We start from the raw sequence: 56,264 nt of genomic DNA on the forward strand, positions 1-56,264 counted from the left end.
GCCGCTGCACGCGCTCGGCTCGGCCGCCGACGCGGTGCGCCGCCGTCGCTACGCCGGTACCGAGCACATCGCGACGTACATCATCGAGCGGAACATCAACTACACGAACGTCTGCGTGACGGCGTGCAAGTTCTGCGCCTTCTACGTGCCGCCGAAGAGCGACAAGGGCTGGTCGCGCGAACTCGACGAGATCCTGCGCCGCTGCGCCGAGACGGTCGAGCTGGGCGGCACCCAGATCATGTTCCAGGGCGGCCACCACCCGGACTACGGGGTGGAGTACTACGAGCGCGCGTTCTCGGCGATCAAGGCCGAGTTCCCGCAGCTGGTGATCCACTCGCTGGGTGCCTCCGAGGTCGAGCACATGTCGCGGATCTCCGGCGTCTCCGTCGAGGAGGCGATCACCCGGATCCACAAGGCGGGCCTGGACTCCTTCGCCGGCGCCGGCGCCGAGCTGCTGCCGGAGCGCCCGCGCAAGGCGATCGCCCCGCTGAAGGAGTCCGGCGAGCGCTGGCTGGAGATCATGGAGATCGCGCACGGCCTCGGCGTGGAGTCCACCTCCACCATGCTGATGGGCACCGGCGAGACCAACGCCGAGCGGATCGAGCACCTGCGGATGATCCGGGACGTCCAGGACCGCACCGGCGGCTTCCGGGCCTTCATCCCGTACACCTACCAGCCGCAGAACAACCACCTGAAGGGCTCGACCCAGGCCACCGTCTTCGAGTACCTGCGGATGATCGCCATCGCCCGCCTGTTCCTCGACAACGTCGCCCACATCCAGGGCTCCTGGCTCACCACCGGCAAGGAGGCGGGCCAGCTGTCGCTGCACTACGGCGCGGACGACCTCGGCTCCGTCATGCTGGAGGAGAACGTCGTCTCGGCGGCCGGTGCCAAGCACCGCTCCAACCTCACCGAGCTGATCCACCTGATCCGGGCCGCCGACCGCGTCCCGGCGCAGCGCTCGACCACGTACGAGCACCTGCGGGTGCTGGACGACCCGGCCAACGACCCCGTCGACCCGCGGGTCGCCTCGCACATCGCCTCCACGGCGATCGAGGGCGGCACGGCGCACCCCGAGCTGAAGATCCTCGACAACGGCTGAGGCCGCCTCCCCCTGCCCCGAGACGTGTTGACCCTGCACCGGGCTGCGTACATGCTGCCCGACCCGGCCGATCCCACCGCCCCCTCCATCGCGGACGGGGCGGTGGTGGTGCGCGGCGAGCGGGTCGAGGCGGTCGGGCCGTACGGGGAGACGGCGGCGGCCCACCCCGGCGCGCGGGTGCGCGACTGGGGTTCCGCGGTGCTCGTGCCCGGGCTGTGCAATCCGTACGGACACTGGCTGCTGGAACGCGCGTACCACCCGGACCCGCGCGAGGAGATCGGTGCCGAGCCGGTGGCGGACGGGCTGGCCGGCCCCACGGACGAGGCGCGGTGCGGGGCGAGCGCGCGGCGCGGGCTGCAGCGGATGCTCGGATTCGGGGTGACGGCGGTGGCCGGTCCCTTCGAGCGGGCCTCGGTGCGGACGGCGGTGGCGCGCTCCGGGCTGGCGGGAGTGACGGGGACCCCCGACCTTGCGGGGCCGTTGGACCCGCTGGCGGTGCTGCCGTTCGCGGCGGCCGTGCACGGGCGGGTGGCGGCCGGCGGGCGGGCGGACTTCGCGGTGTTCGCGCTGGCTGCGGGCGGTGCGGGCGGTGGCGGTTCGGACGCAGGTGCGGGCGCGGGCGGTGGCGGTTCGGGCCAGGACGCGGGCGCGGGCATGGGGGAGGGGCGCGTCGAGCCGGTGGTGGGCGGGTGCCTGGCCACGGTGCTGGGTGGGCGGTTGGTGTACCGGCGGCGCTGAGCCGGGCCCGGTGGTGTCGGGCGGGGTGTCCGGCTGGCCGGCGGTGGTGCCCGGCCGGCCTCCGGGGGTTTCCGGTGTGACGTACTCGTCAGTAGTCGGATTCCCTTGTGGCGCACCGGACTTCCTTCGTGTGCACCCGAACTCCGGCCTCGGCGGCGGTAGGTGATTGCCCCTTCGTCGTGACCTGAGGGCCCGCCAGCGGATACGATCCCGGACAGCTCACTCCGTACCCTCACCACACCACCGTCCGTGTTCCCCGCGGACGGCGGGGCCACGTCCCCCGGCCCCGAAGGCAAGCCAGGACAGGAACCATGCGAACCGCGACCGTCTCCCCGCCGCGCGTCCCGCGGTTGGGCCGTGGTTGGTACCTCGCCGCCGTGCTCAGCGCCGTGCTGGCCGTCGGCATGTGCCTGCTCGGTTGGCGCCAGGCCGACCAGGCCGACCGGATCGAGGCGCACCCGGTGAGAGTCGAGGGCGTCGTCACCCAGCTGCCGACCGGCGGCGGCACCTACAGCGCCGTCAGCTACCGGGTCGACGGACAGTCGCACACCGCGGCCGCGCTGCCGCTCGCGGACGGCACCAAGCTCGGCGACGCGGTCTGCCTGGAGCACGCCGCCGACGACCCGGGCGCGGTGCGGATCTGCGGGGACACCTACCCGCAGCCGGTCGGCGTGGGGCTGGCCCGGTTCAGCGTGCCGGTCGCCGTGGTGCTGTTCGTGATCTGCGTGCTGCGCATCCGCCGGCACCGGAAGGCCGTCGCGGTCCGCGCCGGGCAGGGCCGGCTGGCCGCCAACCTCGCGCTGGCGACGGAGGCGCTGGCCGACGGGATGCCCGCGATCACCCAGGGCAAGCGCTCCCGCCGGAAGCGGCGCGCGGGCGGGCGGCGCGCGCAGCACTGACGGGGGCGTTCCCCTGGTGGCCGGAGGCCGGGGCGCGCGGCGGGGAGCACGGTGGTGGTCCGCCGGCCGGCGCCGGACGGTCGGCTGCCGGTCCCTCTGGTGTGCCCCGTGGGTCGGGGTGTCCGGGCGAGGGTGAACAATGGGGGCGTGACCCGAGCCTCTCTGGACAAGCAGCCGCACGAAGTCGCCGCCATGTTCGACGACGTCGCGGCCAAGTACGACCGCACCAACGACGTGCTCTCCCTCGGCCAGGCCCGCGCCTGGCGCCGGGCGGTGGCCGAGGCGGTGGACGCCGGACCGGGGGACCTCGTGCTCGACCTCGGGGCCGGCACCGGCACCTCCTCGCTGCCCTTCGCCGAGGCCGGAGCCAAGGTCGTCCCCTGCGACTTCTCGGTCGGGATGCTCACCGAGGGCAAGGCGCGCCACCCCGAGCTGCCGCTCACCGCCGGGGACGCCACCCGGCTGCCGTTCGCGGACGACACCTTCGACTCGGTGACGATCTCCTTCGCGCTGCGCAACGTCCAGGACACCGAGGCGGGGCTGCGCGAGATGCTGCGGGTCACCAAGCCCGGCGGCAAGCTGGTGATCTGCGAGTTCTCCACGCCGACCTGGACGCCCTTCCGGACGGTCTACACCGAGTACCTGATGCGCGCGCTGCCGCCGGTCGCCACGGCCGTCAGCAGCAACCCGGAGGCGTACGTCTACCTCGCCGAGTCCATCCGCGCCTGGCCGGACCAGCCGGGGCTGTCGGCCAAGCTGCAGGAGAGCGGCTGGTCGAAGGTCGCCTGGCGGAACCTGACCGGCGGGATCGTCGCCCTGCACCGGGCGTACAAGCTCGCGTAGCGGGGCCGGCGGCCGGGCGGGGCCCGGGACGTGGTGTGGTGGGGGCGCGGGAGCTTCCGGCGGCGTGAGCGGAACTAGACTGCCGGAGACGAAAGCCGCCGTCCCCCGCCGCAGCTCCAGGAGTGTGTCCACGTGTCCGAGACCGCAGCCGATCTGACGAAGCCGGACAGCCCCGTGGAGAGCACGGCCGACGTCATCGTCGTCGGCGCGGGCCCGGCCGGCTCCACCACGGCGTACTACCTGGCCCAGGCCGGGCTGGACGTGCTGCTGCTGGAGAAGACGGCCTTCCCGCGCGAGAAGGTCTGCGGCGACGGGCTGACCCCGCGCGCCACCAAGCAGCTGGTCGACATGGGCATCGACGTCTCCACCGATAACGGCTGGCTGCACAACAAGGGCCTGCGCATCATCGGTGGCGGCGTCCGGCTGGAGCTGGACTGGCCCGAGCTGTCCTCCTTCCCCGACTACGGCCTGGTCCGCAAGCGCGCCGACTTCGACGAGCTGCTGGCCCGTCAGGCCGAGAAGGCCGGCGCCCGGCTCTACGAGCGCTGCAACGTGAGCGGGCCGGTGCTGGACGACCGCACCGGACGGATCGTCGGTGTCACGGCGAAGCTGGGCGAGGAGAAGCGGGCGGTCACCTTCCGCGCCCCGCTGGTGGTCGCCGCCGACGGCAACTCGACCCGGCTCTCGCTCGCCATGGGCCTGCACCGGCGCGAGGACCGTCCGATGGGCGTCGCCTACCGCACCTACTTCACCTCGCCGCGCCACGACGACGACTACCTGGAGTCCTGGCTGGAGCTGTGGGACACCCGCGGCGGTCAGCGCAAGCTGCTGCCCGGCTACGGGTGGGTCTTCGGCATGGGCGACGGCACCTCCAACGTCGGCCTCGGCATTCTCAACTCCTCGCCGGCGTTCGGCGAGCTGGACTGGCGCGAGGTCCTCAAGGCCTGGTGCGCCGGCATGCCGGAGGAGTGGGGCTACACGCCCGACCACATGACCGAGCCGATCCGCGGCGCCGCCCTGCCGATGGCCTTCAACCGCCAGCCCCACTACACCCGCGGGCTGCTGCTCGTCGGTGACGCGGGCGGCATGGTCAACCCGTTCAACGGCGAGGGCATCGCCTACGCGATGGAATCCGGCCAGATCGCCGCCGGGGTCATCGTGCAGGCCCTCGCCCGGGTCACCGACGGCGGACGCGAGCGCGCCCTCCAGGCCTACCCGCGCATCCTCAAGGACGTGTACGGCGGGTACTACACGCTGGGCCGCGCCTTCGTGAAGCTCATCGGCAACCCGAAGGTGATGCAGATCGCCGCCCAGCGCGGACTCACCCACCCGATGCTGATGCGCTTCACCCTCAAGCTGCTCGCCAACCTGACCGATCCGCAGGGCGGCGACGCGATGGACCGCGTCATCAACGGGCTCGCCCGGGTCGCGCCGAACGCCTGACCCCGGTCGGGGGCGGGGACCGGGGGCGGAGCGGCGGCGGCGGTCGGGCGTCCGGCGGTCTGGGGTCCGGCGGTCGGGTCCGTTTCGTCCGGCCCGGCTGCTTCGTCGGCGCCGCTGCTTCGTCGGTCCGGTGCTCGTCTGCCCGGCTGCTCGTCGGTCCGGTCGGTTGTCGGTCCGGTCGGTTGTCGGTCCGGCCGGTCGTCGGTTCGGACCGGCCGGACGGTCCGCGAGTCGCCCGCCGATGCGTTACCAGTAGGTGTGCGTCGGCCTGCTGTCGGTGATCCGGTGCGTCAGCTCGGCTCCGCCGCCGTCTCCGGCGGCCCGTCGACCGGGCGCCGGGAGGCGGCGGACCGCTGTTCGACGTAGGCCAGGCGGTCGGCGAAGACCCGGGCCGCGTCGGGGGTGAGGGTCCGCAGGGCGACGAGGGCGGAGAAGACGACGTCGCAGAGCTCGTGCTGGACGTCCTCCCAGGTGTGGGTGACGCCCTTGCGCGGGTTCTGGCCGGTAGCGCCGATCACCGCCGCACTGACCTCGCCGACCTCCTCGGACAGTTTGAGGATCCGCAGCAGGCGCTCCTCCTGGGGCGACTGCGTGCCCTCCTCGTCCAGCCAAGCGACCAGGTGGTCGACGCTCTCCCAGATGCGGCTGTCCATGCGGGCCTGCTCCCATGCGGTGTCGGTGGTGCTGCCACCGTACGGGAGCGGCGCGCGGGTGGCCGACGGGGTGGCGGCCCGTGGGCTCAGCGGGTGCTGATCTTCACGTGCCGGATGTTCACCGGAAGGGTGGGGAAGCCGTCGCCCGGGTTGTTCTGGTCGTCCTCGCCGCCGGCGGCGATCTTCTGCAGGACGTCCAGACCGGCCGTGACGCGGCCGAAGGGGGTGTAGGCGGGGGAGAGCTTGGTGTCCTTCCAGACGAAGAAGAACTGGCTGCCGTTGGTGTTCGGGCCGGCGTTGGCCATGGCCACGGTGCCGGCCGGGTAGGTGGCGCCGGTGAGGTTCTCGTCCGGGAAGGAGTAGCCGGGGCCGCCGCTGCCCGTCCCGGTCGGGTCGCCGCACTGCAGGACGTAGATCCGCTGGGTGGTGAGGCGGTGGCAGTGGCTGCGGTCGAAGTAGTCGTGCTCCGCGAGGAACCGGAACGAGAAGGTGGTGCACGGTGCCTTGTCGGTCAGCGCCTCGAAGGTGATCGCGCCCTGGCTCGTCCGCAGTGTCGCGCGGTAGGGCTGGGCCGCCTTCTTGGCGTCGAAGACCGGGATGCCCTTGAAGTTGTCGGCCGGGACGGCCGGCGTGTAGGTGCAGCCGGCGGGCGCGGCCGCACGGGCGGGGGTGTCCGCGACGGCGGTGCCGGTGCTCGCCACGAGCGGGAGGGCGGTGGCGGCGGCGACCAGCGCCCAGTGGGTGCGCTTCACGTGACGGGCCTTCCGGGGGGTGGTGGACGGCTGGATTGTCATGGAGGCATCATCCACGGCCGGATGGGGATGCGGTAGGGGTGGAGCGGCCGTGGTTCTCCGGGGCGCGGGTGGGTGATGGACGGTCAGGTGGCTCGCGGGGGCGGGGTTCCCGGGCTGTCGGGTGGATCCTGTGGTGCGGATGCCGCCTGAGGTGTGGATGCCGCCTGTGGTGCGGTCGTCGGTGTCAGGGGGTGGCCGGGTCGGTCGGGGCGGACGTGAAGAGCCCGGCGCGGGCGGCCAGGGCGGCGGCGTCGGCGGCCCGTTCGGCGGTGCGGGCGTCGAACGGCTCGCCGGAGACGAACAGGCGGTAGTAGAGCGGGGCGGTGGCGGCCCGGACCACCTCGGCGCCGTCCGTCCCGGCGGGCAACTCGCCGCGGGTGACGGCCCGTTCGGCCACCTCGGCGGCCTGGTGGTGGCGGGCCGCGAAGAAGGCGCGCAGGGCGGCGGCGCCGGCGTCGGAGCGTTGGGCGGCGGAGATCAGCGCGGTGGGCGTGGGGCCCCGTTCCGGGTCGGTGAAGACCGTGCACACCTCCTGGGTGATCAGACGGAGGTCCTGCTGGAGGTCGCCGGTGTCGGGCAGGGGCCAGGGTTGGTCGGCGGAGGCGGTCAGGGCGTCGGCCACCAGGCCGTCGATCCCGCCCCACCGGCGGTAAAGGGTCGCCTTGTGGACGCCGGAGCGGGTGGCGACCGCCTCGACGGTGAGGCCGTCATACCCCTTCTCGGTGACTTCGGCGAGTGTGGCGGCGACCACCTCCGCCCGGACCCGGGCGCTGCGGCCGCCCGGGCGCGGTGTGGGGGTGTGCGGGGACTGTTCGGGCTTGAGTGCAGCGGGCAAAGTCGACTCCAGTCGCATTAAGGCTTGCCGCGGGATGACGGTCGTGCGATGCTCATCGTAATGCGACGGAAGTCGCATTACGAGAGGAGTCTGCGTGACCGCCACCGCTGCCATCCCCGACCCCACCGTGCTCCACCCCCTTGCCGGCCACGACCGGGTCGTCCTGCTGCGACCGCTCGTCACCGACCCGCGCATCGAGGTCGGCGAGTACACCTACTTCGACGACCCCGACGGCGCCACCCGCTTCGAGGAGCGCAACGTCCTCTACGCGTACGGCCCCGAACGGCTTGTGATCGGCAACTACTGTGCCATCGCCACCGGGACGCGCTTCCTGATGGCCGGTGCCGCTCACCCGAGCATCGGCGTCTCCACCTTCCCCTTCACGATGTTCGGCGGCAGCTGGACCGAGCGGACCCTCGACATCGTCACGGGATTGCCCAGCCGGGGCGACACCGTGGTCGGCAACGACGTCTGGTTCGGCTTCGGCGCCACCGTCCTGCCCGGGGTCCGGATCGGCGACGGCGCGATCATCGCGGCCGGTGCGGTGGTCACCGCCGATGTCGAGCCGTACACCATCGTCGGGGGCAACCCCGCCCGCCCGATCCGGCGCCGCTTCGACGAGGCCGACATCGAGCGGCTACTCCGCGCCGCCTGGTGGGACTGGCCGGTCGAGCTCGTCACCGAGCACGTCCGCGTCATCATGGCCGGGACTCCGGCCGAGATCGAGGCGATCGCGGCCGAGAACGGTCTGCTCGGCGCCCGCTGACCGGGGTGGCGGTGCCAGCAGTGCTGGCCGTGCGGGCGGCGCCGGCCATGCCGGCCGCCCAGCCGGTGGAGGGCTGTGGGGCGACGAGCCGGTAGGGGCCGTGCCGACCGTCCGGTGGGCGGAACGGCATTGATCGACTGCGCTCCGGTGCGCGAGGATGGCGCCCCTTCGCTCCATGCTCTGCCCTGTCCACCGCCGGGCCTTCCGCCCGGCTGCTGGGTCCGTCCGACGCCGTACGGTACTCGCGCCCGCCGGTTCCGTTCGCTCGGAGGGATCCTCGTCATGCCTGCCTCCTCACCCGAGGGCTCGCCCTCATCGGGCCTTCGTGATCTTCCGGTGCTGCTCGTGGCGGTGGTGTGGGGGTCGAGCTTCCTCGCCGTCCAACGGGTGGCGGAGCCGGGGACGGTCGTGGCGATGCTCGTGCTGCGTTTCGGGCTGGTGTTGCCGTTGCTCGGAGTGGTGGCCCGGCGGGCCCTGCGGAGCCTGAGCCGTGCCGAGTGGCTCGGCGGTGCCGCCCTCGGGCTGGTGCTCAGCGGGATCTTCCTGCTGGAGACCTACGGTGCCGTGCACACCTCTGCGACCAACGCCGGACTGATCATCAGCCTCGCGATGGTGCTCACCCCGCTCGGCGAGAGCGCCCTCGGCCGGACCGCGCCGCCGAAGGCCTTCCTGGCGGCAGCCGGACTGGCCGTCCTCGGCGTGGCCCTGCTCACCGGCGACGGCGGGCTGCGGCCCCCGTCCTTGGGTGATCTGCTGGTGCTGGGCGCCGCCTTCGTCCGCTCCGCGTACGTCCTCGCGATGGCCCGCACCCGGGCTGTCCGCGACACCGACATGCTCGCCGTGACGTGGGTCCAACTCGCGGTGGCCACAGCGGTGTTCGCCGTCGTCTCCCTGTCGGCGGGCCCTGCGCCCTGGACCGTCGCCCGTTCGTACGGGGTGGACCAGTGGGCCTGGTTGCTGCACCTGTCCTTGTTCTGCACGCTGTTCGCCTTCTTCGTCCAGATGTGGGCGGTGCGGGCCACCTCACCCTCACGAGTGAGCCTGCTGCTCGGCACCGAACCGCTGTGGGCCGCCGTCTTCGGGATCACCGTGGCCGGGAACCGGCTGGGCCCGCTCGCCCTGCTCGGCGGAGCCCTGGTGCTGATCGCGACCGAGTGGGGCCGTCGGACCGCCCCCGCACCGGACCCGGCCGCGCGTGCGCGGGTGGCCGCCGAGGGAGAGGCCGGGGCCGAGGGGCCGACGCGGGAGCCGGCCCCGGCCTGATCGGTCGCCGTGGATCACCGGCGCCACCGCATCGTCCGGCGGGCGTAGTCCAGGGTGACGGCGCCGAGCAGCGGGCCCCAGGCGACCAGGGGCAGGTAGGCGAGCGTCATCACCACACCGGCGATGCCGTGCGGCGAATCCGGCTCCGCCAGGTTGTCGGCCCAGCGGCCGGACAGCGCCCTCAAGCCGAGGGCCGTGAGTATCACCGAGCCCAGCAGGGCGGGGACGATCGCGGCGAGCGGTCGGACCCGGCGGCCGCCGATCAGCGGGATCCAACGGGGGGCCACCAGCCCCCAGGGCCGGACCAGGCCGAGGGTCAGGAAGGCCAGCGTCTCCGCCAGGGCGCTCAGCGCCACGCAGTAGACGGTGCCCCAACCCGGCTGGTGCTCGGCGTACGCCGCGGCCGTCGCTCCCGTGAATCCGAGCGGGACGCCGAAACCGAAGACGATCCGCCACACCCCCGACGGGACGGTGGTGAGGACGGTGGCCTTGGCGGCGACCCGGGCCCACCGCGGGGCGGGCGGGACGTCCGGCGTGGCCGGGACCTCCGGGGCGCCCACCGCGGCCCGGCGGGCGGTGCTGTGGGCATTGATCACGAGCTTCGACATGGTGGTGGACTCCCCTCCGGCCCGGCCCCTCGGCCGGTGCGATGGCTCAAGCGTGCAGGTCCGCCGGGGGTCTTCGGCAGTGCCGATCGGGAGGTTCTCCCTGCTCAACCCACCTGTGAAATATGCCGATCGGCACAGGCGCGAGGTCGAGGCGGCGTCGTAATGTGACGGCAGTCGAAGGGCGGGCGAGTCCACGAGCCGGAAATGAGGAGGGTGGTGACGATGACCCAGTTGCTGTCCGGGGCCGTCCTGGTCCTGGTCCCGCCGGCCTGGGCGGCGCGCGGGCGGTACGGGGCGGCGGCCGTGACCATGGCGCTCGGAGTGGCGTCGGTGGCCCTCACGATCGTCGTCTGGATCCTCGGCCGATGGTCGGAGGGGCAGCGCTGGGCCGGGCTGGTGGGCCTGGTCGAGCTGGCCGTCCTGCTGCTGTCGGTGGTCACCAGCCTGCGGGCCGACCACGGCCCTCGGTGTGCGGCGGCGGTCTGGACGGCGTGCGGAGCGGTCGCCCTCTGGCCGTCCAGGTTCTCCTTCGTCGAGGGGCCGGCGGACGCCCTCACGCTCTTCGGCTTCGGGTCGATGCTCTCCCTGCCCGCCGTGTTGACCGGGCTCTACCTGCGGGGCCTGGACGAGGGACGCAACCTGGCGGTGGCGGAGGCCAGGCGGGCGCAGCGGCTGGAACTGGCCCACGACCTGCACGACTTCGTGGCGCACGATGTCAGCGGCATGGTCGCCCAGGCCCAGGCGGGGGCCTACCTGGCCGGTATCGACCCGGCTTCCGCGGCCGAGATGTTCCAGCGCATAGAGCAGGCCGGGCAGCGGGCGCTGGCCTCGCTGGACCGGACGGTACAGCTGCTGCGCAGCGAGGAGGGCGGTGGCCGCGGCCCGCAGCCGGGGCTCGCCGAACTCGCCGAGGTCGCCGAGCGGTTCACCGCGACGGGTGGTGCCGAGGTCCGGCTGGAGCTGCTGGCGGAGGCGCTGCCGCGGGAGGTGGGGAGCACCGTCCACCGGATCGTGGTCGAGGCCCTGACCAACGTCCGGCGGCACGCTCCGGCCGCGCGGGAGGTCAGGATCCGGGCCCGCCGCAGCGCTGGACGGCTGGAGCTGACGGTGATCAACGACGGTCGGGCGCCGGGCCCGACGGGGAGGCCGCGCCGGGGCGGCGGCAGCGGACTGCCGGGGCTGGCCGCCCGGGTCGAGGCCCTCGGAGGCTCGCTGGAGGCCGGTCCGTACGAGCGGGAGGTCTGGCGGGTGACGGCGGTGCTGCCGTTGGAGCAGGCCGGCGCAGGGCCGGTGGGATCGTAGCGGCCGACGCGGGTCGGCGGCGGGGAGGTATGGGGGATGGGCAGGGACACAGGGCCGGTTCGGATCCTGATCGCGGACGACCAGGCGGAGGTGCGCAGTGCGTTCCGGATGATCCTCGACGCCCAGCCGGACCTCGCGGTGGTGGCGGAGGTGGCTGACGGCGCCGCAGCGGTGGCGGAGGCGAGGAGGCTGCGGCCGGACGTCGTGCTCGCGGACATCCGGATGCCGAGGCTCGACGGTCTGGAGGTCACGCGGCAACTCGCGGGAGAGCACAAGGTGATCGTGGTGACCACCTTCGACCTCGACGAGTACGTGCACACCGCGCTGCGGTACGGGGCGGCCGGGTTCCTGCTGAAGCGGTCGGGTCCGGTGCTGTTGATCGAGGCGGTCAGGGCGGCGGTGGCCGGGGACGCGTTGATCAGCCCGCAGATCACCGTGCGGCTACTGCGGCACATGGCCCTCCCGGGCCGGGAGCCGCAGCCTGGGCCCGGCGCCGGGGCGCCGACCGCGGCGCCGCCGCCGAAGCCGGCGGTGGTCGGGCCGGTGGAGGAACTGACCACGAGAGAAAGGGAGATCGCCGAGTTGGTGGCGGACGGTGCGACCAACGCCCAGATCGGGGCGGGGCTGTTCATCTCACCGGGGACGGTGAAGAACCACCTCGCCAACATCCAGCGCAAGGTCGGGGCCCGTAACCGGGTGGGCGTCGCGGCCTGGGTGTGGGAGCAGGCGGCCGGCAACCGCTGACCGGTCACGGGCCCCGCGCGCGAGACGGGACGGCCCCCGGGTCCATCCCCCGGGTCCTTCCCCAGCACATCCCCGGGTCGCCCCCCGGCCGTCCCCGCGCCGCCCCGGCGGTGCCGCCGTCTCGGAGGCCGGGGCCTCCCGGGGGCCTCGGCCGCAGGAGGCGGAGGCCGACGTGGGCGGAGGGGCTGGAGACCCCCGCCCCACGCTCGCCCCGCGCGCTTGTGAACGAAGGGTCAAGCGAGCGTTCGGCCCCCCGCCACCCCTGCGAGTGAGCCGCTATAACACGTCAACATGACGCCCGGAAATTTGCCCGCGCCGACGCATAGTTGATATAGGAACGCGCCCCTGACCAGCCGCTTCACAAGTAAATGCGACTGGTTGTGATCACTTGACTCCTTTGCGTCGACAAATCTGGGCATGTTCACTTTCGCCACCATTCACATGGTGTCGTAGATCACAAAGATCCCGCTGAACTGCGTGTCGCAGATCACAAGCCGACGGGCATAGGATGCGCTCGTTCCAGGCTTTGTGAACTGCCTCACATGAGGTGGATCCCGGGAACCGGAGGGCGGGTTCACCTGAGCGTGACCCGCCGGTTCCGATCTGCAGTCAAGGACGACTGGACGGAGGGAGCGGGGGCTATGAATGCCTACGCGCCGATCCTCGTACTCGGTGCCATCGCGGCGGCGTTCGCGGTCGGCTCCGTCGTGATGGCCTCACTCACCGGCCCCAAGCGCTACAACCGGGCCAAGTTGGAGGCGTACGAGTGCGGCATCGAGCCGACCCCGCAGCCCGTGGGCGGCGGTCGGTTCCCGATCAAGTACTACCTGACGGCGATGCTCTTCATCGTCTTCGACATCGAGATCGTCTTCCTCTACCCCTGGGCGGTGACCTTCGACGCCCTGGGGATCTTCGGGTTGGTCGAGATGCTGCTCTTCATCGCCACCGTCTTCGTCGCGTACGCCTACGTCTGGCGCCGCGGCGGCCTGGAGTGGGACTGAGCCCCATGGGACCGACCCCCGGAGCGGGACTGAGCGCGGGGTGGCCGCCGCCCTTGTGAACGAGCGGACAAGCCCGAACGGGCCGGACGTACCACAGGACTTGAGGGCATTGAGAGGGATCTGATGGGAATCGAGGAGAAGCTGCCGAGCGGCTTTCTGCTCACGACCGTGGAGACGGCCGCCGGCTGGGTGCGCAAGGCGTCACTCTTCCCGGCCACCTTCGGTCTGGCCTGCTGTGCGATCGAGATGATGACCACCGGCGCCGGCCGCTACGACCTGGCCCGGTTCGGCATGGAGGTCTTCCGGGGCTCCCCCCGGCAGGCCGATCTGATGATCGTGGCGGGGCGGGTGAGCCAGAAGATGGCCCCGGTGCTGCGCCAGGTGTACGACCAGATGCCCAACCCCAAGTGGGTCATCTCGATGGGCGTCTGCGCCTCCTCCGGCGGGATGTTCAACAACTACGCGATCGTGCAGGGCGTCGACCACATCGTCCCGGTGGACATCTACCTGCCCGGCTGTCCGCCCCGTCCGGAGATGCTGATGGACGCCATCCTGAAGCTGCACGACAAGATCCAGCACGAGCCGCTGGGCGTGAACCGGCGCCGGGCCGAGAAGCTCGGCGAGGCGCTCGCCCTCAAGGCCACCCCGATCAGCGAGATGCGGGGGCAGCTGCGATGAGCGAGCGCGGCAAGCGAGTCATCCAGGGGCGCGCGCGGGTCGACGCCACTGCCGAGCGCGGCGAGGTGAGCGCATGAACGACCAGGTACCCGAGACCCGCCGCGAGCAGCCGGTCCGCGAGATCCCGGTCGAGGTGGTCGGCCGTCGGCAGGGCATGTTCGGTGCCCAGGGCAGCGGAGACACCTCCGGCTTCGGCGGCCTGACGGCCCCGGTGGTGCTGCCCGGTCCGAGCGAACGCCCGTACGGCGGCTGGTTCGACGAGGTCGCCGACGAGCTGGAGGGCGCCCTGGAGGAGCAGGGCCTGGACCCGGTCGAGGTGATCGAGAAGACCGTGGTCGACCGCGGCGAGCTCACCTTCCACATCGACCGCGCCCACCTGCTGAAGACCGTGCGGATCCTGCGCGACGACCCGGCGCTGCGCTTCGAGCTGTGCCTGGGCGTGAGCGGCGTGCACTACCCCGGTGACAAGGGCCGCGAGCTGCACGCGGTCTACCACCTGCGGTCGATCACCCACGGCCGGTTGATCCGGCTGGAGGTCACCGCGCCCGACGCCGACCCGCGCATCCCCTCCGTGGTGAGCGTCTACCCGACCAACGACTGGCACGAGCGCGAGGCCTACGACTTCTTCGGTCTGGTCTTCGACGGCCACCCGGCGCTCACCCGGATCATGATGCCGGACGACTGGCTGGGCCACCCGCAGCGCAAGGACTACCCGCTCGGCGGCATCCCCGTCGAGTACAAGGGCGCCCAGATCCCGGCTCCCGACCAGCGGAGGTCGTACAGCTGATGAACACCCAGCACGACGAACAGGCCCAGGAAGCGGACGCCCGCGAGACCACCGAGGGCCGGGTCTTCACCGTCACCGGCGGCGACTGGGGCGAGGTGGTCGAGGCGGTCGGCCGGGCCGACGACGAGCGCATCATCGTCAACATGGGCCCCCAGCACCCGTCCACCCACGGGGTGCTCCGGCTGATCCTGGAGATCGACGGCGAGACGGTGAAGGAGGCCCGCTGCGGCATCGGCTACCTCCACACCGGCATCGAGAAGAACATGGAGTTCCGCAGCTGGGTCCAGGGCACCACCTTCGTGACCCGCATGGACTACCTGACCCCGCTGTTCAACGAGACCGCCTACTGCCTGGCGGTCGAGAAGCTGCTCGGCATCACCGACGACGTCCCGGACCGGGCGAACGTCATCCGGGTGATGATGATGGAGCTCAACCGGATCGCCTCGCACCTGGTCTGCCTGGCCACCGGCGGCATGGAGATCGGCTCCACCACCCTGATGATCTACGGCTTCCGGGACCGCGAGCTGATCCTGGACGTCTTCGAGCTGGTCACCGGCCTGCGCATGAACCACGCGTACGTGCGCCCCGGCGGCCTCGCCCAGGACCTGCCGCCCGGGGCGGTCGACCAGATCCGCGAGGCGGTCAAGGTCTTCCGCTCGCGGATGCACGAGTACGACAAACTCGCCACCGGCAACCCGGTGTTCAAGGCCCGCCTGGTCGACGTCGGCTTCCTGGACCTGCCCGGCTGCCTGGCCCTCGGCGCCACCGGCCCGATCCTGCGCGCCACCGGCCTGCCGCACGACCTGCGCAAGAGCGAGCCGTACTGCGGTTACGAGGACTACGACTTCGAGGTCGCGATCGCGGACAGCGCCGACTCCTACGGCCGCTTCCTGATCCGGCTGGAGGAGATGAAGCAGTCGCTGCGGATCGTCGAGCAGTGCCTGGACCGGCTGCGCCCGGGCCCGGTCATGGTGGCCGACAAGAAGATCGCCTGGCCGGCCCAACTGGCCGTCGGCCCGGACGGGATGGGCAATTCGCTCGACCACATCCGCAAGATCATGGGCACCTCGATGGAGGCCCTGATCCACCACTTCAAGCTGGTCACCGAGGGCTTCCGGGTCCCGGTCGGCCAGGCGTACGCGGCGGTCGAGTCGCCCAAGGGCGAGCTGGGCGTGCACGTGGTCAGCGACGGCGGGACGCGCCCCTACCGGGTCCACTTCCGGGACCCGTCGTTCACCAATCTGCAGACGATGGCGGCGATGTGCGAGGGCGGCCAGGTGGCCGACGTGATCGTCGCGGTGGCCGGGATCGACCCGGTGATGGGAGGCGTGGACCGGTGACCAACGTCGAACTCGGACTGCCGGCGCTGCCGGCCGCACCGTACCCCGAGGAGGTGCACGCCCGGCTGGCCGCCGACGCCGCCGAGCTGATCGCCCGCTACCCGCAGCCCCGTTCGGCGCTGCTGCCGCTGCTGCACCTGGTGCAGGCGGAGGAGGGCTTCGTCAGCCGGACCGGGATCCGGTTCTGCGCCGAGCAGCTGGACCTGACCACCGCCGAGGTCACCGCCGTCGCGACCTTCTACACCATGTACCGGCGCAGTCCGGCCGGGAAGTACCACGTGGGGGTCTGCACCAACACCCTGTGCGCGGTGCTCGGGGGCGACCAGATCTTCGCCGAGCTGCAGGACCACCTGGGCATCCGCAACAACGAGACCACCGAGGACGGCGAGGTCTCGATCGAGCACATCGAGTGCAACGCGGCCTGCGACTACGCGCCCGTGGTGATGGTCAACTGGGAGTTCTTCGACAACCAGACCCCGGAGAGCGCCCGGCAGCTGGTGGACGACCTGCGGGCCGGCCGCGAGGTCCGGCCCACCCGGGGCGCCCGGCTGTGCGGCTTCAAGGAGACCGCCCGGATCCTGGCCGGCTTCCCGGACGAGCGCCCGGGCGCCAACGACGAGTCCGGCGCGGGCGGCGCGCCCTCCCTGGCCGGTCTCCGGCTGGCCCGCGGCGAGGCCCTGCCCGGCACTGCCGGCACCCGGGTCGTCTCACCCCGCAACGAGCCTCCGCGCAATGAGCCTCCGCGCAACGAGCCTCCGCACAACGAGCCCCCGCACAACGAATCCCCCCGCAACGAGCTGCCCCGCACCGACGCGCCCGCCACGGACGCCCCCCGCGACGACCGCACCGACGGCTCCGGCCAGGAAGGGAGCGAGGCGTGATGACCTCCGCCGAGCCGGCCGAGAAGCTGCTCACCCCCGTCCTGTCCGACTCCTGGGACGACAGCCGCCCCTGGACGCTCGACACCTACCGCCGCCACCACGGCTACGAGGGCCTCAAGGCGGCCCTCGCCATGCCGCCGGACGACGTGATCGCCCTGGTCAAGGACGCCGGACTGCGCGGCCGCGGCGGCGCCGGCTTCCCCACCGGGATGAAGTGGCAGTTCATCCCGCAGAACGACGGCAAGCCGCACTACCTGGTGGTCAACGCGGACGAGTCCGAGCCGGGCACCTGCAAGGACATCCCGCTGCTGTTCGCCAACCCGCACTCCCTCATCGAGGGAATGATCATCGCCTCTTACGCGATCCGCTGCGACCACGCCTTCGTCTACCTGCGCGGCGAGGTCGTCCCGGTGCTGCGCCGGCTGCACGCGGCCGTCGCGGAGGCGTACGAGGCGGGCCTGCTGGGCCGGAACATCCTCGGCTCCGGCGTCGACCTCGACATCACCGTGCACGCCGGCGCCGGCGCGTACATCTGCGGCGAGGAGACGGCGCTGCTGGACTCGCTGGAAGGCCGCCGCGGCCAGCCCCGGCTGCGGCCGCCGTTCCCGGCGATCGCCGGCCTCTACGCCTGCCCGACGGTGGTGAACAACGTCGAGTCGATCGCGTCGGTGCCGCCGATCCTGGCCCGCGGCAAGGAGTGGTTCAAGGGCCTGGGCACCGAGAAGTCCCCCGGCTTCACGCTCTACTCGCTCTCCGGCCACGTCACCAACCCCGGCCAGTACGAGGCCCCGCTGGGCATCACCCTGCGCCAGCTGCTCGACCTCAGCGGCGGCATCCGCCCCGGCCACCGGCTGAAGTTCTGGACCCCGGGCGGCTCCTCCACCCCGATGTTCACCGACGAGCACCTCGACGTCCCGCTGGACTACGAGGGCGTCGGCGCGGCCGGCTCGATGCTCGGCACCAAGGCGCTGCAGGTCTTCGACGAGACCACCTGCGTGGTCCGGGCGGTCACCCGCTGGACGGAGTTCTACGCCCACGAGTCCTGCGGCAAGTGCACCCCCTGCCGCGAGGGCACCTACTGGCTGGTCCAGCTGCTCAAGCGGATCGAGGCGGGCGAGGGCGTCGACGGGGACCTGGAGAAGCTCCTCGACATCGCCGACAACATCAACGGCAAGTCCTTCTGCGCGCTGGGGGACGGCGCGGCCAGCCCGATCGTCTCCTCGCTCCAGCACTTCCGGGCCGAGTACGAGCAGCACCTGGCCGAGCGCCGCTGCCCGTTCGACCCGGCCGCCTCCACCGTCTGGGCCGACGGCCCCCGCCCCGGCCACCAGTCCGCCACCGAAAGGGAGGTGCACGCGTGACGATCACAGAGCCAACCGCCTCCACGGGGGAGAAGCCCGCGGTCGAGCTGGTCACGCTCACCATCGACGGCGTCGAAGTGCAGGTCCCCAAGGGGACGTTGGTGATCCGGGCGGCCGAGACCATCGGCACCCAGATCCCGCGCTTCTGCGACCACCCGCTGCTCGACCCGGCCGGCGCCTGCCGGCAGTGCATCGTCGAGATCGAGGGTCAGCGCAAGCCGGTCGCCTCCTGCACCATCCCGGTGGCCGAGGGCATGGTGGTGCGCACCCAGCTCAGCTCGCCGGTGGCGGAGAAGGCGCAGCGCGGCGTGATGGAGCTGCTGCTGATCAACCACCCGCTGGACTGCCCGGTCTGCGACAAGGGCGGCGAGTGCCCGCTGCAGAACCAGGCGATGAGCAGCGGTGCCGCCGACTCCCGCTTCGAGGGCATGAAGCGCACCTACGCGAAGCCGCTGCCGATCAGCACCCAGGTGCTGCTGGACCGCGAGCGCTGCGTGCTGTGCGCGCGCTGCACCCGCTTCTCGCAGCAGATCGCCGGGGACCCGTTCATCGACCTGGTCGAGCGCGGGGCGCTGCAGCAGGTCGGCACCGGCGAGGGGGACGACTTCGAGTCGTACTTCTCCGGGAACACCATCCAGATCTGCCCGGTGGGCGCGCTGACCTCGGCGGCCTACCGGTTCCGCTCGCGCCCCTTCGACCTGGTCTCCTCGCCGAGCGTGTGCGAGCACTGCTCGGCGGGCTGCGCGCAGCGCACCGACCACCGGCGCGGCAAGGTGCTGCGCCGGCTGGCGGGCGACGACCCGGCGGTGAACGAGGAGTGGAACTGCGACAAGGGCCGGTTCGCCTTCCGCTACGCCCAGCAGCGGGACCGGCTGACCACCCCGCTGGTGCGGGTGGACGGCGAGCTGGTGCCGGCCTCCTGGCCGGAGGCGCTGGCGAAGGCCGCCGAGGGGCTGCGCGGCGCCCGGGCCGGCGTGCTGCCCGGTGGCCGGGTCACGGTGGAGGACGCCTACGCCTACGCCAAGTTCGCGCGGGTGGTGCTGGGCACCAACGACGTGGACTTCCGGGCCCGCCCGCACAGCGGCGAGGAGGCGGACTTCCTGGCCGCGGCGGTGGCCGGCCGGGGCGTCGACGTGGACGGCGAGGGCCTGACGTACGAGCGGCTGGAGCAGGCGCCGGCGGTGCTGCTGGCGGGCTTCGAGCCGGAGGAGGAGTCGCCGATCGTCTTCCTGCGGCTGCGCAAGGCGGTCCGCGGGCGGGGCCAGCAGGTGTTCTCGGTGGCCGCGTTCGCCTCCCGGGGGCTGGCCAAGCTGCGCGGTGCGCTGCTGCCGGCCGCGCCGGGCACCGAGGCGGAGTGGTTCGCGGCGCTGGCGGCGGACGAGCCGCTGAGCGACGACGCGGGCCGGGCGGCCGAGCTGCTGCGCACCCCGGGTGCGGCGATCCTGGTGGGCGAGCGGCTGGCCGCCGCCCCGGGCGCGCTGACCGCGGTGCTGCGGCTGGCGCACGCGACCGGTGCCCGGCTGGCCTGGGTGCCGCGCCGGGCGGGTGAGCGCGGGGCCGTGGAGGCTGGCGCGCTGCCGGGCCTGCTGCCCGGCGGGCGCCCGGTGGCCGCCCCCGCGGCGCGGGCCGCGGCGGCCGCGGTGTGGGGTGTGGCGGAGCTGCCGACCCGGCCCGGCCGGGACACCGACCAGATCCTGGCGGCCGCGGCGCAGGGCGAGTTGGACGCGCTGCTGGTCGGCGGCGTCGACCCGGACGACCTGCCGGACCCGGCGCTGGCCGACGAGGCGCTGGCGGCGGTGCCGTTCGTGGTGTCGCTGGAGCTGCGGCCCTCGGCGGTGACGGCGCGCGCGGACGTGGTGCTTCCGGTGGCCGCGGTGGCGGAGAAGGCCGGCACCTTCCTGGACTGGGAGGGCCGGGTGCGGATGTTCGAGTCCGCGCTCAAGCCTGACCAGCAGATGGGGCGTCACCTGCAGTCGGACCTGCGGGTGCTGACCATGCTGGCGGACGCGCTGGGCCACCGGCTGGGCCTGTCCGACGTCCGGGCGGCACGGCTGGAGCTGGACGCCTTCACGCCCTGGGAGGGCGACCGTTCGGCCGACCCCGCGGCGCACCCGGGCGTGCTGCCCCGCCCGGCCACCGGTCAGGCGGTGCTGGCCGGTTGGCGCCAGCTGCTGGACAACGGCACGCTCCAGCAGGGTGATCCGCACCTGGCGGGCACCCGGCACCGGGCGGTGGCCCGGATCTCGGCCGAGACGGCGAAGGAGATCGGCGCGGAGGCGGCGGCCGCGCTGCGGCTGACCGGCCCGGCCGGCTCGCTGACCCTGCCGCTGGAGGTCACCGAATCGATCCCGGACCGCACGGTCTGGATCCCGCTCAACTCCACGCCGGGCGGGGCCCACCGCGCGCTCGGCACCACCGTCGGCCACCTGGTCACGATCGCCGCGGCCGAGGCCGAGCCCGAGCCGGCGGCGCAGGCCCCGGTCGGGGCGGACGCGGGCGAAGGGGAGGACCGATGACTCCGCAGCCGTACGAGACGCTCCACTTCTTCGGCCAGGACCCGTGGTGGCTGGTCCTGCTGAAGGCGGTGTTCTGTTTCGCCTTCCTGGTCCTGACGGTGCTGATCGCGATCGTCTGGGAGCGCAAGGTGGTGGCCTGGATGCAGCTGCGCATCGGGCCGAACCGGCACGGGCCGTGGGGCCTGCTGCAGTCGCTGGCGGACGGCGTGAAGCTGGCGCTGAAGGAAGACCTGGTGGTCAAGGGTTCGGACAAGGCGGTCTACATCCTGGCCCCGATCGTCTGCGCCATCCCGGCCTTCATGGCCTTCGCGGTGATCCCGTTCGGTCCGCCCGGCAACGAGGTCTCGGTCTTCGGGACCCGGACGCCGCTGCAGCTGACGGACTTCCCGGTGGCGCTGCTGTACATCCTGGCGACGGCCTCGGTGGGCATCTACGGCATCGTGCTGGCCGGCTGGTCCTCCGGTTCGACGTACCCGCTGCTGGGCGGGCTGCGTTCGTCCGCGCAGATGATCAGCTACGAGATCGCGATGGGCCTGTCCTTCGCGGCGGTGTTCATCTACTCGGGCTCGATGTCGACCTCGGAGATCGTGGCGCACCAGCAGCCGACCTGGTTCGCGGCGCTGCTTCCGGTCTCGTTCATCGTCTACGTCATCGCGATGGTCGGGGAGACCAACCGGGCGCCGTTCGACCTCCCGGAGGCCGAGGGCGAGCTGGTCGGCGGCTTCAACACCGAGTACTCCTCGCTGAAGTTCGCGATGTTCATGCTGGCCGAGTACGTGAACATGGTGACGGTCTCGGCGGTGGCCTCGACGCTCTTCCTGGGCGGCTGGCGGGCCCCGTGGCCGGTGTCGACCTTCTGGGAGGGCGCCAACCACGGCTGGTGGCCGATGCTGTGGATCACGCTGAAGATCCAGCTGCTGCTGTTCTTCTTCATCTGGCTGCGCGGCACGCTGCCCCGCTTCCGCTACGACCAGTTCATGAAGCTGGGCTGGAAGGTGCTGATCCCGGTCTCGCTGGTGTGGCTGGTGCTGATCGCGAGCGTGCGGGCACTGCGCAACGAGGGCTACGGCTTCGGCGAGGTGGTGCTGTACGTGGGCGCCCCGGTCGGGGCGGTGCTGCTGCTGTTGCTGCTGCGGGACTTCCTGAAGAAGCAGCCGGAGGCCGAGGAGGCCCCGCCGGGCGGTGGCACCTCCCGGCCGAAGGCCGGCGGCGACTTCGACCCGATGGCGGGCGGCTACCCCGTCCCGCCGCTGCCCGGTCAGACGCTCCCGCCGGTGCCGCGCAGGCGCAGCCGCGCCCCGAAGCAACTCCAGGACGCCCTCAACGGGGCCGACCATTCCGAAGGGAGCTGAACCGCGATGTCGTCCGACCAGTCCGACCAGTCCGACCGTACGGACCGGCCCGAGCGGGCCGACCGGCCGTCGATCCTCGGCCCGGCCGCCGGCTTCGGCGTGACCTTCAAGGCCATGTTCAAGAAGCGGCTCACCGAGCAGTACCCGGAGCAGAAGAAGCCCACCGCTCCGCGCTTCCACGGCCGCCACCAGCTGAACCGGCATCCGGACGGCCTGGAGAAGTGCGTCGGCTGCGAGTTGTGCGCGTGGGCGTGCCCGGCCGACGCGATCTACGTGGAGGGCGCGGACAACCGGGACGAGGAGCGCTACTCGCCCGGTGAGCGCTACGGCGCGGTGTACCAGATCAACTACGCCCGCTGCATCCTGTGCGGGCTGTGCATCGAGGCCTGCCCGACCCGCGCGCTGACCATGACCAACGAGTACGAGCTGGCCGACTCCTCCCGGCGGGACCTGATCTTCACCAAGGAACAGCTGCTGGTGGGCCTGTCCGAGGGCATGGTCGACACCCCGCACGCGATCTTCCCGGGCGCCGACGAGGGCGCGTACTACCGGGGCGAGGTCACCGCGGCGGCGCCGGGGACGGTCCAGCAGGAGCGCACCGACCGGGAGAAGGAGGTGCGGCAGTGAACCCGTTGACCCTGGCGGCGACCGGGACGACCTCCACCGGTGAGGCCGTCCAGTTCTGGGTGCTCGCGGTGATCGCGGTCGGCGGCGCGCTCGGCATGCTGCTGATGCGCAAGGCCGTGCACAGCGCGCTCTGCCTGGCGGCCACCATGCTGGCGCTGGCGGTCTGTTACATGGCGCAGGGCGCGGTGTTCCTGGGCGTGGTGCAGATCGTCGTCTACACCGGCGCGATCATGATGCTGTTCCTGTTCGTGGTGATGCTGGTCGGCGTGACCAGCGAGGACTCCCTGAAGGAGCAGCTGAAGGGGCAGCGGTTCGCCGCGGTGCTGTGCGGTCTGGGCTTCGGCGTGCTGCTGGTCGCCGGGATCGCGAACGCGAAGCTGGACCACTTCACCGGGCTGTCCGAGGCGAACGCCGAGGGCAACGTGCCGGGCCTGGCCCGGCTGATCTTCACCCGGTACGTGTGGGCCTTCGAGGTCACCGGCGCGCTGCTGATCACCGCGGCGATCGGCGCGATGGTGCTGACCCACCGCGAGCACGTGAAGGCGCCGAAGACCCAGCGCGAGCTGGCGGCGCAGCGCGTCAAGGACAACATCCAGGTGCCGCCGCTGCCGGCGCCGGGCGTGTACGCGCGGCACAACGCGGTGGACGTGCCCGCCCTGCTGCCGGACGGCTCGGTCGCCGAGGACTCGGTGATGGCGACGCTGCGCGAGCGCGGCCAGGTCCGGGACGTCAGCCAGGCGATGCTGCGGCGGATGGCGGAGCTGGAGAACAGCACCGCGGACTGGCTGGGCCGTCCGTCCTCGGAGCGGCCGCCGGTGACCGGTCCGCGCAAGTCGCTGGAGCCGGTGCCGCACCACGAGCCGGCCCGGCACGGCGCGGCGAACGGCGAGAACGGCCGGACGGGCGAGGAGGACGCGGAGTGAACCCGGTCAACTACTTGTACCTGTCAGCCCTGTTGTTCACCATCGGCGCCTCCGGGGTGCTGATCCGGCGCAACGCGATCGTGCTGTTCATGTGCGTGGAGCTGATGCTGAACGCCTCGAACCTGGCGCTGGTGACCTTCTCCCGGATGCACGGGACCCTGGACGGCCAGATCATCGCGTTCTTCACCATGGTGGTCGCGGCGGCCGAGGTCGTGGTCGGCCTCGCCATCATCGTCTCCATCTTCCGGACCAGGCACTCCGCTTCGGTCGACGACAGCAACCTGATGAAGCTGTAGGCGGAGGGCCTCGGTGAACTCTCTCATTCCGCTGCTGGTGGCGGCCCCCCTGGCCGGTGCCGCCCTGCTGCTGCTCGGCGGACGCGCGCTGGACCGGTTCGGCCACTGGCTCGCCACCGCCCTCGCGGCGCTCTCGTTCGGCTTCGGCCTGGCGCTCTTCTCGGACATGCTCGGCCGTGACGCCGAGCACCGGGCCGTCACCGAGCACCTGTTCACGTGGGTGCCGGTGAACGCCTTCCAGGCCGACTTCTCCTTCCTGCTCGACCAGCTGTCGATGACCTTCGTCCTGCTGATCACCGGCGTCGGCACGCTGATCCACCTCTACTCGGTCGGCTACATGGCGCACGACGAGCGCCGCCGCCGCTTCTTCGCCTACCTCAACCTGTTCCTGGCCGCCATGCTGCTGCTGGTGGTCGCCGACAACTACCTGCTGCTGTACTTCGGTTGGGAGGGCGTGGGCCTGGCCTCGTACCTGCTGATCGGCTTCTGGCAGCACAAGCCGAGCGCGGCGACGGCGGCGAAGAAGGCGTTCCTCGTCAACCGGGTCGGCGACATCGGCCTGTCCATCGCGATCATGCTGATGTTCGCCGAGTTCGGCTCCTTCGCCTTCGGCCCGGTCTTCGGCGGCGCGCACCAGGCGAGCGAGGGCAAGCTGACGGCGATCGGCCTGATGCTGCTGCTGGCGGCCTGCGGCAAGTCGGCGCAGGTGCCGCTGCAGTCCTGGCTCGGGGACGCCATGGAGGGCCCGACCCCGGTGTCGGCGCTGATCCACGCGGCCACCATGGTGACCGCCGGCGTCTACCTGATCACCCGCTCCTCGGCGATCTTCGACCTGGCGCCGGACGCGCAGACCGCCGTGGTGGTGGTCGGCGCGGTCACGCTGCTGTTCGGTGCGGTCGTCGGTTGCGCCAAGGACGACATCAAGAAGGCGCTGGCCGGCTCGACCATGTCGCAGATCGGCTACATGGTGCTGGCGGCCGGGCTCGGCCCGATCGGCTACGCCTTCGCGATCATGCACCTGGTGACCCACGGCTTCTTCAAGGCCGGGCTGTTCCTGGGCGCCGGATCGGTCATGCACGGCATGGACGACGAGGTGAACATGCGGCACTACGGCGGCCTGCGGACGTACATGCCGGTCACCTTCGTCACCTTCGGCCTCGGCTACCTGGCGATCATCGGCTTCCCGGGCCTGTCCGGGTTCTTCTCCAAGGACAAGATCATCGAGGCGGCCTTCGCCAAGGGCGGCACCGAGGGCTGGATCCTCGGCCTGTGCGCCCTGGTCGGCGCCGCCGTCACCGCGTTCTACATGACCCGGGTGATGGTGCTGACCTTCTTCGGCGAGAAGCGCTGGCAGCCGGACGCTCAGGGCAACGCGCCGCACCCGCACGAGTCGCCGAAGACCATGACGGTCCCGATGGTCCTGCTGGCCTTCGGCTCGGTCTTCGCGGGCGGGCTGTTCGCCTTCAACGACTCCTTCCTGACGTGGCTGGAGCCGGTCACCGGGCACGAGGAGGGCAGCTCCCCGCTGGCCCCGCTGACCGTCACCCTGCTGACCACGGCCTGCATGCTGGCCGGCGTCGGCCTCGCGTACCTGATGTACGGCCGCGCCCCCGTCCCGGTGGTGCCGCCGGTGGGCTCCCCGCTCACCCGGGCCGCCCGCCGCGACCTGCTGCAGGACGACTTCAACCACGCGGTGCTGGTGCGGCCCGGCTCGGCGCTCGCCGCGACGCTGGTCTACTTCGACAGCCGCGGCCTGGACGGCTTCGTCAACGGCCTGGCCGCCACGATCGGCGGACTGTCCGGCCGGCTGCGGCGGGTCCAGAACGGCTTCGTCCGCTCGTACGCGCTCTCCATGTTCGGCGGCACGCTGGTGCTGGTCGCCACGACTCTCCTGATGAGGTCCGTGTGATGAAGAGGGATTCCGCAACTCGCGGGGGAGGTCGAGGATGAGCGCCCTCCTGTCCGCCACCTGCGCCGTCCCGGCGGCCGGCGCGGTGCTGACCGCCGCCCTGCCGGCCGGGTCGACCGAGTCCCGGCGCAGGACCACCAAGGTCGTCGCCCTGGGCGTCTCGGCCGTCACCCTGGTGCTGGCCGCCCTGGTCGCCACCCGGTTCGACCCGCACGGTGACCGCTACCAGCTGACCGAGTCGTACAGCTGGATCCGCTCCTTCGGCATCACCTTCTCCCTCGGCGTGGACGGCATCGGTGCCGTCCTCGCCCTGCTCACCGCCGTCCTGGTGCCGGTGGTGATGCTCGCCTCCTGGCACGACGCCGACCCGGCGCCGGCCGGGCCCGACGGCAGCTTCGAGAACCGCCGCCGCACCCAGGCCTTCTTCGCCCTGATCCTGGCGGTGGAGGCGATGGTGGTGGTCTCCTTCTACGCCACCGACGTCTTCGTGTTCTACGTCTTCTTCGAAGCCATGCTGATCCCGATGTACTTCCTGATCGGCGGCTTCGGCGACCGGGCCGGCGGGCCGGAGGCGGCGCGCCAGCGCTCCTACGCGGCCGTGAAGTTCCTGCTCTACAACCTGCTCGGCGGCCTGGTGATGCTGGCCGCCGTGATCGGCCTGTACGTGATCGCGCAGGACCAGGGCTTCGGCACCTTCGACCTGCCGACCCTCACCACCGCGATCGCCGACGGCCGGCTGCAGCTGAGCGGCACCGCCGAGAAGGCGCTGTTCCTGGGCTTCTTCTTCGCCTTCGCGGTGAAGGCCCCGCTGTGGCCGCTGCACACCTGGCTGCCGAACGCGATGGGCGAGGCCACCGCCGGCACCGCGGTGCTGATCACCGCGGTGGTGGACAAGGTCGGCACCTTCGCGATGCTGCGCTTCTGCCTCGGGCTGTTCCCACACGCATCGAAGACCTTCGCCCCGGCGATCCTGGTCCTCTCGCTGGTCGGGATCGTCTACGGCGCGCTGCTGGCGGTCGGCCAGAAGGACATCAAGCGGCTGGTCGCCTACGCCTCGATCTCGCACTTCGGCTTCATCATCATGGGCGTCTTCGCCCTGACCAGCCAGGGCCAGAGCGGTGCGACCCTCTACATGGTCAACCACGGGCTGTCCACGGCCGCGTGGATGCTGGTGGCCGGCTTCCTGATCTCCCGCCGCGGTTCGCGGCTGATCGCCGACTACGGCGGGGTGCAGAAGGTCGCGCCGGTGCTCGCCGGGACCTTCCTGATCGGCAGCCTGGCCACCCTGTCGCTGCCCGGTCTGGCCCCGTTCGTCAGCGAGTTCCTGGTGCTGGTCGGCACCTTCACCCGCTATCCGGCGATCGGGGTCGTCGCCACCTTCGGCATCGTGCTGGCCGCGCTGTACGCCCTGCTGCTGTACCAGCGCACCATGACCGGCCCGGTGAAGGAGGGCGTGCGCGCGATCCCGGACCTCAAGGCCCGCGAACTCGCCGTGGTCGCCCCGCTGGTGGCGCTGACCGTCCTGCTCGGCGTCTACCCCAAGCCGCTCACCGACCTGGTCAACCCCTCGGTGAACGCGACGCTCTCGCAGGTCCACCAGACCGACCCGGCACCGGCCCACCCGGTCGCCGCCACCCCAGGAGGTGAGCAGAAGTGAACGCCCCCGCAGTGCTCGCCGCCGCTGGCGGGAACACCCCCAGCATCCCGGCGCCGCACATCGAGTACGGCCAACTCTCCCCGATGCTCGTGGTGTTCGGCGCCGCCGTGATCGGGATCCTGGTGGAGGCCTTCGTGCCCCGCCGGTACCGGCACTGGACGCAGGTGACGCTGGCCCTGGCCGGTCTGGTCGGCGCCTTCGTCGCCGTGGTGGTGCTGGCCGTGCAGAGCCACGGCTTCACCCGGATCGACCTGCTGGCCATGGAGTCGGTCGCGCTGGACGGCCCGGCGCTGTTCCTGCAGGGCGTGATCCTGCTGGCCTCGGTGGTCGCGGTGCTCACCTACGCCGAGCGGAAGCTGGAGCCCAAGGCCGGCGGCCTGCCCGCCGACGCCTTCGCCGCCCAGGCCGCCGCCACCCCCGGCGGCGAGCAGGAGCGGGCGGCCGTCCGGGCCGGCTTCGCCACCAGCGAGGTCTTCCCGCTCACCATGTTCGCGGTCGGCGGCATGCTGCTGTTCCCCGCGGCCAACGACCTGCTGACCATGTTCGTGGCGCTGGAGGTCTTCTCGCTGCCGCTGTACCTGCTGTGCGCCCTGGCCCGGCGCCGCCGGCTGCTCTCCCAGGAGGCGGCGGTCAAGTACTTCCTGCTCGGTGCCTTCGCCTCGGCGTTCTTCCTGTTCGGCACCGCGCTGCTGTACGGCTACGCGGGCAGCGTGAAGCTCGGCGACATCGGGGACGTCATCTCCGGCAAGGCGATGACCACCCCCGCCCAGCTGAGCAGCACCCGCAGCGACGTCCTGGTGCTGACCGGGCTGGCGATGCTCGCCGTCGGCCTGCTGTTCAAGGTCGCCGCGGTGCCCTTCCACTCCTGGACCCCGGACGTCTACCAGGGCGCGCCGACCCCGGTGACCGGCTTCATGGCGGCGGCCACCAAGGTCGCGGCCTTCGGGGCCTTCCTGCGCCTGTTCTACGTGGCCTTCCCCGGCCTGCGGCTGGACTGGCGGCCGGTGATGTGGGGGGTGGCCATCCTCACCATGGTGGTCGGCGCGGTGCTGGCGGTGACCCAGCAGGACGTGAAGCGGCTGCTGGCGTACTCCTCGATCGCCCACGCCGGGTTCATCCTCACCGGCGTCATCGCCGTCAACAAGCAGGGCATCTCCTCGGTGTTGTTCTACCTGCTGGCGTACTCCTTCGTGACGCTCGGCGCCTTCGCCGTGGTCACCCTGGTGCGCGACTCCAAGGGCGAGGCGACCCACCTGTCCAGCTGGGCCGGGCTGGGGCGGCGCTCGCCGCTGGTGGCCGCGGTGTTCGCGCTGTTCCTGCTGGCCTTCGCCGGGATCCCGCTGACCTCCGGCTTCACCGGGAAGTTCGCGGTGTTCCAGGCCGCGGCGAGCGGCGGGGCCACGCCGCTGGTGGTCGTCGGTGTGCTGAGCTCGGCGGTGGCCGCGTTCTTCTACATCCGGGTCATCGTGCTGATGTTCTTCTCGGACCCGCAGCCGGGCGGCCCGACGGTGGCGATCCCCAGCGCCTTCACGGCGACCGCGATCGGGGTGGGTGTGCTGGTCACGCTGGGTCTCGGCCTGCTGCCGCAGTACTTCCTCGACCTCGCCTCGAAGGCCTCGCTGTTCGTGCGCTGACCGACCGCGTCCACCGCTCCCGACCAGGGCCCGTCCGGGCCGCGCCCCGTCCGCGCGGCCCGGACGGGTCTTTGTCGGCACCCGGACGGGACCGGTTTCCGGCCGTTCCCGCCCTTATTCCCAGCCGAATTCGCCCCCACCGCCGTACGGCCCGCGCAGCCGCCCTGACCAGGGCGTCCGGCCCGATCATGACAGGATCCGCACGCCCGTGCAGTGATCCACTCGCGACCGGATACCCTGCCTGTATGGCCAGCGGCGGCACTCAGGGACCAGGCCGCTAGATCGACCAGGGACAGAGGAGTGGTCTTCGTGACCGTCGTGGAACCCTTCGGGCTCAGCGTGCAGGACCGCGACCTGACCCGGGACGTCCAGGCCGGACTGGACGCGGTGGAGGCGGCTCTCGGCGAGGCCGTCAAGAGCGACGTCCCCTTCATCACCGTCACCGCCAGTCACCTCCTCGAAGCCGGCGGCAAGCGCTTCCGGCCGCTGCTCCTGCTGCTGGCCGCCCAGTTCGGCGACCCGGGGGCGCCCGGCGTGGTGCCGGCCGCCGTGGTCGTCGAGCTCACCCACCTGGCCACGCTGTACCACGACGACGTCATGGACGAGGCCCCGGTGCGCCGCGGCGCCCCGAGCGCCAACTCCCGCTGGGACAACTCCGTCGCCATCCTCACTGGTGACTTCCTGTTCTCCCGCGCCTCCCAGGTGCTGGCCGACCTCGGCCCGGAGGCCGTGCGGATGCAGGCCGAGGCCTTCGAGCGGCTGGTCACCGGCCAGATCCTGGAGACCCGCGGCCCCGGCCCGGACATGGACCCGCTGCTGCACTACCTGGACGTGCTGGAGGGCAAGACCGGGTCGCTGATCGCCGTCTCCTGCCGGATAGGAGCGCTGATGGCGGGCGCCGAGCCCGAGCTGGTGGACACCCTCGGCGAGTTCGGCGAGCGGATCGGCATCGCCTTCCAGCTGGCCGACGACGTCCTCGACATCTCCAGCGACGGCCACGAGTCCGGCAAGACCCCCGGCACCGACCTGCGCGAGGGCGTGCCCACCCTGCCGACCCTGCTGCTGCAGCAGATGCCCGCCGACCCGGCCGACCCGGACGACATTCGGCTGCGCGAGCTGCTCACCCAGGACCTCTCGGACGACGAGCTGCACGCCGAGGCGCTGCGCCTGATGCGGGCCCACCCCGCGCTGGAGCGCGCCCGCGCCGAGACGCTGCGCCGCGCCGAGGAGGCCCGGGCGCTGCTCGCCCCGCTGCCGGAGTGCGCGGCGAAGACGGCCCTGGTCGGGCTCTGCGACGCGGTGGCCATCCGCACCATGTGATCCGGCGCGGCCGGGCCCGCCCCCGCGGTGCCCAGTGCCGCGCCCGCCCCGGGTGCCCCGGCCATCTGCGGACCGGGCCTCCGGCAGCCCCCGGATGGGGGAGACTGACTCCCGTCAGCTCAGCCCAGCCGGGAAGGTCGCCATGCGTCGCGTCGTCATCGCCGAGGACTCCGTACTGCTGCGGGAGGGACTGACCCGGCTGCTCACCGACCGCGGTCTGGAGGTCGTCGCGGGCGTCGGGGACGGTGCTGCCCTGGTCAAGACCATCCACGAGCTGGCCGCCGCGGACGCGCTGCCGGACGTGGTGGTCTCCGACGTGCGGATGCCGCCCTCCCACACCGACGAGGGCCTGCGCGCCTGCGTGGAACTGCGCGGCCGCTACCCCCAGCTGAACGTCCTGGTGCTGTCGCAGTTCGTGGAGGAACGTTACGCCTCGGAGCTGCTGGCCGGGTCCACCCGCGGCGTCGGCTACCTGCTCAAGGACCGGGTCGCCGAGGTGCGCGAGTTCGCCGACGCCGTGCTCCGGGTCGCCGAGGGCGGCACCGCGCTGGACCCGGAGGTCGTGCAGCAGCTGCTCAGCCGCAGCCGCAAGGGCGACGTTCTGGCCAATCTCACGCCGCGCGAGCGCGAAGTGCTCGCCCTGATGGCCGAGGGCCGCACCAACGCCGCGGTGGCCAAGCAGCTGGTGGTCTCCGACGGTGCGGTGGAGAAGCACGTCAGCAACATCTTCCTCAAGTTGGGCCTGGCCCAGAGCCCGGAGGACCACCGCCGGGTGCTGGCCGTTCTGACCTACCTCAACTCCTAGCTCACGCGCGCACCGCGGGGAACCGGGAACGGCCGCCGGAATCGGAATGATCTCCGGCGGTCGGACGTTCTTCCCCGTGTGCGGTACGGACGCGGGCCGGTGATTTCCCGCCGCACGCGGGAGTTCCGTCCCAGGCCGACTCCACCCGCATAGGATGCGGGAGGTGCACCAGGCGGACGGGGCACGGGGCCGCGCCCGCGGTGGTGTGCCCTAGGAGGTCCGCGGCAGTGACCAGTCAGGTCGATCAGTCAGAGGCAGTGGACGGCTCGGACGGCGACGAGGCCCGTACCGGGAGCGCCGAGGCGCGCCCCGGTTCGAGCGCGCCCGCCGGACCATCCGCCCCGGGCGGCCCGCCACCCGGACGGGGCAAGCCGATCCGCAGACTCGACCGGGTGATCATCCGTTTCGCCGGGGACTCCGGCGACGGCATGCAGCTCACCGGCGACCGGTTCACCTCGGAGACGGCGTCCTTCGGCAACGACCTGTCCACGCTGCCGAACTTCCCCGCCGAGATCCGCGCTCCCGCCGGCACCCTGCCGGGCGTCTCGTCCTTCCAACTGCACTTCGCCGACCACGACATCCTGACCCCGGGCGACGCCCCGAACGTGCTGGTCGCGATGAACCCGGCCGCCCTGAAGGCCAATCTGCCGGACCTGCCGCGCGGCGCCGAGATCATCGTCAACACCGACGAGTTCACCAAGCGCGCGCTGGCCAAGGTCGGCTACCCGGCGGACCCGCTGACCGACGGCTCGCTGGACGGCTTCCACCTGCACAAGGTGCCGCTGACCACGCTGACCCTGGAGGCGCTCAAGGACAGCGGCCTGGCGCGCAAGGACGCCGAGCGGGCGAAGAACATGTTCGCCCTGGGCCTGCTGTCCTGGATGTACCACCGGCCCACGCACGGCACCGAGGCCTTCCTGCGCGGCAAGTTCGCCAAGAAGCCGCAGATCGCCGAGGCGAACATCCACGCCTTCCGGGCCGGCTGGAACTTCGGCGAGACCACGGAGTCCTTCGCGGTCTCCTACGAGGTGCCGCCGGCCAAGCTCCCGGCCGGGCGCTACCGCAACATCTCCGGCAACCTCGCCCTCTCCTACGGGCTGATCGCGGCCGCCGAGCGCTCGGGCCTGCCGCTGTACCTGGGCTCGTACCCGATCACCCCGGCCTCGGACATCCTGCACGAGCTGAGCAAGCACAAGAACTTCGGGGTGCGCACCTTCCAGGCGGAGGACGAGATCGCCGGCATCGGTGCCGCGCTCGGCGCCGCGTTCGGCGGGGCGCTCGGGGTGACCACCACCTCCGGGCCCGGGGTGGCGCTCAAGAGCGAGACGATCGGCCTGGCGGTCTCGCTCGAACTGCCGCTGCTGGTCGTGGACATCCAGCGCGGCGGCCCCTCCACCGGCCTGCCGACCAAGACCGAGCAGGCGGACCTGCTGCAGGCGATGTTCGGTCGCAACGGCGAGGCCCCGGTGCCGATCGTCGCCCCGGCCACGCCCGCCGAGTGCTTCGACGCGGCGCTGGAGGCGGCCCGGATCGCGGTCACCTACCGGACCCCGGTCTTCCTGCTCTCCGACGGCTACCTGGCCAACGGCTCGGAGCCCTGGCGGATCCCGGCCGTCGACGAACTGCCCGCCATCGAGCCGCGGTTCGCGACCGGGCCGAACCGCGAGGACGGTGCCTTCTGGCCGTACCTGCGCGATCCGCGGACGCTGGCGCGGCCCTGGGCGGTGCCCGGCACGCCCGGTCTGGAGCACCGGATCGGCGGCATCGAGAAGCAGGACGGCACCGGGAACATCTCCTACGACCCGGCCAACCACGACTTCATGGTCCGCACCCGGCAGGCCAAGGTCGACGGCATCACCGTGAAGCCGGTCGAGGTGGACGACCCCACCGGTGACGCCCGGGTGCTGGTCCTCGGCTGGGGCTCGACGTACGGGCCGATCACCGCCGCGGTGCGGCGGGTGCGCGCCGACGGCGGCGAGGTCGCCCAGGCGCACCTGCGCAACCTCAACCCCTTCCCGGCCAACCTGGGCACGGTGCTGAGGAGTTACGAGAAGGTCATCGTGCCCGAGATGAACCTCGGGCAGCTCGCCCTGCTGCTGCGGGCGAAGTACCTGGTGGACGCCGAGTCCTACAACCAGGTGCGCGGACTGCCCTTCAAGGCGGCCCAGTTGGCGGACGTGCTGTGGGCCGCGATCGGCACCCTGGACGAGGAGGACCACCGGTGAGTGACATCGACTCCGAGAAGCGTGGCTTCCCGTCGCTGCGGCTGGTGCCCAAGGCCGAAGCCCCGCAGAGCGCGCGGGACTTCAAGACCGACCAGGAGGTCCGCTGGTGTCCGGGCTGCGGTGACTACGCGATCCTGGCGGCGGTGCAGTCCTTCATGCCGGAGCTCGGGATCAAGCGCGAGAACACGGTGTTCGTCTCGGGCATCGGGTGCTCCTCGCGCTTCCCGTACTACATGAACACCTACGGGGTGCACTCGATCCACGGGCGGGCGCCGGCCATCGCGACCGGCCTGGCCACCTCGCGGCAGGACCTGAGCGTCTGGGTGGTGACGGGTGACGGCGACGCGCTGTCGATCGGCGGCAACCACCTGATCCACGCCCTGCGGCGGAACGTCAATCTGAAGATCCTGCTGTTCAACAACCGGATCTACGGCCTCACCAAGGGCCAGTACTCGCCGACCAGCGAGCTCGGCAAGATCACCAAGTCCACCCCGATGGGCTCGCTGGACGCGCCGTTCAACCCGCTGTCGCTCGCCCTCGGCGCCGAGGCCACCTTCGTCGCGCGCACCATCGACTCCGACCGCCAGCACCTGCAGTCGGTGCTGCGGGCCGCGGCCGAGCACGAGGGCACGGCGCTGGTGGAGATCTACCAGAACTGCAACATCTTCAACGACGGCGCCTTCGAGGTGCTGAAGGAGCCGGGCACCCGGGACGAGGCGCTGATCCGGCTGGAGCACGGGCAGCCCGTCCGCTTCGGTGCGCAGGGCGCGAGCGGCGTCTTCCGGGGCCCGGACGGCGAGTTGTTCACCGCGCCGGTCACGCCGGAGAACGAGGCCGAGGTGCTGGTCCACGACGCGCACGCGGCCGGCCCGGCCACCGCCTTCGCGCTCTCCCGGATCGCCGACGCCGACACCCTGCACCACACGCCGATCGGTGTGCTGCGCAGCGTCGCGCGGCCCGTCTACGACGAGCTGATGGCGGGCCAGCTGGCCGCCGCGACCGCCGACCGCGGCCGGGGCGACCTGGCCGCGCTGCTGGCGGGCAACGACACCTGGACGGTGGACTGACCGTCCTCGGACGTCGTTCCCGGACACGGTGCGACGCGACGCGGTGCCCCCGTCCCGGCCGGGACGGGGGCACCTGTCGTTCGCGCCGGCTCCGCCTACCGCTCGGCCCACTCCACCAGCTCGATCACCACCCCGTTCGGGTCGGCGACCTGGAGGAGCTTCTCGCCCCACGGCTCCTCGCGCAGGGGCAGGGTGACGGTGACCCCGGCCGCGCGCAGGCGGCGGTCCTCGGCGGCGACGTCCTCGACGACGAACGCCAGGATCACGCCGTCCGCGATCCGGTGGCGCTGGTCCTCGGGCAGGACTTCGAGGCCGCGCCGCAGGTAGACGACGTTCACCCCGCCGCCCGGATGGGCGAGCGAGACGAAGCCGTCGGCCGACATCTCCTCGGAGTAGCCGAAGTGGTCGCGCAGGAAGGCGGCGGAGGCGGTGACGTCCTCGACGGTCAGGGAGACGGCGGACCGGTTGATCTGCAAGGCGGAGAACCCTTTCGTCGGCGCGCGGGCGATTAGCCCGTACGCCGTACACTATACATAGTACGGAGAATTATGCCAGGGGGTGTGCCGGAAGCGGGCCGAGGGTCGGGAGCGGGCCGAGGGTCGGGAGCGGGCCCGGGGGTCGGGAGCGGGCCCGGGGGGTCGTGTGTGGGAGCCCTCGGGGGGCCGGTGTGGAACGCGTCAGTAGGAAGGGGGGCGGCCGGAGCGGCGACCCGGCCGCCGTCGTGCGGTCCGCCGTGCTCGGCCATGCCGCCTCCTTCCCGCCCGGGCGCCGGTCCGTGATCGGGGCGCGGGTGTTCGACCGCGCCGACGGCCGGGGTGCGGTCGGCATGGATACACTGCACCGAGTAGTTTCATCGAGGGTCGAGGCAGTGGAGGAGCGCATCGTGGCGGCGACGGGTGGAGCGGGGCGGCCGGAGAAGCGCAAGGCGATCACCCAGGCCGCGATGGTGGTGTTCGGCCGCGAGGGGTACGTGCGGGCCAGCATGGACGCCATCGCGGCCGAGGCCGGAGTGTCCAAGCGCACGGTCTACAACCACTTCGCCGACAAGGAGACCCTCTTCCTGTCGGTGGCGCTGCAGAACTCGGCCGAACTGACCGAGAAGGTCCGCGACTTGATGGCGAAGTACCTCGACCGGGTGGTCGACCTGCGGCAGGACCTGGTCGACTTCGCGGTCGAGCGGGCGCGCGCGGTGCTGTCCGCCGGGGAGCACGGGGCACTCGGCCGGGCGATCCGCGCCGAGGTGGCCAACATCCCGGCCGACGTCCTGGACGCCTGGCTGGAGGCCGGGCCGATCGCCTCGCTGCGCGACCTCGCGGCGCGCTTCGCGGCGCTCTCGGAGCGGGGGCTGCTCGCCGTCGAGGACGCCGGGCTGGCCGCCGAGCAGTACACCCTGCTGACCTTCCACGGCATCGCCGAGCGCTCCTTCTGGGGCGCCCTCCCGGTGGCGGACGAGGAGGTCGAGCGGATCGCGGCGGTCGGCGTCGACGCGTTCCTCCGGATCCACGGCGCCGAGCGGGCCTGAGCGCCGGGGCGGGAGGACGGCTGGGCGCCGGGCCGGGCGCCGGGCCGGATGGACCGCCGGGCGGGGACGGCAGTGCGCCGTCCCCGCCCGGAGTCCGTTCGGATCACTTCCAGTTGACGCCCTTGCCGAGGGTGTACGGGTCGCCCCAGTACTCGGCGCCCGCGATCTTCGAGGCCTCCGGCGACATCGCCACCGCGCAGGAGGTGGCCGACTGGCCGTTGGTGAAGCCCTTGGGCAGCGAGTCGCTCTTGCACTTGGGGAACGCGCCGATGATCAGCAGGTCCTGGGCCTCGGTGCCGTCCGCCAGCAGGCCCTTCATGTGGCCGACGCTGGTGAAGGACAGGTCGGTGCTGCCGGCGTTGGTGACCTTGTAGTGGATGTAGTACGGCACCAGCCCCTTGGCCTTGTCGCCCAGGTTGAGCGAGGTGAGGTCGGCCGGGTCGCCCTTCTCGATCGAGGTGACCGCGAGCGAGATGGTGCCCTTGGTGCTGCCCGAGCTGAACGGGATCGTGACGGCGTCGCCGACCTTGACCGTCGTCCCCGGCGCCGGACTGGCGCCGGCCGGGGCGGGGGCCGCGGAACCGGAGGCCGTGCCGCCCGCCGGGGCGGAGGTCGGGGCGGCCGGGGTGATGGCGCCGCCGCTCGGCGACGGCGCACCGGTCGCGGACGAGGCGGGCGGCGCGGCGGGCGGCGGCGTGGTGGCGGTGTCCGACGACGACGCGTCGTCGTTGCAGGCGGTCATGGTGAGTGCGCCGACCGCCGTCAGCGCGGCCAGGGCCAGGGCGCGGCGACTGCTGCGGATGGGCTTCATGTGACGTCCCCCGTCATTGCGGACCACCGGTCGGCGGCCCTCCTGAGTGACGTTCATAGCGCAGTCCGAGGAGCGGAGGCCACGATTTCGGCGCCCTCTTGACCGGTCCGTGACGAGGCCCACGCGGGTCCGTGACAAGGGATATCGAGTCGTGATCCGGTGGCGGGCCGAAGCGACCTCCGGGGGATCGCTCGTTCCTGTGCGATTCTGTCCGCCATGGTTTCGGAGATGATCGATCAGGCTCGTCGACTGGTGGCCCACCGCTTCCCGGACGCGCTCGCCGCCCTGCTGGCCGGGTCCTCGGCCACCGGACGTGCCACCGCCACCAGCGACCTCGACCTGGCCGTCCTGGTCGCGGACGGTGGCGGGACCTACCGCGAGACCGTGCGCTTCGAGGGCCGTACGGCCGAGCTCTTCGTCCACACCGGGACCGGCCTCGCCGAGCTGTTCGCCGTCGACGCCGCCTCCCGCCGCGCCGTCCTCCAGAGCATGTACGCCACCGGCCTCCTGCTGACCGACCCGGACGGCCACGGCGCCCGCGCCCGCGAACGCGCCGAGGCCGACCTGCGCCAGGGGCCGCCCGCCCTGGCCGCGGAGACGGTGGAGACCCGGCGGTACGGCCTGACCGACCTCCTGGACGACCTGGCCGACGCCGGGGCCGACGCCGGGGCCGGGGCCGGGGCCGGGAACGCCGGGGACGCCGTGGAGCGGCTGGCGATCGCCGGGGAGGTGCTGAACGCCGCCGCCGACCTGCTCTGCGACCACCGCCGGGCCTGGACCGGCACCGGCAAGTGGCTGCCGCGCCGCCTGCGCGAGGCCGACCCGGTGCTCGGCCCCGCCCTCCTCGACGGCCACCTGCGGCTGTGCCGGGACGGCGACCCGCGGCCGTTGGCGCGGGCGGCCCGCCAGGTCCTCGACCTGGTCGGTGGCCCGCTGACGGAGGGCTACCGCCGTACCTGGCACGGCACCATCGAGCGCACCGTGTAGCTCGGCCCCGCTCAGCGCGCGGTGAGCACCAGCTCGTTGTAGGTGGCGACGGTGGTGAAGCCGAGCCCTTCGTAGAGGCGGATCGCCGGGGCGTTGTCGGTGCGGACGTTGAGGCCCAGGTGGTCGGTGGTCGCGGCGAGGCGCCGGCACAGGGCGGTGACGCAGGCCCGGCCGAGGCCGCGGCCCCGGGCGTCCGGGTGGGTGGCCACGTTGCCGAGGACGGCGACCCGCTGGACGGGGGAGTGGACGTGCACGCCGGCGACGGCCAGCAGCCGGCCGTTCTCGCGGACGCCGACGTAGCCGCCGCCGGAGAGCATCCGCGGGTCGAACCAGGCCTCCGGGTAGGACTCGGCCAGCAGGGCGCGGGTGGCGGAGAGGTCGGCGTCCGTCAACGGCTCGGCCCGGTGGCCGTCCGGATGGCCGGCTCCGTCCGGGAGCGCGGAGGTGAGCAGCATCCGCAGCAGCGGTGTCCGGCGTTCCACCGCGTAGTCCGGTGCCAGGGCCCGCTCGGCGCCTTCCGGCAGCCCGGCCGTGAAGCGGCGGGGCAGGAACGGCCGCAGCTCGCCCAGCAGGGCCTCCAGCGGTGGGACGGCGGGCGGCCGGGCGAAGGCGAGCAGGACGGGGGTGTCGCCGCCGCTGAAGAGCAGGGCGACCGGGCCGTGCTCGGCGGAGGCGGTGTACCAGGCGGTGTTGGACCACGTGGGCTCGTCCAGGTCGCCGAGTTCGAAGAGGTGCAGTGCGGGGTCGGTGCGGAAGCGGGCGGCGAGCGCGGCGCGGTCGTGCAGGCTGATGAGGGGCACGCGGTCGAGGATAGGGCGGGCCGTCGGCGGCCGGTGTCCGCACCGGACGGGCGGCGGCCCGGTCCGCTCGTCGGCGCCGACGAGCGGACCGGGCCCGGGTGGGGTCAGACCATCCAGCGCTGGGCCGGGTCGTTGCCGTTGCACCCGGTCATCGAGGTGCCGCGGCCGACGCCGTTGGAGGTGAGGCACTGTCCGGTGGCCCCGTTGCGGAGCAGGTACCAGCCGCGGTCCGCGTCGGTGAGCCACCACTTCTGGTTGGCCGGCATCCAGTTCCCGGCCGGCTGGTTGAGGCCCTCCCGGCCCCCGGGGGTGTCCCAGAGCCGGACGGAGCCCGAGCGGGTGTCGAGGTCGACGACCTTGCCGCTGTCGGCGTGCGAAATGGCGGTGGTGCCGTCGCAGTAGCCCCAGACCGACCAGGTCTGGGCGGTGGACCAGTCGTTGGCCGAGTAGACGCCGACCCACTGGCCGTTGACCTCGTTGTCCTGCGGCAGGTCCAGGACACCGCCGGCGCCGTTGTACACCTTCTGCGGGATGTGGAGCGCGGGCGCCAGGTCGCACGGTCCGCCCTGGGCCGTCTGGGCCGTCTGGGCCGCCTGGGCGGCCTGGGCGGCCGGTGCGCCGGCCACGACCGCCCCCGCGACGGCCGTGACGGCGCCGAGCGAGGCGAGGAACCTACGGGTACGGGTGGGGGTTCGCATGGAGTTCTCCTTCTGGTGCGGTGTGACGTGGGGGCCGGACTGTCGGACCCCCGGGGTACCGTCGGCCGTGCTCCGGGGAGGGCGAGGACACGACGGGGATCGGAGGGAGCCGTCGGCTCGGAGGAGGTGTGCGGAGTCGGGCGCGCTCGGCGGGCCCACCCGCTCCGGCGGCAGCGGGACGGGCAGCGGGAGCCCCTGCGCGTGCGCCGGGCCGGGTGATCGGGGGCCCGGTCAGGCCTGGCCGAAGGTCTGGACGTAGCGGCCGTGGGCGCCGTGCTGGCGGGGCGCGCTGCCGACGCCGAGGTGCTGGAAGCGCGGGTCGAGGATGGCGTCCCGGTGGGGCGGGCTGTTCATCCACATCCGCATGGCCTCCGGCACGGTGTCCGCCGCGGCGACGTTCTCGCCGGCGAACCGGAAGGCGAAGCCCGCGGCGCGTACCCGGCGCCATGGTGTGCTGCCGTCGGTGCCGGTGTCCTGGGTGAGGTCGTGCGCCGTCATGTCGTCGGCGTGGCGCTGTGCGGCCGCGTTCAACCGGTCGTCCGGACGCAGCGGCCGGGCGCCGACGAGGGCGCGTTCGGTGTTGACCGCCGTCAGCATCTCGGTGCGGACGTCGGCGTCGGAGGGCTGCGGACGGAGCACCGACCGCCAGCGGCCGGTGGCGGTGCGGCCGGCGGGGAGGAGCTGCCACCGCTGGGCCGGATCGGCGTGGTCGCGCGGTGCCATGGCGAGCGGGGAGCCGGGGGCGCCCGCGGTGAGGAAGAGGTCGGCCTCGGCGGTCCGCGCGGTGCGGATCCGGATCCAGTCGTCACCGACGATCTCCAGGCTCCAGCGCTGGCCGGGCCCGCCGTCCAGTTCGGCCAGCGAGGCACGACACGTGGCGCGGTCGTAGTGCATGACCATGGCCTGCCCGGGGGCGTACTTCCCCCTGGTCAGCTGGGTCTCCAGCACCCAGTCGCCGTCCACGGCCCAGAACACCCACCCCTGGGTGGCGGTGCCGGCGCGCTCCCGGGAGTGCACCGGAGTGCCCCGGCCGTCGCGCCCGGGGCACAGGTCGACGACCGTTCCGTTCGCCGACCGGACCGTCCAGACCTGGCCGTTCCGTACGAGCGTGGGCATCTGTCGCGCCTCTCGTCGGTGGTGGCGCCCCGGGCCGCGACCTGCGGTCGGCGGCGGCCCGGGGCCTGACGGGAGAGACGTTTCCGCAGTGCGGTAGACGTGTGGTCAACGCGCGTAGCCGGACGTCGCGTTGATGCCCCGTCTACTCCGCCAGCAGCCCCCTGACCTGCGCCGCCTCCTCGTCGAGCCCCAGCCGCTCGTACAGCTCCAGGGAGTCCGTCAGGCAGGCCCTGGCCTGGCGCGGGCGGCCGAGGCCGGTGAGCGCGGTGCCGAGGGTGCGCAGCAGGGCGGCCTCCAGGGCGGCGCTGGTGCGGCGGGCGAGCGGGAGGACGGCCTCCGCGGCGTCGACGGCGAGCAGCCAGCGGCCGGCCTCGGCGTGGATGCGGGCGGCGAGGTCGCCGGCCGCGGCGGCGAAGACGGTGACCTGGAGGGTGGTGAACTCCTCGCGGGCGGCGACGGCGTGGTCGAGCGCCGCCTCCGGGTCCCCGCACAGCCGCAGCACCCGGGCGAGGTAGTAGCGGCCGATCGCGGCGGAGACCGGCCCCGAGTCGCTCATCAGACGGGCGCAGCGCTCGGCGGCGTCCCGGGCCTCGGCCAGGCGGCCGGTCTGGGCGGCGCTGAAGGCGAACTCGCCGAGCGCGCTTCCCTCGGCCCGCCGGGCGCCGAGGCGGTGGAACAACCCGGCGGCGCGGCCCGCGTGGTCGGCGGCCTCGGCGTAGCGGCCGTGCATCCGGGCGTTGCTGCCCAGGGTGATCAGGGCCTTGGCGAGCACCCGCTCGGTGCGGTCGTCCCGCTCGGACAGGGCGACGGCCCGCTGGATCTCCTCCTGGGACTCGGCGTAGCGGTTGACGTGCCAGAGCATGCTGCCGCGCAGGTAGCGGGCGAGGGCGAGCGGCCCGTCCTCGCCCCGTTCGGCGGCCCGGCGGGCGATGCGTCCGGCGAGGTCGACGATGACGGTGGTCTGGGTGCGTTCCGGGAGCACCGCGCCCATCCGGTCGGCGAGTTCGGCGGCGCGGTCGAGCGGCAGGGCGGGGTCGTCGCAGCTGAGCGCGATGACGGCGGCGTTCACCTCGGCCTGGTCGCGCATCCAGCGCACGGCGTCCGCGCCGTCGGCGATGGTCCGGCCGGGGGCGGTCACGGTGGCGCCGAGCAGGCTGAGTTCGGCCGGTTCGGCCTTGCGCGCGGCGAGGTCGGCGTTGCGGGCGGTGGCGAGGCAGAAGTCGAGCAGCCGGTCGGTGGCGGCGGTGCGGTCGGCGGGGGTGTCCTCGTCGGCGAGGCGGTCGCGGGCGTAGGCGCGGACCAGGTCGTGGAAGCCGTAGCGGCCGAACCGGGGGGACTGCAGCAGGTTCAGGTCGACGAGCTCTTCGAGGAGCCGGTCGGCCTCGTCCTCGGTGCGGCCGAGCAAGGCGGCGGCGCAGGGCAGCGGGAGGTCGGGGGCGTCGGGCAGCGACAGCAGGCGGAAGGCGCGGGCGAGTTCGGGGTCCAGCCGGTGGTAGGACAGCGCGAACGTGGCCTCCACCGCCCGTTCGCCGTCGCTGAGTTCGGCCAGCCGGTGCTCGTGGCGCAGCCCGTCGGCGAGTTCCGCGAGGGTGAGCGCGGAGTCGGCGGCGAGCCGGGAGGCGACGATGCGGATCGCGAGCGGGAGCAGCCCGCAGGCGCGCACGACCTCCTCGGCGGCCGCGGGTTCGGCGGCGACCCGCTCGGCGCCGACGATACGGGTGAGCAGGTCCAGCGCCTGCTCCGGCGGCAGGGTGTCCAGGCGCAGCTGGTGGGCCCCGGCGAGGCCGGCCAGCCGGTGGCGGCTGGTGACCAGGACGGCGCAGCCGGCCGAGCCGGGCAGCAGCGGTTCGACGTGGTCCGGGGTGGCGGCGTTGTCGAGGACGACCAGGACGCGCCGCCCGGCCAGTGCCGAGCGGTAGAGCGCGCTGCGTTCGCCGGTGTCCGGCGGGACGTCGGAGGGGTCGACGCCGAGCGCGCGCAGGAAGCCGGCCAGGACGGTGCCCGGGTCGGGCGGGGTGCGGTCGGCGCCGCGCAGGTCGGCGAAGAGCTGTCCGTCGGGGAAGCGGTCGCGGACCTGCCGGGCGACGTGCACGGCGAGGGTGGTCTTGCCGACGCCGCCCATGCCGTCCAGGGCGGAGACCACCACGGCCCGTCCGCCCGCGGCGGCGAGGCGGTCCAGGAGGGTTCCCACCTCCTCCGAGCGCCCGGTGAAGTCCGGCAGGCCGGAGGGGAGCTGGTCGGGCGCCTGCCAGCTGTCGCCGACCGGCTCGGGGGTGGCCCCGGCGGGCCGCAGGGTGGCGTCCTCGCGCAGGATGCGCAGCTGGAGCGCGGCCGGGCCCGGCGCGTCCGGCGGCAGCGACGGTCGGGCGTCCTCGTACACGGCGAGCGCCTCGGCCTTGCGGCCCGCCTGGTAGAGGGCGCGCATCAGGACGGCGGTCAGCCGGGGCCGACCGGGGTGCTCCAGGGCGAGCGCCTCGGCCTCGGCCGTCAGGTCGGTGCGGTCGCCGAGTTCGGCGTCCAGCTCCAGTTGGGTCTCCTTGGCCGAGATCCGCTGTTCGAGCAGACGGGCGCGGACGGCTTCGGCGTGCGGCCCGGGCAGTCCGGCGAGGGGTTCGCCCGCCCACAGCCGCCGGGCGCGACGCAGCACCTCGCGCACCTCCTGCGGCGGCGCGTCCGCCGCGCGCAGCCGTTCGGCCTCGGCCAGCAGCGCCGTCCAGGCGGCCGCGTCCACCTCGGCCCCGGGCACCCGGAGCGCGTAGCCGTCGCCGATCCGCAGCAGCGGCAGCCGCTGCGGATCGTCCCCGGTGTACGGCCGGAACGCGCTGCGCAGCCGGGAGACGGCCAGCTGGACGGCCTTGCGCGGGTCGGCCGGCGGAGCCCCGCCCCACACCCCCTCGACCAGCACCGGGACGGACACCGTCCGCCCGGCGGCATCCAGCAGGACGGCGAGCACGGCCCGCTGCTGCGGTCGGCCCAACTCCAGCTCCTGCTCCCCGCACCAGGCCCGCAGCGGCCCCAGAAGTGCGAACCGCAGCCCGGCTCCCCCCACGTCACCCATGTCCCGTCCCCGAAGGTCGTCTCGCGCCGGGATCCCGCCACTTCCGTCCGGACAGCGGCGCCCCCATACCCCGGCGGCCTATGCTTTGTCACTGATTGTGCACCGGAACGGGGACTTCGGGGAGCTTCGGGGAGTGGGCTGTGGGGCTCGAATTCCGCGTGCTGGGGCCGCTGCGCGCCCGGTACGACGGCCGTGAGATCGACCTCGGCCGACCGCAGCAGCGGGCCGTGCTCGCCGCGCTGCTGTTCGCCCCCGGGCAGCTGGTGCCGACGGACCGGCTGGTCGAAGGGCTGTGGGGCGAGGACGACACCCGCTGGCCGAAGGATCCGGTGGGGCAGATCGGCACCCATGTGCACCGGCTGCGGCGGGCGCTGGGCGTCTCCGGGCTGCTGGTGGCGACCGCGGGCGGGTACCGGCTGGCGGTGCCGCGCGAGGCCGTGGACCTGTTCCGCTACGAGGGCGCGGTGGCGGAAGCCGTCGCGCTGCGTCACCAGGACCCGGTCCGGGCGAGGGAGTTGCTGGTGGCGGCGCTCGCCTCCTGGGAGGGCGACCGCGCGCTGGACGGCGTGCCCGGCGGATTCGCCGAGCGGACCCGGGAGCGGCTGGCGTCCGGGCGCTTCGCGGCGGTGAAGACGCTGTTCGACCTGGAGCTGGGGCTCGGACGGCACGCCGGCGCGGTGGAGCCGCTGGCCGAGCTGGCGGCCGCCCACCCGCAGGACGAGGAGGTGCACCGGTTGCACCTGCTGGCCCTGCACCGCTGCGGCCGTACGACGGAGGCGCTCGCGGCCTACGAGGCGCTGCGGGACCGGCTGGACGCGGAGCTGGGGCTCGAACCGGCACCCGCGGTGGTCGAACTGGCCGATCGGATCCGGCGCGGCGAGGCGCCGGTGCTGCTGCGCCGGCTGCCGCGACCGAGCCAACTGCCGCCGGACATCCCCGACCTGGTCGGCCGGGCGGCGCTGGTCCGGGAGGCCGAGCGGGCGCTGCGCGCGGACGGGGCGCCGGTGCTGGGCCTGTCCGGCCCGGCCGGCAGCGGGACGTCCGCGCTCGCCGTGCACCTCGCCCACGTCGTCCAGGACGCCTTCCCGGACGGGCAGTTGTACACCGCGGGCGGCGAGACCGGCACGGTGCTGGCCGGTTTCCTGCGGGCGCTGGGCGAACGGCCCGCCCCTTCGGCCGGCCTCGACGAGCTCTCCGCCCGCTACCGGGCGGCGCTGGCCGGCCGACGCGTCCTGGTGGTGCTCGACGGACTGCCCGAGCCCGCCCCGCTGCTGCCGGGCGTGCCCGGCTGCGCCGCCGTGGTGGCGGGCGCGGAGCCGGGCGCCCTGCCCGGCGGCGTCGTACGGCTCGCGGTGGGACCGCTGGAACCGCCCGACGCCCATGAACTGCTGGCCCGCATCGCCGGCGCGGACCGCCTCCGGCAGGAGCCGGAGGCGGTGGCCGAACTGGCCGCCCTCTGCGGGCACCTGCCGGTCCTGCTGAGGGCGGCCGCGGAACGCCTCGCGGCCCGGCCCCGCTGGTCGGTGGCCGACCTGGTCGGCTGGTTCACCGAGCGCGGCTGAGGGCCGGGCTGTCGGGCGGTGGTCTAGTACGGGTCGGAGCTGTTGAGCGAGTTCCAGCCGGAGTCGCTGCTCTCGGGTCCTCCCGCGATGGAGACGGCGAGTCCGCCGTAGCCCCAGACCACCAGCGAAGCCCGCTGGACGAACATGGTCTTGAAGGTGTTGCTGGCCCAGCAGACGCGGTTGTTGGCGCCGTAGACGACGAAGTTCCCGTCGCCCTGCATGATCGCCTTCTGGCCGCAGCCCCAGGTCCCGGGGGCGGCCCACCTCGCGTAGGACGGTGCGCCCTCGGGGGTCCGGTAGACCATGAGGTTGCCGTCGGTCTGGAGGACGAGCCGGGTGTAGCCCGTGTCGATGTACTGACCTTGGTAGAGGATGCCGGGCTCGGCCATGGTGGCCCTGGGCAGCTGGTCCGGCTCGGTCGCCTGCGCCGTCCCCGCCGACACCATCGTCCCGGCCAGCGCCAGCACACCGGCCGCCGCGCCGAGGGCCGTGCGCCGCAGCGTCTTCGTCGCCTTCATGTCCCCGTGTTGCCTCTCTCGTCCGTCGGCGCCCGCGAGGTCTTCGGAGCGTCCGGAGACGATCATGCGCGAAGGCGGTAGACAAACGATGAACGTCTCATTGAGGCGCCCGCCGGGGCGTTCGACGTGAGCGCGGGAGCGGGAAGCCGGCCCGGCCGACGTCCCGCTCCGCCGGACTCGCTACTGCTTCGGGGACAGGGACGTCAGGGGCGTGGTGACCCGGGTCTCCCAGGCCTGCTCGAGTGCGCGGGTGAACGTTTCCGCGGGCTGGGCGCCGGAGACGCCGAGACGGCGGTCCAGGACGAAGAACGGCACGCCGGTCGCGCCCATCGCGCTCGCCGTCGTCTCGTCCTCGCGGACCGCGTCCGCGTAGGCGTCCGGGTCGGCGAGCACGGCGGCCGCCGCCTCGCCGTCGAGGCCGGCCTCGACGGCCAGCTCGACCAGTCGGCCCTCCTCGAACGCGGAGCGCTGCTCGGCGAAGTTCGCCCGGTAGAGGGCGTCCAGCAGCCGCCCCTGCCGGCCGTGCTCCGCGGCGAAGTGCAGCAGGCGGTGCATGTCGAAGGAGTTCGCCGCGTCGCGGCCCTCGCTCAGGTAGGGCAGCCCCTCGCCGCGCGCGTTCTCGGCGATCCGCGCCTCCGCGGCCTCGGCCTGTTCCAGGCTCATCCCGTACTTGGCGGCGATCAGCGGCACGACGGGCCGGGCCTCGTGCGGTGCCCGCGGGTCCAGCTCGAAGGAGCGGTGGACGACCTCGACCTGGTCCCGGTGCTCGAAACCCTCCAGGGCCCGCTCGAACCGCGCTTTGCCGATGTAGCACCACGGGCAGTTGATGTCACTCCAGATCTCGACGCGCACGGTGTTGCTCTCCTTCCGACCCGCGCGGACCTCCCGCGCCGACGCCGGGTGCAACCCGTTCGGCGACCTGGATATTTCAGGACAAGAAATATCCAGGTGTCCCGCCGGGGCCGGGTGCCGCCCGGACCGGCCGGACCGCCCGGACCGGCCCGGCCGCCGGGCCCGCGCCCGCCCTCGGCCGCCTGCACCGGCTGTTCGGCCGGAGCCAGGGTCGCCGGTCAGTCCACGCCGGGGAGCGGTTCCTGGTCGACCTCGAACCGCGCGACCCGCTCCGCCGGGTCGCGGCACTCCGGCCCAAGCCGCAGCATCCGCGACTCCGGGTCATGCAGCGGCCGGTGGCAGCGGCGGCAGGTCACCCGGGGGCGGAGGGTCTGCGCGGTGTCCGTACCGGGGAGCGGCTCAGGGCTGGTCATGGGGAGACGGTAGCCGCCCGCCGCCGCGCCGTGCCGGGGGTCCGTCCGTCCCGCCGCCCCCGGTCCGTCCGTCCCGCAGCCCGGCCCAGCCCGGCCCAGCCCGGCCCAGCCCGGCCCAGCCCGGGCCAGCCCGGGCCGGCCCGTCCACGCCGTGCCGGGGCCCGGCCGCCGCGTGAAACGATGGCCCCCATGGCCACCGACCGCAGCAGTGCAGGAGACCCGGCGCGCACCCTCGCCCTGCTCTGGGGGCTCACCGCCGAGGAGAAGCCCGGTCGGCGCGGGCCCAGGCAGGCGCGCTCGACGGGTGAGGTCGCCGCCGCCGCGATCGCCCTGGCCGACGCCGAGGGCGTGGACGCCGTCACCATGCGCCGGGTCGCCCAGGAACTCGGGGTCTCCCCGATGGCGCTCTACACCTACGTGCCCGGCAAGGCCGAGCTGCTCGACCTGATGCTGGACACGGTCTACGCGACGATGCCCCGCAGCACCCCCGCCGACGAGGGCTGGCGGGCCCGGGTCGCCGCCGTGGCGGACGACAACCGGGCGCTGTACCGGGCCCACCCGTGGGTCGCCGCCGTCTCCACCAGCCGCCCGCCGCTGGGGCCGGGGCTGATGGCCAAGTACGAGTACGAGCTGCGCGCCTTCGAGGGCACCGGGCTGCCCGACGTCGAGCTGGACGCCGCGCTGACCCACCTGCTCGGCTTCGTCCAGACCTGCGCCCGGATGGCCGCGGACGAGCGAGCCGCCCGGCAGGACAGCGCGATGACCGACGAGCAGTGGTGGGCCGCCAACGCCGAGCTGCTCGCCCGGGTCTTCGACCCCGGGCGCTACCCGGTGGCCGCCCGCGTCGGCGCCGCCGCCGGTGCGGCGCACGGTGGCGCGTACAGCCCGGACCACGCGTACGCCTTCGGCCTGGCCCGCGTTCTGGACGGGCTGGAAGCCCTCGTCGCCCGCCGCTAGGACGGGCCCAGGGGCCGGCTCATCCGGCGGTGGGCCGCCCGTCGTACGCCTCCCGCGCGTCGTGGACGGCGCACATCCGGGACTCCACCCAGTGGGCGAGCGCGGAGACGTACTCGGCCGCCTCCAGTCCGAGCGGGGTGAGGCTGTAGTCGACCCGCGGCGGGATCACCGGGTGGGCCTCGCGCAGCACGAAGCCGTCCCGCTCCAGGGTCTGGAGGGTCTGCGCGAGCATCTTCTCGCTGACCCCGGCGACCCGTCGGCGCAGCTCGCTGAAGCGGTATCCGCGCTCGCGCAGGGCGATCAGCACCAGGACCCCCCAGCGGCTGGTCACGTGCTCCAGCACGCCCCGGGAGGGGCACATCCGGTCGTAGACGTCGGGCACCCGGTCGAGCAGTGACCGCTCCTCGTCGATTACCTCCATGTCAGTACCGTACTTCAAAGTACGTACTATCCAGAAGTTAGTGCCCTCCCTAGGGTGAGTTCCGAACCGATCGAAACCTTCAGGGGAGCAGAAGATGTACGTCGTCACCGGAGCCACCGGACAGCTCGGCCGACTGGTCGTGGAGGGCCTGCTGGCAGCCGTGCCGGCGAGCGAGATCGCGGTCGTGGTCCGCTCCGCGGAGAAGGCGAAGGAGTGGGCCGAACGGGGCGTGCGGGTCCACGAGGCCGACTACGGCCGCCCGGAGTCGCTCGCCGGGGTCTTCGCGGCCGGCGACCGCGTGCTGCTCATCTCCGGGAACGAGTTCGGGCAGCGGGTGTCCCAGCACGGTGCGGTGATCGACGCGGCGAAGGCCGCCGGGGTCGCGCTGCTCGCGTACACCAGCATCCTGGGCACGGCGACCTTCCGGCTGGGCGACGAGCACAAGGCGACGGAGGAGCTGCTGCTCGCCTCCGGACTGCCGTACGCGCTGCTGCGCAACGGCTGGTACACCGAGAACTACCTCGGCGACCTGCCCGGCACGCTGGAGCGGGGCGTGGTGATCGGCAGCGCCGGGGACGGCCGGGTGGCGACCGCCCCGCGCCGGGACTACGCGGACGCCGCGGTCGCCGTCCTGACCGGTGAGGGCCACGAGAACCGGGTCTACGAGCTGAGCGGTGACGCCGCCTGGAGCCTGTCCGAGCTGGCCGCCGAACTCGCGGAGGCCTCGGGCAAGCCGGTCGCGCACCGGGAGCTCTCCCCGGCCGAGCACCGGGAGGCGCTGGTCGGCGCGGGCATGCCGGAGGGCTTCGCGGACGTGTTCGTCGACGTGGACGCCGGCATCGCGCGCGGCGAGCTGGCCGGCACCTCGGGCGACCTGGCCCGGCTGATCGGCCGCCCGACCGTCCCGCTCGCCGACACGGTCCGCGCCGCGCTGAGCGCCTGAAGCCGCGCTGGGCTCGCGAGGCGGCGTCGGGCGTCTGAAGCCCCGCTGGGGTCCCGAGGCGGCGTCGGGCTCCCGAGGCCCCGACGGGCGCCTGAAGCCGCGCTGAGCTCCGGGAACACCTCCGAAGTCCAGCATGCAAGCAATGTCATGACCAAAATCCGGAAACGGAGATGACAGCCCGCCCTCCCGCCCGCTACCGTCGCCTCGACCACACGCGCGCGGGAGGGCCCTCGGCCATGCCACAGACAGACCAGCAGGACAACGGCCGGGGACTCGGGTACGGCTTCGCGGCCTATGGCATCTGGGGGCTCTTCCCGCTGTTCTGGCCGCTGCTGGAACCGGGCGCCGCCGACGACATCCTGGCCAACCGGATGGTCTGGTCCCTGGTCGCGGTGGTCCTGCTGCTGGTCGCCCAGCGGCACTGGGGCTGGATACGCCCGCTGCTGCGCCAGCCCCGTCGGGTCGCCATGCTGGCCGCTGCGGCCGCCGTGATCTCGCTCAACTGGGGCGTCTACATCTGGGGCGTCAACGCCGGGCACGTGGTCGAGACCAGCCTCGGCTACTTCATCAACCCGCTGGTCACCATCGCCTTCGGCGTCCTGGTGCTCAAGGAGCGGCTGCGCGGCGCGCAGTGGACGGCGGTGGGCGTCGGCGCGCTCGCCGTCGCGGTACTGAGCGTCGCGTACGGGCGGCTGCCGTGGATCGCGCTGACCCTGGCGTTCTCCTTCGCGACCTACGGCCTGCTGAAGAAGAAGGTCGGGCTGAGCGGGCTGGAGAGCCTGGCGGCGGAGAGCGCCTTCATGTTCCCGTTCGCCCTCGCCTACCTGGTCTACCTGGAGGTCAGCGGGCGCGGCACCTTCGGGCACACGGTGGCCGGCTCGTACGGCTGGGGGCACTCCGGGCTGCTGATGCTCAGCGGGCTGATCACGGCCGTCCCGCTGCTGTTCTTCGGCGCGGCGGCCGTGCGGGTGCCGCTGACCGTCCTCGGGCTGCTGCAGTACCTGGCGCCGGTGTTCCAGTTCCTGATCGGCGTCGCCGTCTTCCACGAGTCGATGCCGCCCGCCCGCTGGGCCGGGTTCGGCCTGGTCTGGGCCGCGCTCGCGGTGCTCACCTGGGACGCGCTGCGCCAGGTGCGGGCCGACCGCGCGGCGAGGTCCGCAGCGGTGCCGCGGACCTCGCCGGTGGAGCCGGCCCCCGTCACGCGCTGATGTCGCGGCTGGTGAAGCGGGACCAGGCCGCCGAGCCGAACACGGCGACGTAGGCGGCCTGCAGACCGAGGTCCTTCAGCACGCCGTCCCAGTACATCGGCTCGCGCAGCAGGTCCGAGAAGCTGAGCCAGTAGTGGGTGAACAGGAACGGCCGGACCGCGTCCAACTGCGGGAAGGCGTCCAGGATCTGGACGGTGATCACCAGCCCGACGGTGGCGGCCATCGCCGCGATCCCGCTGCCGGTGAGCGTGGAGACGAACAGCCCGATCGCGACCAGCCCGGCCAGTGAGGCGGCGACCACCCCGGCCACCAGCACCGCGCGCAGCAGCGCGTCGGCGAAGCCGATGGTGTCCCCGGAGATCAGCGTGACCTCGCCGAGCGGGAAGAGCGCGGCGCCGGTGGCCAGCGCCGCCACCGCGACCGCCGCCGTGGCGGCCAGGCAGAACGCCAGCCCGGCGGTGAACTTGGCGGCCAGCAGCCTGGTCCGGCCGGCCGGGGCGACCAGCAGGTAGCGCAGCGTCCCGGTGGCCGCCTCGCCCGCCACCGAGTCCCCGGCGACCACGCCGACCGTCATCGGCAGGAACACCGGCAGGGCGAACGCCAGCGCGGTGAAGACCAGGAACAGCCCGTTCTGGGTGGTCTGCGCGATGAAGTTCGGACCACCGCCCTCGTGCGGACTGTCGGTGTTGAGCTTGACGATCACCCCGATCAGGACCGGCAGCACGGCCAGGATCCCCAGCAGCACCTGGGTGCGCAGCCGGCGGAAGGTCAGGTGCAGCTCGTTGCGGAACAGCGCCAGGAAACCCGACGCCGTCTGCGGCCGCCGGCCGCCGGCGGACGTGCCCCTGACCGCGCCCGCGACGGCCGCGCTCCCGCCCGCCGCCGGGCTCCCGTTCGCCGTCGGGTTCCCGCTCCCCGCCGTCGCCTCAGCCCGCGACATCGAAGCCCTCCCCGGTCAGCGCCACGAAGGCGTCCTCCAACGTGCCCCGCTCCAGCCCGAAACCGTGCACCCGCACCCCGGCCCCGACCAGCGCCGCGCACAGCCGGGCCAGCGCCTCGTCGCCGCGCTCGCCCGGCTCGCCGTCCAGCCGGCCCTCGCCGGGCACCAGCGCGGTGACCTGGTGGGCCGCCAGCACCTCGGCGGCCCGCGCCACGTCCGGGGTGCGGACCACCAGTCGGCCCTGCGCCCGGGCGGCCAGCTCGGCGACGGTGCCCTGCACCACCAGCCGGCCCCGGGACATCACGGCCGCATGGGTGCAGACCTGCTCGATCTCGTCCAGCAGGTGGGAGGAGAGGAACACCGTGGTGCCCTCCGCCGCGACCTCCCGGACCAGCGCCCGGATCTCCCGCATGCCCTGCGGGTCCAGCCCGTTGGTCGGCTCGTCCAGCACCAGCAGCTCGCGCGGCTGCAGCAGTGCGGAGGCGAGGCCCAGGCGCTGCTTCATGCCGAGCGAGTACGCGCGGGCCTTCTTGCCGGCCGCCGCGCCCAGGCCGACCCGCTCCAGCGCCGCGTCGACCCGCTGCCGCCGGGTGCGCGGGTCGGCGGTGGGGTCGGCGGCGTCGAAGCGGACCAGGTTGTCCCGCCCGGAGAGGAAGCCGTACAGCGCCGGGCCCTCGATCAGCGCGCCCACCCGGGGCAGCACGCCGGAGACGGACTGCGGCATCGACTCGCCGAGGACGGTGGCCACGCCGGCGGTGGGGGCGATCAGGCCCATCAGCATCCGGATGGTGGTGGTCTTGCCGGAGCCGTTGGGGCCCAGGAAGCCGAAGACGGAACCGCGCGGCACGGTCAGGTCCAGGCCGTCCACGGCGAGCTGGCCGCCCCGGAAGCGCTTGGTGAGGCCGCGGGTCCTGATCACGGCGTCGGAGCCGGAGCCGGAGCCGAAGCCGGCGTCGGCGTCGGAGCCGGAGTCGGGCCGGAGGGCGGATGCGGGGGCGGAGCCGGAGCCGGCAGGAGCCGGGGCGGCGGGGGGAGCGGGCGGAACGGGAACGGGGGCCGGGCGCGGTTCGGCGCCCGTGCCCCCGGCCGACTCCGTAACGTCCCCCGTTACGGGAGTCCTGGTCATCCGTCAGTTCACCCCGGCGGCGTGCTGCAGGGTCGGCAGGGTCACGGCGCCGGCGAACACCCGGCCGTCGTCGGTGAGCAGGACGTTGACCACCTTGGTGCCGATCAGGGTGCCGCCGTCGACCTGCTTGCCGAGCGACTTCATCAGCCCCTGCGGGTTCACCGAGCCGCGGCCGCCGTGCTTGCCGTCGCCCTTCGGCGCCTCGACGGGGCCTCCGGGCAGCCGCGTGGTGAACACGGCCGTCCAGCCCTCGCCGATCACGTTGGTGCCGGCGTGGTCCTCGGGCACGCCCTGGGCCTCGCCCTCGGCGGCGGCCTTGCCCTCCTTCGCCGCCTCGTCCGCCTTCTTCTCCGTCACCTTGGCGCCCTTGGGCGCCGTGAAGTCGAAGGTCTTGGCGGCCGGCTTGGCGAAGGAGACGTCGGTGAAGTGGACGTCCAGCACGGTGGTGCCGTCGGTGGACTTCACCGCGACCGCGAGCGGCACCCCGTTGTCGGCGGCCACCGCGATCCGGACCTCGGCGACCGTCGAGCCGCTCTGGGTGGGCTTCACGCTCAGCTGGTAGGCCTTCTGCCCGGCCACGGTGGCCGTGCCGGCCACGGTGACCGAGGTGGTGCCGGCGCTCGCGGTCAGGAACTGCCGGGCGGCCTCCTGCGGGGTGGTCGGCACACCGGTCAGCGGCGGGCCGGGGTGCCGCTCGGCGTCCTTGTGGGCGAGCTGCCCCGCGGCGCCGACGAGGTGCACCGCGCTGTTGGTCGAGCTGTCCCAGGCCCAGGACTGGTCACCGTTGCGGACCAGCGTGTAGCCGGCCATGTTCTCCATCAGGTCGACCCGCTGGTGCTCCGGGCCGTCCACCGCGATCCGCAGCGTCCGGTCGCCGCCGAGCAGGCCGAGCAGCTTGGCCTGCGGGTCGGCGGCGGAGGCCGCGTCGGAGCCGCTGCCGCCGTGCCCGGACGCCGCGCCGAGGCCGCCGGCCGCGCCCAGCAGCTGGGCGGGCAGGCCGAGGTCGGTGCTGACCGAGACCGTTCCGGACAGCGCCTGCGCCTGGGAGCCGAGCGCCTTGGCCACCACCTGCTCGGCGGTCAGCGCCGGCAGGTCGGGCGGGCCGTCGGCGGCCAGCGCGGGCACCAGCCCGACGCCCGCGGCGATCGCCGCGGCCACCGCCACCGGCACCCCGGCGCGCACCAGGACGCGTCGGCGAGAGCGGTGCGGCACACCGCCGTCCAGACCGTCCCCCGTCGCCGTCTCATTGGTCATGGCGTCATCAACTCCTCTGCGGACACGTGCGCTTGGCCTTGCTCCTCCATTAGAGGCCGTCACGCCGCCGTCGGCATCGCCCTTCAGGGCCAGATCGGATTGGCCTTCGTGGGTACCCCGACCCTGAGACGGTCTCAGGGTCGCTCATCCCGCAGTACCGTCCTGGCGTAGGGTCGCGCCATGGATGGAACCGCCACGGACGCCAGCACTCCGCCGACCGCGAACGCGATGCGCCGCGCCCTGCGCCGCGCCCGGGACGGTGTCGCCCTCGACGTGACCGAGGCCGCCGTGCTGCTCCAAGCCAGAGGCGAGGACCTGCGCGACCTCTGCGGGAGCGCCGCCCGGGTGCGCGACGCGGGCCTCGAAGCGGCCGGCCGTCCCGGTGTCATCACCTACTCCAAGAGCGTCTTCATCCCGCTCACCCGGCTCTGCCGCGACAAGTGCCACTACTGCACCTTCGCCACCGTCCCGGGCAAGCTGCGCCGGGCCGGGCAGGGGATGTTCATGTCCCCGGACGAGGTGCTGGAGGTGGCCCGGCGCGGGGCCGAACTCGGCTGCAAGGAAGCGCTGATCACGCTCGGCGACAAGCCCGAGGACCGCTGGCCCGAGGCCCGCGAGTGGCTGGACGCGCACGGCTACGACGACACCGTCGCGTACGTGCGGGCGATGTCGATCCGCATCCTGGAGGAGACGGGCCTGCTGCCCCACCTCAACCCCGGGGTGCTGAGCTGGACGGACTTCCAGCGGCTCAAGCCCGTCTCCGCCTCGATGGGCATGATGCTGGAGACCACCGCCACCCGGCTGTGGAGCGAGCCCGGCGGCCCGCACCACGGCTCCCCGGACAAGGAACCCGCCGTCCGCCTGCGGGTGTTGGAGGACGCCGGACGCAGCTCCGTCCCGTTCACCAGCGGGTTGCTGATCGGCATCGGCGAGACGTACCGGGAGCGCGCCGAGTCGCTGTTCGCACTGCGCAAGGTCTCCCGCGCCTACCACGGCGTCCAGGAGCTGATCCTGCAGAACTTCCGCGCCAAGCCGGACACGGTGATGCGCGGCATGCCGGACGCCGAACTCGACGAACTGGTCGCCACCGTGGCCGTCGCCCGGCACCTGCTCGGCCCTACCGCCTGCCTGCAGGCCCCGCCGAACCTGGTGGACGGCGAGTACGAGCGGCTGATCGCGGCCGGCATCGACGACTGGGGCGGGGTCTCCCCGCTCACCCCGGACCACGTCAACCCCGAGCGCCCCTGGCCCCAGATCGACCGCCTGGCCGAGCGCTCGGCCGCGGCCGGCTTCGAACTGCGCGAGCGCCTCGCCGTCTACCCCGAGTACGTGCTGCGCGGCGAGCCCTGGCTGGACCCGCGGGTGCTGCCGCACGTGCGCGCCCTCGCCGACCCGGCCACCGGCCTGGCGAACCCGGACGCGCCGGTCCGCGGCCTGCCCTGGCAGGAGCCCGAGGACCTGCCGGAGTCGTACGGGCGGACCGACCTGCACACCGCGATCGACACCGAGGGCCGCACCGGCGACCGCCGCGCCGACTTCGAGGACGTCTACGGCGACTGGGAGGTGCTGCGCGAGCAGGTGCTCGCCGAGGGCGCGCCCGAGCGCCTCGCCGGGGACCTCCGGGAGGCCCTGGCGGTGGCCGCCGACGACCCGACCAAGCTGACCGACGAGCAGGCGCTGGCCCTCTTCCACGCCGACGGCCCGGCCCTGGACGCGCTCTGCCGGATCGCCGACGACGTGCGCCGGGACGCGGTCGGCGACGAGGTCACCTACTGCGTCACCCGGAACATCAACTTCACCAACGTCTGCTACACCGGCTGCCGCTTCTGCGCCTTCGCCCAGCGCCGCACCGACGCGGACGCCTACACGCTGTCGCTGCAGCAGGTCGCCGACCGGGCCGCGCAGGCCTGGGAGGTCGGCGCCACCGAGGTCTGCATGCAGGGCGGCATCCACCCGGACCTGCCCGGCACCGCCTACTTCGACATCGCCCGGGCGGTGAAGGAGCGGGTGCCCGGCATCCACGTGCACGCCTTCTCGCCGATGGAGGTGGTCAACGGCGCGACCCGCACCGGGCTGTCGATCCGCGACTGGCTGCAGCGGGCCAAGGAGTCGGGCCTGGACACCATCCCGGGCACCGCCGCCGAGATCCTGGACGACGAGGTCCGGTGGGTGCTCACCAAGGGCAAGCTGCCGGCCGCGACCTGGGTCGAGGTGGTCACCACCGCGCACGAGCTGGGCATCCGCTCCTCCTCCACGATGATGTACGGGCACGTGGACACCCCGGCGCACTGGCTGGGCCACCTGCGGCTGCTCGCGGAGATCCAGCAGCGCACCGGCGGCTTCACCGAGTTCGTGACCCTGCCGTTCATCCACACCAACGCCCCGGTCTACCTGGCCGGCATCGCCCGCCCCGGCCCCACCGCCCGGGACAACCGCGCGGTGGTCGCGATGGCCCGGCTCCTGCTGCACCCGCACATCCCCAACATCCAGACCAGCTGGGTCAAGCTGGGCGCGGAGGGCGCGGCCGAGATGCTCCGCTCCGGCGCCAACGACCTGGGCGGCACGCTGATGGAGGAGACCATCTCGCGGATGGCCGGTTCGGCGTACGGGAGCTACAAGTCGGTGCGGGACCTCCGGGCGATCGCCGAGGCGGCGGGCCGTCCGCACCGCCAGCGCACCACCACCTACGGCGAGGTCCCGGCCGAGCGG

General features: G+C 73.2%; 51 protein-coding genes (2 of these 51 only partly in view). 34 read left to right on the forward strand and 17 right to left on the reverse strand.

Features of this window, described 5'->3' with window-relative positions:
• From mqnC to ACZ6Y7_RS26835, 5 genes are all read left to right on the forward strand, one after another.
• Positions 1-1,102, forward strand: the 3' portion of a protein-coding gene (mqnC, locus tag ACZ6Y7_RS26815; RefSeq protein ID WP_465760492.1) for a cyclic dehypoxanthinyl futalosine synthase. It extends 122 nt beyond the left edge of the window; only the last 1,102 of its 1,224 coding nucleotides appear in the window; its start codon lies off the left edge, out of view; it ends in the stop codon at positions 1,100-1,102.
• Between the two features lie 51 nt (positions 1,103-1,153).
• Positions 1,154-1,840 carry an amidohydrolase family protein gene (locus ACZ6Y7_RS26820; RefSeq protein ID WP_465760493.1) on the forward strand — a complete coding sequence of 229 codons (687 nt, stop codon included), beginning with the start codon at positions 1,154-1,156 and terminating at the stop codon, positions 1,838-1,840.
• Between the two features lie 311 nt (positions 1,841-2,151).
• Positions 2,152-2,739: a hypothetical protein gene (locus tag ACZ6Y7_RS26825; RefSeq protein ID WP_465760494.1), complete on the forward strand. Its 588-nt coding sequence runs from the start codon at positions 2,152-2,154 to the stop codon at positions 2,737-2,739.
• Between the two features lie 147 nt (positions 2,740-2,886).
• Positions 2,887-3,582: a demethylmenaquinone methyltransferase gene (locus ACZ6Y7_RS26830; RefSeq protein ID WP_465760495.1), complete on the forward strand. Its 696-nt coding sequence runs from the start codon at positions 2,887-2,889 to the stop codon at positions 3,580-3,582.
• 132 nt (positions 3,583-3,714) lie between these two features.
• The gene (locus ACZ6Y7_RS26835; RefSeq protein ID WP_465760496.1) at positions 3,715-5,025 is read left to right on the forward strand and encodes a geranylgeranyl reductase family protein; all 1,311 of its coding nucleotides are present in this window, start codon (positions 3,715-3,717) and stop codon (positions 5,023-5,025) included.
• A 290-nt stretch (positions 5,026-5,315) separates the two neighbouring features.
• Here ACZ6Y7_RS26835 and ACZ6Y7_RS26840 read toward each other — a convergent pair whose 3' ends face one another.
• The 3 genes from ACZ6Y7_RS26840 to ACZ6Y7_RS26850 all read right to left on the reverse strand — a co-directional run bounded on the left by ACZ6Y7_RS26840 (position 5,316) and on the right by ACZ6Y7_RS26850 (position 7,307).
• On the reverse strand, positions 5,316-5,678 hold the full coding sequence (locus tag ACZ6Y7_RS26840; RefSeq protein ID WP_465760497.1) for a MazG-like family protein: 363 nt from the start codon (positions 5,676-5,678) through the stop codon (positions 5,316-5,318).
• A gap of 86 nt (positions 5,679-5,764) precedes the next feature.
• The gene (locus tag ACZ6Y7_RS26845) at positions 5,765-6,472 is read right to left on the reverse strand and encodes a peptidylprolyl isomerase (RefSeq protein WP_465760498.1); all 708 of its coding nucleotides are present in this window, start codon (positions 6,470-6,472) and stop codon (positions 5,765-5,767) included.
• Between the two features lie 184 nt (positions 6,473-6,656).
• Complete coding sequence (locus ACZ6Y7_RS26850; RefSeq protein ID WP_465760499.1) at positions 6,657-7,307, reverse strand: TetR/AcrR family transcriptional regulator; 651 nt, start codon at positions 7,305-7,307, stop codon at positions 6,657-6,659.
• 94 nt (positions 7,308-7,401) lie between these two features.
• Between ACZ6Y7_RS26850 and ACZ6Y7_RS26855 the strand changes: the two genes are divergently transcribed.
• Positions 7,402-8,073, forward strand: a complete 672-nt coding sequence (locus tag ACZ6Y7_RS26855; RefSeq protein ID WP_465760500.1) for a CatB-related O-acetyltransferase — start codon at positions 7,402-7,404, stop codon at positions 8,071-8,073.
• Between the two features lie 282 nt (positions 8,074-8,355).
• Positions 8,356-9,336 carry a DMT family transporter gene (locus tag ACZ6Y7_RS26860; protein ID WP_465760501.1) on the forward strand — a complete coding sequence of 327 codons (981 nt, stop codon included), beginning with the start codon at positions 8,356-8,358 and terminating at the stop codon, positions 9,334-9,336.
• A gap of 14 nt (positions 9,337-9,350) precedes the next feature.
• Here ACZ6Y7_RS26860 and ACZ6Y7_RS26865 read toward each other — a convergent pair whose 3' ends face one another.
• Positions 9,351-9,944 (reverse strand): hypothetical protein, encoded by a 594-nt coding sequence (locus ACZ6Y7_RS26865; protein WP_465760502.1) that lies wholly within the window; start codon positions 9,942-9,944, stop codon positions 9,351-9,353.
• Between the two features lie 222 nt (positions 9,945-10,166).
• Here ACZ6Y7_RS26865 and ACZ6Y7_RS26870 point away from each other — a divergent pair, with 222 nt between their 5' ends.
• The 20 genes from ACZ6Y7_RS26870 (at position 10,167) to ACZ6Y7_RS26965 (ending at position 34,369) form a co-directional block, all read left to right on the forward strand.
• Entirely contained in the window at positions 10,167-11,246 is a 1,080-nt protein-coding gene (locus tag ACZ6Y7_RS26870) for a sensor histidine kinase (RefSeq protein WP_465760503.1), read from the forward strand.
• 36 nt (positions 11,247-11,282) lie between these two features.
• Positions 11,283-11,990 carry a response regulator gene (locus tag ACZ6Y7_RS26875; RefSeq protein ID WP_465760504.1) on the forward strand — a complete coding sequence of 236 codons (708 nt, stop codon included), beginning with the start codon at positions 11,283-11,285 and terminating at the stop codon, positions 11,988-11,990.
• A 641-nt stretch (positions 11,991-12,631) separates the two neighbouring features.
• Complete coding sequence (locus ACZ6Y7_RS26880; protein WP_030060100.1) at positions 12,632-12,991, forward strand: NADH-quinone oxidoreductase subunit A; 360 nt, start codon at positions 12,632-12,634, stop codon at positions 12,989-12,991.
• A 123-nt stretch (positions 12,992-13,114) separates the two neighbouring features.
• The gene (locus ACZ6Y7_RS26885) at positions 13,115-13,669 is read left to right on the forward strand and encodes a NuoB/complex I 20 kDa subunit family protein (RefSeq protein ID WP_465760505.1); all 555 of its coding nucleotides are present in this window, start codon (positions 13,115-13,117) and stop codon (positions 13,667-13,669) included.
• A 73-nt stretch (positions 13,670-13,742) separates the two neighbouring features.
• Positions 13,743-14,456: an NADH-quinone oxidoreductase subunit C gene (locus ACZ6Y7_RS26890; protein WP_465760506.1), complete on the forward strand. Its 714-nt coding sequence runs from the start codon at positions 13,743-13,745 to the stop codon at positions 14,454-14,456.
• Positions 14,456-15,796 (forward strand): NADH-quinone oxidoreductase subunit D, encoded by a 1,341-nt coding sequence (locus tag ACZ6Y7_RS26895; RefSeq protein WP_465760507.1) that lies wholly within the window; start codon positions 14,456-14,458, stop codon positions 15,794-15,796. The genes ACZ6Y7_RS26890 and ACZ6Y7_RS26895 overlap by 1 nt, the downstream gene beginning before the upstream one ends.
• 17 nt (positions 15,797-15,813) lie before the next feature.
• Entirely contained in the window at positions 15,814-16,677 is an 864-nt protein-coding gene (gene nuoE, locus ACZ6Y7_RS26900; protein ID WP_465760608.1) for an NADH-quinone oxidoreductase subunit NuoE, read from the forward strand.
• Positions 16,677-18,038 (forward strand): NADH-quinone oxidoreductase subunit NuoF, encoded by a 1,362-nt coding sequence (gene nuoF, locus ACZ6Y7_RS26905; RefSeq protein WP_402224243.1) that lies wholly within the window; start codon positions 16,677-16,679, stop codon positions 18,036-18,038. Before nuoE ends, nuoF begins: the two co-directional genes overlap by 1 nt.
• Positions 18,035-20,554 carry an NADH-quinone oxidoreductase subunit G gene (locus tag ACZ6Y7_RS26910; protein WP_465760508.1) on the forward strand — a complete coding sequence of 840 codons (2,520 nt, stop codon included), beginning with the start codon at positions 18,035-18,037 and terminating at the stop codon, positions 20,552-20,554. Before nuoF ends, ACZ6Y7_RS26910 begins: the two co-directional genes overlap by 4 nt.
• Entirely contained in the window at positions 20,551-21,906 is a 1,356-nt protein-coding gene (gene nuoH / locus ACZ6Y7_RS26915) for an NADH-quinone oxidoreductase subunit NuoH (protein WP_465760509.1), read from the forward strand. Before ACZ6Y7_RS26910 ends, nuoH begins: the two co-directional genes overlap by 4 nt.
• Before the next feature lie 6 nt (positions 21,907-21,912).
• Positions 21,913-22,533, forward strand: a complete 621-nt coding sequence (gene nuoI / locus ACZ6Y7_RS26920) for an NADH-quinone oxidoreductase subunit NuoI (RefSeq protein ID WP_465760510.1) — start codon at positions 21,913-21,915, stop codon at positions 22,531-22,533.
• A gap of 5 nt (positions 22,534-22,538) precedes the next feature.
• Positions 22,539-23,456, forward strand: coding sequence for an NADH-quinone oxidoreductase subunit J (locus tag ACZ6Y7_RS26925; RefSeq protein ID WP_465760609.1), 918 nt, complete (start codon positions 22,539-22,541; stop codon positions 23,454-23,456).
• On the forward strand, positions 23,453-23,752 hold the full coding sequence (gene nuoK, locus ACZ6Y7_RS26930; protein ID WP_030235394.1) for an NADH-quinone oxidoreductase subunit NuoK: 300 nt from the start codon (positions 23,453-23,455) through the stop codon (positions 23,750-23,752). The genes ACZ6Y7_RS26925 and nuoK overlap by 4 nt, the downstream gene beginning before the upstream one ends.
• 13 nt (positions 23,753-23,765) lie before the next feature.
• Positions 23,766-25,661 (forward strand): NADH-quinone oxidoreductase subunit L, encoded by a 1,896-nt coding sequence (nuoL, locus tag ACZ6Y7_RS26935; RefSeq protein WP_465760511.1) that lies wholly within the window; start codon positions 23,766-23,768, stop codon positions 25,659-25,661.
• Positions 25,662-25,698: 37 nt separating this feature from the next.
• Positions 25,699-27,318 carry an NADH-quinone oxidoreductase subunit M gene (locus ACZ6Y7_RS26940; RefSeq protein ID WP_465760512.1) on the forward strand — a complete coding sequence of 540 codons (1,620 nt, stop codon included), beginning with the start codon at positions 25,699-25,701 and terminating at the stop codon, positions 27,316-27,318.
• Positions 27,315-28,952 carry an NADH-quinone oxidoreductase subunit NuoN gene (gene nuoN, locus ACZ6Y7_RS26945; protein WP_465760513.1) on the forward strand — a complete coding sequence of 546 codons (1,638 nt, stop codon included), beginning with the start codon at positions 27,315-27,317 and terminating at the stop codon, positions 28,950-28,952. Before ACZ6Y7_RS26940 ends, nuoN begins: the two co-directional genes overlap by 4 nt.
• A 309-nt stretch (positions 28,953-29,261) precedes the next feature.
• Entirely contained in the window at positions 29,262-30,272 is a 1,011-nt protein-coding gene (locus tag ACZ6Y7_RS26950; RefSeq protein ID WP_465760514.1) for a polyprenyl synthetase family protein, read from the forward strand.
• 142 nt (positions 30,273-30,414) lie between these two features.
• Entirely contained in the window at positions 30,415-31,077 is a 663-nt protein-coding gene (locus tag ACZ6Y7_RS26955) for a response regulator (RefSeq protein ID WP_465760515.1), read from the forward strand.
• Positions 31,078-31,334: 257 nt separating this feature from the next.
• Positions 31,335-33,302 carry a 2-oxoacid:acceptor oxidoreductase subunit alpha gene (locus ACZ6Y7_RS26960; RefSeq protein ID WP_465760610.1) on the forward strand — a complete coding sequence of 656 codons (1,968 nt, stop codon included), beginning with the start codon at positions 31,335-31,337 and terminating at the stop codon, positions 33,300-33,302.
• Between the two features lie 5 nt (positions 33,303-33,307).
• Positions 33,308-34,369 (forward strand): 2-oxoacid:ferredoxin oxidoreductase subunit beta, encoded by a 1,062-nt coding sequence (locus ACZ6Y7_RS26965; protein WP_465760611.1) that lies wholly within the window; start codon positions 33,308-33,310, stop codon positions 34,367-34,369.
• 95 nt (positions 34,370-34,464) lie between these two features.
• Here ACZ6Y7_RS26965 and ACZ6Y7_RS26970 read toward each other — a convergent pair whose 3' ends face one another.
• The gene (locus tag ACZ6Y7_RS26970; RefSeq protein WP_465760516.1) at positions 34,465-34,845 is read right to left on the reverse strand and encodes a VOC family protein; all 381 of its coding nucleotides are present in this window, start codon (positions 34,843-34,845) and stop codon (positions 34,465-34,467) included.
• 392 nt (positions 34,846-35,237) lie between these two features.
• Between ACZ6Y7_RS26970 and ACZ6Y7_RS26975 the strand changes: the two genes are divergently transcribed.
• Positions 35,238-35,891: a TetR/AcrR family transcriptional regulator gene (locus ACZ6Y7_RS26975; protein ID WP_465760517.1), complete on the forward strand. Its 654-nt coding sequence runs from the start codon at positions 35,238-35,240 to the stop codon at positions 35,889-35,891.
• Positions 35,892-35,994: 103 nt separating this feature from the next.
• Here ACZ6Y7_RS26975 and ACZ6Y7_RS26980 read toward each other — a convergent pair whose 3' ends face one another.
• Positions 35,995-36,702, reverse strand: coding sequence for a hypothetical protein (locus ACZ6Y7_RS26980; protein ID WP_465760518.1), 708 nt, complete (start codon positions 36,700-36,702; stop codon positions 35,995-35,997).
• A gap of 228 nt (positions 36,703-36,930) precedes the next feature.
• Between ACZ6Y7_RS26980 and ACZ6Y7_RS26985 the strand changes: the two genes are divergently transcribed.
• Positions 36,931-37,689 carry a nucleotidyltransferase domain-containing protein gene (locus ACZ6Y7_RS26985; RefSeq protein ID WP_465760519.1) on the forward strand — a complete coding sequence of 253 codons (759 nt, stop codon included), beginning with the start codon at positions 36,931-36,933 and terminating at the stop codon, positions 37,687-37,689.
• 11 nt (positions 37,690-37,700) lie between these two features.
• Here ACZ6Y7_RS26985 and ACZ6Y7_RS26990 read toward each other — a convergent pair whose 3' ends face one another.
• The 4 genes from ACZ6Y7_RS26990 to ACZ6Y7_RS27005 all read right to left on the reverse strand — a co-directional run bounded on the left by ACZ6Y7_RS26990 (position 37,701) and on the right by ACZ6Y7_RS27005 (position 43,361).
• Positions 37,701-38,489, reverse strand: a complete 789-nt coding sequence (locus tag ACZ6Y7_RS26990; protein WP_465760520.1) for a GNAT family N-acetyltransferase — start codon at positions 38,487-38,489, stop codon at positions 37,701-37,703.
• Between the two features lie 104 nt (positions 38,490-38,593).
• Positions 38,594-39,187 carry an RICIN domain-containing protein gene (locus ACZ6Y7_RS26995; RefSeq protein WP_465760521.1) on the reverse strand — a complete coding sequence of 198 codons (594 nt, stop codon included), beginning with the start codon at positions 39,185-39,187 and terminating at the stop codon, positions 38,594-38,596.
• A 231-nt stretch (positions 39,188-39,418) separates the two neighbouring features.
• Positions 39,419-40,303 carry a CAP domain-containing protein gene (locus ACZ6Y7_RS27000; RefSeq protein ID WP_465760522.1) on the reverse strand — a complete coding sequence of 295 codons (885 nt, stop codon included), beginning with the start codon at positions 40,301-40,303 and terminating at the stop codon, positions 39,419-39,421.
• 142 nt (positions 40,304-40,445) lie between these two features.
• Positions 40,446-43,361, reverse strand: a complete 2,916-nt coding sequence (locus ACZ6Y7_RS27005) for an AfsR/SARP family transcriptional regulator (protein ID WP_465760523.1) — start codon at positions 43,359-43,361, stop codon at positions 40,446-40,448.
• 140 nt (positions 43,362-43,501) lie between these two features.
• Between ACZ6Y7_RS27005 and ACZ6Y7_RS27010 the strand changes: the two genes are divergently transcribed.
• On the forward strand, positions 43,502-44,923 hold the full coding sequence (locus ACZ6Y7_RS27010) for an AfsR/SARP family transcriptional regulator (protein ID WP_465760524.1): 1,422 nt from the start codon (positions 43,502-43,504) through the stop codon (positions 44,921-44,923).
• Between the two features lie 23 nt (positions 44,924-44,946).
• Here ACZ6Y7_RS27010 and ACZ6Y7_RS27015 read toward each other — a convergent pair whose 3' ends face one another.
• The 3 genes from ACZ6Y7_RS27015 to ACZ6Y7_RS27025 form a co-directional block, all read right to left on the reverse strand.
• Positions 44,947-45,441, reverse strand: a complete 495-nt coding sequence (locus ACZ6Y7_RS27015; protein ID WP_465760525.1) for a hypothetical protein — start codon at positions 45,439-45,441, stop codon at positions 44,947-44,949.
• A gap of 180 nt (positions 45,442-45,621) precedes the next feature.
• Positions 45,622-46,293, reverse strand: coding sequence for a DsbA family oxidoreductase (locus tag ACZ6Y7_RS27020; protein WP_465760526.1), 672 nt, complete (start codon positions 46,291-46,293; stop codon positions 45,622-45,624).
• A 218-nt stretch (positions 46,294-46,511) separates the two neighbouring features.
• Complete coding sequence (locus ACZ6Y7_RS27025) at positions 46,512-46,706, reverse strand: DUF6011 domain-containing protein (protein WP_465760527.1); 195 nt, start codon at positions 46,704-46,706, stop codon at positions 46,512-46,514.
• A gap of 189 nt (positions 46,707-46,895) precedes the next feature.
• Here ACZ6Y7_RS27025 and ACZ6Y7_RS27030 point away from each other — a divergent pair, with 189 nt between their 5' ends.
• Positions 46,896-47,663, forward strand: a complete 768-nt coding sequence (locus ACZ6Y7_RS27030) for a TetR/AcrR family transcriptional regulator (protein WP_465760528.1) — start codon at positions 46,896-46,898, stop codon at positions 47,661-47,663.
• Positions 47,664-47,682: 19 nt separating this feature from the next.
• Here the strand turns inward: ACZ6Y7_RS27030 and ACZ6Y7_RS27035 are convergent, their stop codons facing one another.
• A complete protein-coding gene (locus ACZ6Y7_RS27035; RefSeq protein WP_465760529.1) occupies positions 47,683-48,084 on the reverse strand; it encodes a winged helix-turn-helix transcriptional regulator in 402 nt (133 codons plus the stop codon).
• A gap of 94 nt (positions 48,085-48,178) precedes the next feature.
• On the opposite strand from ACZ6Y7_RS27035, the gene ACZ6Y7_RS27040 reads away from it, so the two are divergent.
• Together ACZ6Y7_RS27040 and rarD are read left to right on the forward strand one after the other, a co-directional pair.
• Positions 48,179-49,027 (forward strand): SDR family oxidoreductase, encoded by an 849-nt coding sequence (locus ACZ6Y7_RS27040; RefSeq protein WP_465760530.1) that lies wholly within the window; start codon positions 48,179-48,181, stop codon positions 49,025-49,027.
• 236 nt (positions 49,028-49,263) lie between these two features.
• Positions 49,264-50,235 (forward strand): EamA family transporter RarD, encoded by a 972-nt coding sequence (gene rarD / locus ACZ6Y7_RS27045; RefSeq protein WP_465760531.1) that lies wholly within the window; start codon positions 49,264-49,266, stop codon positions 50,233-50,235.
• Here the strand turns inward: rarD and ACZ6Y7_RS27050 are convergent.
• The 3 genes from ACZ6Y7_RS27050 to ACZ6Y7_RS27060 are packed head-to-tail and all read right to left on the reverse strand — an operon-like array spanning position 50,225 to position 53,555.
• A complete protein-coding gene (locus ACZ6Y7_RS27050) occupies positions 50,225-51,175 on the reverse strand; it encodes an ABC transporter permease (protein ID WP_465760532.1) in 951 nt (316 codons plus the stop codon). The two genes, rarD and ACZ6Y7_RS27050, sit on opposite strands and share 11 nt — an antisense overlap.
• Positions 51,162-52,301 carry an ABC transporter ATP-binding protein gene (locus tag ACZ6Y7_RS27055; RefSeq protein WP_465760533.1) on the reverse strand — a complete coding sequence of 380 codons (1,140 nt, stop codon included), beginning with the start codon at positions 52,299-52,301 and terminating at the stop codon, positions 51,162-51,164. The genes ACZ6Y7_RS27050 and ACZ6Y7_RS27055 overlap by 14 nt, the downstream gene beginning before the upstream one ends.
• Positions 52,302-52,304: 3 nt before the next feature.
• Positions 52,305-53,555: a LolA family protein gene (locus ACZ6Y7_RS27060; protein ID WP_465760534.1), complete on the reverse strand. Its 1,251-nt coding sequence runs from the start codon at positions 53,553-53,555 to the stop codon at positions 52,305-52,307.
• 180 nt (positions 53,556-53,735) lie between these two features.
• Between ACZ6Y7_RS27060 and ACZ6Y7_RS27065 the strand changes: the two genes are divergently transcribed.
• On the forward strand, positions 53,736-56,264 hold the 5' portion of the coding sequence (locus tag ACZ6Y7_RS27065; protein ID WP_465760535.1) for a bifunctional FO biosynthesis protein CofGH. 60 nt of this gene lie beyond the right edge of the window; 2,529 of the gene's 2,589 nt are visible here — the first part of the coding sequence; the start codon lies at positions 53,736-53,738; the stop codon falls past the right edge of the window.

This window comes from Kitasatospora sp. NPDC053308 (assembly GCF_055585785.1).

Bases quoted from the DNA above. Each gene is read 5' to 3' on its own strand.
- ACZ6Y7_RS26820 (WP_465760493.1), top strand. From the start codon at position 1,154: ATGCTGCCCGACCCGGCCGATCCCACCGCCCCCTCCATCGCGGACGGG.
- ACZ6Y7_RS26825 (WP_465760494.1), top strand. From the start codon at position 2,152: ATGCGAACCGCGACCGTCTCCCCGCCGCGCGTCCCGCGGTTGGGCCGT.
- ACZ6Y7_RS26840 (WP_465760497.1), bottom strand. From the start codon at position 5,678: ATGGACAGCCGCATCTGGGAGAGCGTCGACCACCTGGTCGCTTGGCTG.
- ACZ6Y7_RS26845 (WP_465760498.1), bottom strand. From the start codon at position 6,472: ATGACAATCCAGCCGTCCACCACCCCCCGGAAGGCCCGTCACGTGAAG.
- ACZ6Y7_RS26860 (WP_465760501.1), top strand. From the start codon at position 8,356: ATGCCTGCCTCCTCACCCGAGGGCTCGCCCTCATCGGGCCTTCGTGAT.
- ACZ6Y7_RS26865 (WP_465760502.1), bottom strand. From the start codon at position 9,944: ATGTCGAAGCTCGTGATCAATGCCCACAGCACCGCCCGCCGGGCCGCG.
- ACZ6Y7_RS26870 (WP_465760503.1), top strand. From the start codon at position 10,167: ATGACCCAGTTGCTGTCCGGGGCCGTCCTGGTCCTGGTCCCGCCGGCC.
- ACZ6Y7_RS26875 (WP_465760504.1), top strand. From the start codon at position 11,283: ATGGGCAGGGACACAGGGCCGGTTCGGATCCTGATCGCGGACGACCAG.
- ACZ6Y7_RS26880 (WP_030060100.1), top strand. From the start codon at position 12,632: ATGAATGCCTACGCGCCGATCCTCGTACTCGGTGCCATCGCGGCGGCG.
- ACZ6Y7_RS26885 (WP_465760505.1), top strand. From the start codon at position 13,115: ATGGGAATCGAGGAGAAGCTGCCGAGCGGCTTTCTGCTCACGACCGTG.
- ACZ6Y7_RS26890 (WP_465760506.1), top strand. From the start codon at position 13,743: ATGAACGACCAGGTACCCGAGACCCGCCGCGAGCAGCCGGTCCGCGAG.
- ACZ6Y7_RS26895 (WP_465760507.1), top strand. From the start codon at position 14,456: ATGAACACCCAGCACGACGAACAGGCCCAGGAAGCGGACGCCCGCGAG.
- nuoF (WP_402224243.1), top strand. From the start codon at position 16,677: ATGACCTCCGCCGAGCCGGCCGAGAAGCTGCTCACCCCCGTCCTGTCC.
- nuoH (WP_465760509.1), top strand. From the start codon at position 20,551: ATGACTCCGCAGCCGTACGAGACGCTCCACTTCTTCGGCCAGGACCCG.
- nuoI (WP_465760510.1), top strand. From the start codon at position 21,913: ATGTCGTCCGACCAGTCCGACCAGTCCGACCGTACGGACCGGCCCGAG.
- ACZ6Y7_RS26940 (WP_465760512.1), top strand. From the start codon at position 25,699: ATGAGCGCCCTCCTGTCCGCCACCTGCGCCGTCCCGGCGGCCGGCGCG.
- ACZ6Y7_RS26955 (WP_465760515.1), top strand. From the start codon at position 30,415: ATGCGTCGCGTCGTCATCGCCGAGGACTCCGTACTGCTGCGGGAGGGA.
- ACZ6Y7_RS26980 (WP_465760518.1), bottom strand. From the start codon at position 36,702: ATGAAGCCCATCCGCAGCAGTCGCCGCGCCCTGGCCCTGGCCGCGCTG.
- ACZ6Y7_RS26985 (WP_465760519.1), top strand. From the start codon at position 36,931: ATGATCGATCAGGCTCGTCGACTGGTGGCCCACCGCTTCCCGGACGCG.
- ACZ6Y7_RS26995 (WP_465760521.1), bottom strand. From the start codon at position 39,187: ATGCGAACCCCCACCCGTACCCGTAGGTTCCTCGCCTCGCTCGGCGCC.
- ACZ6Y7_RS27000 (WP_465760522.1), bottom strand. From the start codon at position 40,303: ATGCCCACGCTCGTACGGAACGGCCAGGTCTGGACGGTCCGGTCGGCG.
- ACZ6Y7_RS27005 (WP_465760523.1), bottom strand. From the start codon at position 43,361: ATGGGTGACGTGGGGGGAGCCGGGCTGCGGTTCGCACTTCTGGGGCCG.
- ACZ6Y7_RS27015 (WP_465760525.1), bottom strand. From the start codon at position 45,441: ATGAAGGCGACGAAGACGCTGCGGCGCACGGCCCTCGGCGCGGCGGCC.
- ACZ6Y7_RS27025 (WP_465760527.1), bottom strand. From the start codon at position 46,706: ATGACCAGCCCTGAGCCGCTCCCCGGTACGGACACCGCGCAGACCCTC.
- ACZ6Y7_RS27030 (WP_465760528.1), top strand. From the start codon at position 46,896: ATGGCCACCGACCGCAGCAGTGCAGGAGACCCGGCGCGCACCCTCGCC.
- ACZ6Y7_RS27035 (WP_465760529.1), bottom strand. From the start codon at position 48,084: ATGGAGGTAATCGACGAGGAGCGGTCACTGCTCGACCGGGTGCCCGAC.
- ACZ6Y7_RS27040 (WP_465760530.1), top strand. From the start codon at position 48,179: ATGTACGTCGTCACCGGAGCCACCGGACAGCTCGGCCGACTGGTCGTG.
- rarD (WP_465760531.1), top strand. From the start codon at position 49,264: ATGCCACAGACAGACCAGCAGGACAACGGCCGGGGACTCGGGTACGGC.
- ACZ6Y7_RS27050 (WP_465760532.1), bottom strand. From the start codon at position 51,175: ATGTCGCGGGCTGAGGCGACGGCGGGGAGCGGGAACCCGACGGCGAAC.
- ACZ6Y7_RS27055 (WP_465760533.1), bottom strand. From the start codon at position 52,301: ATGACCAGGACTCCCGTAACGGGGGACGTTACGGAGTCGGCCGGGGGC.
- ACZ6Y7_RS27060 (WP_465760534.1), bottom strand. From the start codon at position 53,555: ATGACCAATGAGACGGCGACGGGGGACGGTCTGGACGGCGGTGTGCCG.